Source organism: Xenorhabdus griffiniae, assembly GCF_015163655.1.
In the GTDB taxonomy this organism is placed as follows: domain Bacteria; phylum Pseudomonadota; class Gammaproteobacteria; order Enterobacterales; family Enterobacteriaceae; genus Xenorhabdus; species Xenorhabdus griffiniae.
Map to the genome: position 1 here is coordinate 1 of NZ_JADEUF010000002.1, position 57,671 is coordinate 57,671.

The window sequence follows — 57,671 nt, forward strand, 5'->3', positions numbered from 1 at the left end:
ATGTCATAAATTTATATTACTTCCTATCAACTAATAAAACATTTGTTATAAATATAATCATATCAATAGTGTTTTTATATTTCATAGCTTATACAGCCTGCCAACAATCACCTGAGAAAAATAATTTTATTACAATAGGTTACTTTGGATTTGCACTCTATATCTCAATGATATTGTTCTATAATTTGATTCATACTACTAAAGATCACCTTTGTCACTTGATTAATTTTTTATCAGCAAAGAAATTTATACTTCTTAATTATTGCATATGCCTTTCCATTTTTACTATCTCATGTAGTGTATTTGCCTTTTTTGTGACGCATTCATTGCAGTTAGTTTTATTTCCTTATTATTATGTAATATCTATTTTTATTGCATTAATAAATCTATCAAAGACACAATATACAAAATTGCTTTCATTATGTTCCATTGTTTTATTTTCTTGTTTAGGAGGATATATTTATGCTTGAGATCATTGAACTGGAAGCAACGGTCGGCAATAGAAAAATATTTTCAAATGTTAATTGTCAATTTGATATTGGTATAAATCGTATCAAAGGTATTAATGGTTCTGGCAAGACAACTTTTCTTGCTTGCCTATCTGGAATTAAAAAGGTTAATAAAGGTAAATGTAATTTCGTTAAGGATCATAAGAATCACCCATTCAACTTACAAAAACAAGGCTTTTATCTATCTGACCATGTTAATTTTTACCATTTTCTTACCGGCCTTGATATCATTAACTTAACTAAACGTTATAAAAAGATAAACCATGACTATCAATTAGCAGATTATTTAACAGGGTTTGGTATTACCCATTACTTAAATACAGAATTCGGCAACATGTCTTTAGGTACTAAAAAGAAATTTCTACTGACATCTGCACTAATGTCTGATGTTGATGTTTATATTTTTGATGAACCTACTAATGGCCTAGATTTAAACTCAATCACTTTTTTTAGGGAACTGATCAAATCCCTTGCTGACCAAAAAATTTTTATTTTAAGCTCTCATGATGAGAGCTTCTTGCAAGGACTAACAGTTAATGATTATTGGATACATAAAAATCAAATTATCTCGTTGAAATATTGATACAGTGCAATTGAATAAATAACCCATCCTTGAGTTATTTATTCCTTTTCCGCTGGCACCTTTGGCCGTTCGATGGGAAATACCGGCAAAGAATTCAATAAACGTGAACCATAACGTTTGGTGAATAACCGAGTGTCATAAATGACCACATCACCATAACACTCATGGCTGCGAATGAGCCTCCCCACTTGTTGGATCAAATTAAAGGAAGCGCTGGGTAAACTCTGTACTTCAAATGGATAACGTTTTAAAGATTTCAACCATGCGCTTTCAGTAATGATCACCGGATTAGTTACGGGGGGAAATGCGATTTTATGGATATGGACTTGTGAAAGATAATCACCTTTTAGATCCAGCCCTTCTGCAAATGACTGTAACCCAACCAGAACGCTGGTTTGTCCTTCATCAATACGCTTGCAATGTGTTTCTACCAATCGATAACGAGGCTGATCACCTTGTACTAATAACATCAACCGCAGGTCTGTAACAAAAGTGAGGAACCCTTCCATTGCTCGTTGACTGCTAAAAAGTACCAACATTCCCCGATGTTTTCCTGCCATCACTTGAGAGCGGAAATAGCGCGACATTTCCTCAAGATGCTGCATTTCATTCTGAATAGTCGGTTCCTGTGTCATTTGCGGTATAACCAAACGCCCTTGTCGTACATGTTCAAAAGGTGATGACAAGCTGATAAAACGATCACCATAATTTTCGTGTAATCCGGTAAGCTCCTGAATGCGGGAAAAGCTATTCAGTGAACACAACGTGGCCGATGTCACTACAACATGGGGAATGGTACGCCATAGTATTTGGGTTAATTGTTCGCTAACCCGAATTCCAGCACAATGAAAATAAAGGTGAGATTGGTTTTTCTCATTGCGTCGCATTAACCATTTGGATATTGGCGCATGGGAAGACTCTTCTTGTGACGCCAAACGCCACAGTTTTGTCATATTCTCAAAATAACCCAATGTTCGGCTGATTTGCAAAATAGCACGATGCAAGCGGACGATATCTTGTTTGGCCGTCTGATCACTTAAATCATTCAAAATCGCTTCTGCTAAACTACGTAATCCATCAGTGAGTTTAAATAATTGCTGGCAGCATAACAGCAAACTAGCCGGTAACTTTCCCAGTTCGAACAGATATTCCTCCGCTTCACCACTCTCAGGCAAGAGCGCCTGTGTTATCTCCGCCAATTCCTTAAAGTATTCACGGATTGTTGCACAATGGTTCTGTAATCGAGGGATATTAGCCAACGCGGGCGGTTTTGCCGGCCGGAATTGAACCAGGTATTGTTCTACATGGCGGACAAAAATATCTAATTGCCCATGAAGCTGGAATAAGGTGATTTCCCCTTCAACTTCCAGCGCATCCCTTGCCACTTCGGGAATATGATGCCCTTCATCCAAAACCAACAGCAGATTTTTTGCGGCCGGTAAAACCGATTCGCTTTCCAACGCCGCCATAACCAAAGAATGATTGGCAACGATGACATCTGCATCTTCAATTTCCCTGCGCGCAAGAAAAAATGGGCAACGGTGGTAAAACTGGCAATTGCGTGCCAGGCAGTTCACCTTATCCGTACTGATTTTTGCCCACAATGAATCCGCCAGTGCCAGTTTATGATGATCACGTAAGCCATCCCAGATAAACGTCGTATAATCACTGCGCAGTCGGCGACACAGTTCCCGCTCTTCACTGTTAGCAATTTCAGTCTGATCTTCGACCAGAAACATCAAGTCAATCTGTTCTCCTTCTGCGGCACAAATGGCCGCCAGATTGCGCGGGCAGACATAACGCGCCCGACCAAAAGCGCCCGTAAATTTCAGGTCAGGAATAATTTTACGCAGCAGCGGCAAATCCTTGCTATAAATTTGATCTTGTAAGGCAACATTGGCTGTACTGACTACCAATGGCTTCTGTTCTGCCCGGCTGATGGCAATCCCTGGGAGCAGGTATGATAACGTTTTTCCTACTCCTGTTGGCGCTTCTATCACCAAATGCCGCCCTTCGTCATCTGCCAATGTCTTTGCAACTTCAGCGATCATTTGACGTTGCGGAGCACGTGGAATGAAACCATCAATATGGGTAGATAATGACTTATACCACTGACTAATCTGACTTTTTACTGAACTAGAAAGAGCCATGAGTTTTACTGCTTAAAAATTGGAGGGCTATTTTTTTCATCATACTTCTGTCTTTACTGTTCAAACGCATATACTTGATAAACTTTAAGTTGCAATCCGCAAGACGAGGCGAGGTGTTATATTTCCCCGCTATGCGGGGAAATATAACACGCATCTTGAAGTTGGATTGGTATAAACGCAATTTGGTAAGAAATAATTTTCCCATAGAACTGATCTCAAATCAGCTTTATATGATCATTCCTGCGAAGCGGTTTCCAGTCTTTTTATTGTCAATGTAAGAAAACCGGTTATCGCTTGTCTGAAATGTAGAAGCCGATATACTTTTGGGTTTTTATAGCCGTTATATACCAATCTAACTTCAAGATACGTGTAATTTCTCCCCGCGAAGCGGAGGGAGAAATCAGGTTTCATAGAGTGTTGTAAATTGCAACTTGAAGTTGAATACGTATAACTCTTTATTAAAACCTTATTGGATACAGAGATGAAAAAAATCCTGCTCATTATCATCATATTATTTTCCATCGGCTCAATTGGTGGGAACCTTCTGGCAGGGATGAATATATACACCCGCTCAACCACACCAACAGAAGCGCCACAACAGACTCAGCAGGAAAATACTCCAACAGGGCAACAATAAATACGTTGGCTTGTATCGTAACACCAGATGAGGAAGCTCATGAAAAATGAATATTTTGTCAGTCCACAATGGTTAAACGAACATCTTTATGATGAGAATATCGTTGTCGTTGATGCCAGTGTCCCAATGCCTACCCAATCTATCAACTATCACCAACTTTGGTTAGAGAAACACATTCCGGGCGCACAATTTTTTGATCTGGATAAGGTCGCTAATCTACAAACCAACCTGCCTCACATGTTGCCGGCGCCGGAAACTTTCCGTCAGGCTGTTAGCAAAATGGGCATCAGTGAAAATCATCTGGTGGTAATTTACGATCAAGGCAATATGTTTTCCGCCCCACGGGCATGGTGGACATTCAAAATTTTTGGGGCCCAGCATATCCGTATTCTTGAAGGGGGCTTACAAGGCTGGCAGCAAGCCGGTTATTCCACCGAATCAGGTAAAGTTATTCGCTCTCCCGAAGTTTTCAATATCCAGTTTACCCCTGAAAAAGTCTGTTCTCAGACGCAGATCCTTGATGCTCTCCGTAACGATGTAGAGGTTCAATTTGTTGATGCCAGAGCAGAAGACCGCTTTCAAGCAAAAGTGCCGGAACCCCGTCCAGGTCTGAGGATGGGGCACCTGCCTGGTGCTAAAAATGTTCCGTGGACAGCCCTGATTGATAATGGATGCTATAAGCCACGAGAAGAAATTGCAGCAATATTCCGCAAACAGGGCGTTGATTTAAGCCAACCTATCATTACCAGTTGTGGCTCTGGTATGACAGCCGCAGTTTTAGTTCTGGGGCTTGATATGATTGGTCATAAGGAAACAGGATTATACGATGGCTCCTGGGCTGAATGGGGAGCTGATGATTCACTTCCGTTAGAAAAATAAATAATAACAACAAAGGGCATCAAAATAACATGCCCTTCATTGTACTATTGATTAGAAATTTTATGGTATACAAACAGGACTATTATTGCGCCAATAACGGCAATAACGAAACTCCCCAAATTAAAGCCGTCCACTTTTCCCATACCAAGAAACGTACTAATATATCCACCAACCACAGCCCCCACAATACCCAGAATAATCGTCATTATGATGCCACTGCTGTTATTTCCCGGCATAATCCATTTAGCAAGAATTCCGGCAATTAAACCAAAGATAATCCATGACAGAATCCCCATACACCACCTCCAAAACTGATTAGGTTATTAGTCCACTGGTTCAATTATTCTTCTCTGCTTTAAGTTAAGACACCAACAAAAAAAATTGCAACTTGTAAAAGTGGCTAATAGAATAAGGGCCGATCTATGATCGGCCCGCTATATTATGCACATTTACCAGAATCATATCACAATCTAAAATCTAAGATTTGGAACAATAACATCATTAAAAAATTGAAAAATATTACGTCTTAACAAGATATTATCAGGGAAAACTAGACGTAGATCCCGATCTAAATTTGCATTTCTTAATGCATGGTATAGCCAGTCACTTACAGTATAATAAGGAAAAGAAAAACCGCCTATTTCCCAAGTAATTTCCATATTTCTTATCGTACCAATATTAAATGGAAGTCTACCTGATATATGGTATTCTGTGAAAAAACGGAGATCATTGACAGTTTCAACGATAACATCCCCCATTATATGGGGGGTAGTGGATAGATTTTCATTGATAAAATGCAAATATAATGATTCAAATTGTGAATTCGAAGTATGTAATGGAAATGATCTTCCATTTCCCAATGGGATGATATTATCAAGAACTTCTATCGGAGCGTTATTTGCTCTGGGTCTAAAGAATACCCTTCTCAAATTTGCCAAATCACCACCATCAGCAGCCAATCCACGTACATCCATCCCGACAGTATAAAAACCACTCTCTCTGGGATTTTCAACTTGTATGATCCTATTCTCATCAACAGCATGCCTAAATGCGTCGATATAACTATTTCTTACAGGCAGCCGTGGTGTACTTGCGGCTCCAGAAGAAGAAGCAAAATTCAGCCTTGGCTCCCCGCCGCTATAGTGATAAGTGGCCTCAAATGTCTCGCTAAACGCGGCCGGACGTTGGCTCAACCGCCGCAAACCGCTGGCAAGGCCGCCAAGGGCACCGGCTCCCAAACTGAGCACCCCGAATCCCATTGAGATCCAGCCCAGGGTGGCCGAAGCTCGGGGATTGCTGTCTGCAGTGGCGGCACTGGCAATGCCCGTCGCATCCGCGACCAGCCCCGCAAGAATGGCGGCATCGCCCGCCAGTGAGGCTCCACCGGTGGGGATAGCCAGCACCAGACCAATCACCAGCCCAACGGCACCCCCAATAATCCCAAACAAGCTGCCCAGGCTGATATGCCCCGTCGGGTCAATACGATTGAGGGGGTCACCAAGGCAGTAGGCATACGGGTTCAGCCCCCCGGCACCAAATGGACTCCAGCTATCAGGGGCATTAAAACGCATCAGCACCGGATTATACGCCCGATACCCATTCCCCAGATGATAGGCGCCCGCCGCCGGATCAAAACGCTCGCCATTATAAGCCGGAATATCCGGGGTGCGCTCGGCCTCAGCCTGCTGTCCATAAGGTGAATAACGATAGCGGGTTTCGCTGCCCTCGCCCTGATGGCTCACCAGCACACTATGACCATCCGTGCCCAGTAAATGCGTATCGGTGCCCGTGATGGCCGCCACTACTTCCCCCTGTGCCCGCAATAAGCGGGTCGCCACGCCGCTTTCACGCAGAATTTCTGTGACACGCGTCGCTCCCTGATAATAGAGCTCATGGGTCTGGTCTGGCCCCACCCGCTGCAACACCAACCGGTTAGCCGCATCATAGCCATACGCACTGGTGGTGTCACTGAGCTGGACAGCCGACAGCCGGCCCAGGGCATCATACGTTAAATGACGGCCCGCCTCATCCTGTATCAGACGGCCCGCCGCGTCATACGCCAGGGTGATCGTGGCCGGATACCCCGGGTGCGTATGGGTAACGGTGTGTAACTGACAGGGATCTGATGGATTAGGGTAGAGAAACGTGGCCGTATCACGCTTTCCATCGTCGAGGGTAGTGATACAGGTCTGGATATTCCCCAAACGATCGTAAGTAAAACTCTGATGCGCAATGCTAAAGCCGTAAGCATCCCGCGGGCATTCTACACCGGTACAATCATACTCCACCAACCATTGACGGGCAGGATCATAGCTGTAGGTTTCCTGGCGTAGCTGACGACCGGCCTGCTGTGAATACAGGGTGCGCGAGGCGATCTGGTGCCTGACGGTATACGTTTGCGTTAGGGTTAGCGTATCCGTGGCGGTCTGGATTTGACGTGCCGTTTCTCGCCCAAACTCATCAAAACTGAGCGTGGTGGTGATGGTGTCATCATGCTGTTTGTCGTGAACCGTCCACTGTTTGACGCGGCTGGCCGCATCATAGGTCAAGTCGATATCAATATCTGCATCCCGCGCAGCAATCGGCCGGCCAAACTGATCAAAACTGATACCCCAGTTTTTTCCCGTAACATCCTGGTAAGCCGTCAGCTGGCCGGCAGGGGAATAGGTGTAGTTTGCTTTTCGTGCAGCCCCTGCCCCCGTATCATCAAAACGGCAGGTTTCCTGTTGCAAACGGCCGGCAGCGGTATATTCCAGACTGCGGGTGGCCTGCTGTGCCGCGCTGGCGGTGGTCAGCACCCCGGTCCTGGGATCGAAAGTAAAGTCCTGCTGGATGTCACCGGCATCCACGTGGGTCGGCACATTGCCTAACCGCGGTTCATAGCAATAATTTACCGTCTGGCCCCGCGGATCGGTGATCTGGCTGGGACAGGGAGCCTCACCCTGGTAAGAGGCGCAGTAAGTCCGCCCTCCACAGGTGGTTATAATGGGACGATACAGGCTGTCAAAGCAACGTGTTCCCAGCACCGTTTCATTCACCGCAATTTGCGCCACCAGGTTGCCTGTTGTGAACGGTGCATAGGATTTTTGGATCACCGTCCCGTCACCGTGACTTATCGTCAATACCCGTCCCCATAAATCATAGGTGTACTCGGTTTTCTGTCCCAGGGTGTCAACCGTAGCCCGTAACCGTCCCAGGCCATCATAGTAATGCTGCTGCTGACTATGGAAGTTGCCTTGGCTGTCATAGAGGGTGACCGTGACCGGCTGGTGACGGGTATCATACTCCACCGTACACTGACTAAAAGACAGCCCTTCCGCCTGCCGGGAGACCTTGGCCGTGCGGGTTACCGGATCATAATCGTGTTGGATACACTCACCAGTATCGTGGATAACCCGATGTAGCCTGCCCCAGTCGTCATATTCCATCCGCTGGCAAGACGCAATCGGTGCCACAGCGGGGGAATGGCCCGGAGACGTTTCTACCGGCAGCCAGTCATACTGGGTTTGAGCCACTACCCGCCCCCAGCTGTCCCGCTCAATCTCTGAGACTAAACGCCAGCCCTGATCTTCCTGTCCTTTTGCCAATATCTCCTGCTGATAGGCGTGCCCCTGCCCATCAAAGCGGGTGCGCACCTGGTTACCCCACACATCGGTTTGCGTGGTCGTCACCGCGCCTTCCTCTTCAATGGCATAGGCATACTGTACCCTTTGGGCATAGCGGGTATTCGCATTACTGGTATGCGCTGAGATACGCCCAAGATCATCATAGTCATAGTGGGCCGTGCAACCCTGGGTATCCGCTTCATGCCATAATTTACCGCTAACCTGTGATTGGGTACGCTGGGTCGTGAGCTTCAGCTGGTCATGCCCGGTCCATTCGCCACTTTTTACCAATGCCTCCCCCTGCAGGGTATAGCTAAAAGTTTGCTGGCTGTGCCACGTCTTGCCGGCGGCCTGTTCCTCTCCGGACAGGGCATACACAGTCTCATCAATATGGTGTATGCGCCCATGATCGGGAGAATTCACATCATTAATATAGCCAGACTGACTTTCATGCAGTAACTGCCCGGCGCTATACCCGCCCTGATAGGTGCAGACCACAGCGTAGTCTGCGGGAGTGCCGGCCAGCGCCGCTAACGACGTATAGCGATAGACCATCCGGTGGATTGGCGCATCCTCATAAGTACCTGCCGGTGACGCCTTGCCGGGGGTAACGGTTTTGGATTTGACAAAACGCACAAAGCCATGCGGTGAAGCGGGACAGGCTCCGGCTTCCCCTTCGGCAGGATAATACACCCAGTCCGTGCGGGTACCATCCGGCGCAATTTGCACGGTCGGATTACCCGCTTCATCAAACGCCGTCTGGATCACCTCCACGTCAGGGGTATCATTAAAGCTGATGCGGGCTGTTTTCGGCAACTGAAACTGGGGCGGCTGGTCGTCAAACGCACTGCCTACCTGCGCATAATAGTCAGTCTGATGCGCCCGTTGGCGCCCGTTCTGCACCGTCGTCTCGCTCACCAGCAGGTGGTACTGGTTATAGCGGCGGGTGATATGGCGCTGCGTGGTGCCATTGTCCCACTGTTCGGTTGAGCCATACAGGTAATCATTCAGGACCCCGTAGAGATAATCTTCATCCGCATGCCAGTGTCCCTTCGCCCCGTACCCCAGAAAATTGGCCGCGGTATATTGATAGGTGCGCACAATATCCGGGCCGTGGCCGGGCGACTGTGTATGGTGGGTGACATAGGGTAATGCAGACAGGGGGGCGCCTTCGGGGAAGCGGTGGCCGTCAAGGTGATAATTGACCCGCTCCGTCAACCCCGTCGGGGCGTTCACCTGATTCAGAAACCGACACTCGATATCATACCCCAATGCCCAGGTCAATGTTTGGCCGGCCGGCGTCATTTTTTTCACCGCGCTCACATAACCGTTCTCGAACAGCAACTGGATATCATAGGCTTCCGCCGTGCCGGGCCAGACCGTGAAACGGGTATAACTGCCGTATTCATAGTGCACGGTTAACAACACCTGCCCGGTGTTATCGGTGACGGTCGTCAGGTACAGGTCAGGGCCGGCATCACTTTTCCAGTCCAGGGTCAGAGAATGCCCCAGGGGGGTAAATATTTGGGTCGGTACTTTGAGGGAATAGGCATTGTCCGGCCCGGTTAACACTTCCACCGTGCCTGATTTATGGATCACCCGATAGACATTCTGAGCGACATCTTTTTCAAACCGTACCCCGTCCTGCTTATACTGTTTCAGGTAAACCTGGTCCGTATATTCATCCACTTTATAACGCTCGCCGGTGGAGAGACTTAATAACCGTTGCTGGCTGTCATACTGGGTCAGCCCCAGGGAAAAGCCCATACCGAACCCCTGGTTGTCGGTATTGAGCGGGTTATAGGCCAGGGAGATGGTTTGGATGGGGCCAAGATGTCGGTTACCGGTTAACCGGGCCACCAACATCGCATACGTATACAGGCCGGTGCGGGGATCAACACTGCCCATGGCCGCACTTTGAAAGTTATGGGCATTTGAGAAAAAATCATTCTGCATTTTGGCGCCTCTCTTTCTTTATTTGATGAAATAATGAAAAAAACTGATTTTTCTTATTTCATAACCCGATTATACTTAAAGGGAAATTTACTGCGGCGATTGACAAAAATATATTATATATAAAATAAATATTCTCACTTTTTACGCCGTCGCCAGTCAGACTCATTTTTCAATATATAAAATATAAATCTATATATACCAATCGTCTTTCAAGGTGAATCTTATATCTCCCCGCGTAGCGGAGGGGGGGATATAAAAAATCACATTGATTTTCAATCTGCAACTCGAAGTTAGATTGGTATATCTATAAGATGGACTTTTCCTTTTTCGCCGTCATTATCATTGCGTGGCTGTGCCAAAAATTTTCCTAAATTGCCATATTGGTCATAAATATAAATAGTAAAATCCCCCAACCAAGTATCATGTAACATCGAATCAATCTGAATCAGGGCACACATTATGGTAAAACAAACGACCTCAGATCCCTCTTGTCTAATTTCGATATCTACATTAAAATCAACAGGCAAATCCCACCACGTGGTATTACCTATGGAAACGTACGTTTCTTCTCCCAGGCTCCAAATAAAATGTACATAATAATAACCGAAATCCCAATCTTGGTTGTAGCCCGTTTCATGATAACGCTGATGCATACAATTAAAAGGTATATTATTACCAGTGAGAGGGTTATCACCACTCCAAGATAAGGACACGATATATCTATCATCTCTCTTCAGCTTTACATAGGTATTATACTGGTACCAGTGAGCATATGGAGGACTCTTATCAAGATGCTCTTTGCCCTCTTTGGCCACCATATCTATATCAGAAACCTTATAACGTGTTTCATGTATCGCCAGAAGCTGGACAAATGCATCAAAATCACTCCCTGCTCCAAAGGCTGTTGTGTATGTTATGCCAGCTGGCGTCCTAACCAATACAGCAAGTTGTTTGATTTTACTTGCTGCTTTGGGTGAGCAATATACATAATAAGTTATCCTACTTAGCTTTGTATCATTATCATCTTCATTATTCTTTTCATTATTGTTCAAAGATGAAACCCTTGGCGTTCTAGTAAATTCATTAGGTTTATCTATATAAGCCCAGGTAAAATCGTCTTTTTCTTGTGCATTCCAGGCAAGTGGTTCTTGTGTGTCATAGTCAACTAGCCAAACATGCTGCAAAAGCAGATCACTTGGGACTAATATCGTATTACCTTTACAATTAGCTGCGTGAATATAAATATCGATCGCGACCCGATTTCTTCCGTTAGCAAAGATCCCAGCGTCACGATTTACCTGAGGTAGTTTTATTTTTAACTCAGATACTCTATACCAAGATTGATCGTCATCTGTACAGATTGGTATTGGTTGGTCGTCATCTTTAATATTGTTCATCTGTTTTTCCCCTAAGTTAATCAAATCATTTTCAATATCATCTCCGCTATTAACATCATGACTTATAAAATAAACATCAGAATAAAGGATGGTCTTATCAATAAAAACGCATTACATTAATTTTTAAATCATTTAATACTTATACCAATCTTCTTTCAAGATGCGTCTTATATCTCCCCGCGTAGAGGGGGAGATATAAAGAATCACATTGATTTGCAAGCTGCAATTTGAAGTTGGATTGGTATATATAATGACTCTATATGAAGAAATAAGTAAATATTTTTATGTTTTTTCAACGTTTTTATTTGAAAGTAATAATATGCCAGCACAATGACCTTCATAATACAAATATAACCCAATCATCCAGATTTTCCAGTGATTGCAAAGAATATTTTTCTTATGTCTGAATTATATATGCATCACCTGATCGCTAAACTATTAATTCAATAAACATATTTAACCATTTATAAATAATAAACATATAAATATGTTTAAATAAAAATAAAGACAAATCATGGATTGTTTTATTTATTATGTATAAAATCAACCATAAAATTAATCTACCTTCATATAATTCTGATATCAATATAAGGAAAATTCCTCTAATGGAATTTTATTTTATAGATATCATTCATTATTTATAAAAAAATGAGATGTATTTTACTTATACCCGATAGGTTTTAAATTATAAAAAACATGCATTCTCCCCCATAAATAGAGAAACACTATATCACGGGAGGGAATAAATGCGGCTAACAGAAGATGGAGGATTCTTGGATAGCATGTCGCAGTAGACATTCATCTACGGCAGAAGAAATAACTTTGGCAATCTCAGCAGATGTTTTCAATCCTCTGATTTGCATAAATAACTCACCCGCTTCATTATACTCTTTGCGTAAATACCCCAACCATTGTTTGATACGGGCAACATGATAAAGCCCCGTATCTCCTTGCTTTTCCAGATAAGTATATTTTTGCAGTAACTTGAGTACGCCGCTCCACGGCATTTTGGGTTCGTTATATTTAATGACACGACTCAAATTTGGCACATGCAGAGCACCACGGCCCACCATCACGGCACCACATCCTGTCGTTTTGATACACGCCTGAGCGCTTTGCCAATCCCAAATTTCACCGTTGGCAATAACAGGAATAACAAGGCGATGCCGAATTTCACCTATCGCCTGCCAGTTAATATGCTCTGCTCTATAGCCCTCTTCTTTGGTTCGTCCATGCACAACCAATTCGGTTGCCCCCGCTTGTTGAACAGCATCCGCAATCTCAAACTGACGTGAAGTAGAATCCCATCCCAGACGCACTTTTACTGTTACCGGCAAATGGGCGGGCACCGCCTCACGCATGGCTTTAGCTCCCTGATAAATGAGTTCAGGATCTTTCAATAAGCTAGCACCGCCACCACTGCCATTGACTGTCTTTGACGGACAGCCACAGTTTAAATCGACACCCCATGATCCTAACTCAACCGCCCTCGCCGCATTTTCTGCCAACCATTCTGGATATTGCCCAAGAAGCTGGAGCCTGACTGGCGTTCCCGATGGGGTACGGCTCTGATGATGCAGTTCAGGGCACAGCCGGTAAAAAGATTTTACCGGCAGTAAGCTGTCAACCACACGCAGGAATTCAGTAACGCACAGGTCATAGTCATTGATTTCACTCAACAGTTCCCTAACCAAAGAATCCAAAACCCCTTCCATCGGAGCCAGCAAAACGCGCATTAAATTATTCTCCCGCTACCGAAGCACGTGAGGTTTTGGTTGCGCGTTCTTTATTTATCCGATTTTGTTTGGAATGACCCTGTTTGCCATTTCGATGAGGGTTATTACCGCGAGAATGATTACCGCGCGAGCTGCTATTACTATGGAAGTTATTACCACGGCTATTACGTCCATTTTGGATAGGTTCAGCTTTGATAGAAGGATCAGGTTCATAACCCGAAATGGCAATGCGTGGAATTTCTCGCTTCAATAGGCGCTCAATATCTTTCAGGAGCTTGTGTTCATCGACACACACCAGCGATATCGCCTGTCCAGTCGCCTCAGCGCGCCCAGTACGACCAATTCGATGCACATAATCTTCGGCAACGTTTGGTAATTCGTAGTTGACGACATAAGGCAATTGGTCAATATCCAGCCCACGGGCAGCAATATCCGTTGCCACCAACGCACGGATTTGCCCTGTCTTGAAATCAGACAGTGCACGGGTTCTTGCTCCCTGACTTTTGTTACCGTGGATCGCAGCCGCAGTCACACCATCTTTATTTAATTGTTCCGCCAGCCGGTTTGCACCATGTTTAGTACGCGTAAATATCAGTACCTGTTGCCAGTTCTGGCTGCCTATCATGTAAGAGAGCAATTCACCCTTGCGCTTTTTGTCAACAAAATGGATGGATTGATCAATTTGCTCAGAGGCCGAGTTACGCCGTGCTACTTCTACGCTGACAGGCTCTTTCAGTAATTTATTGGCGAGGCTCTTAATTTCATCAGAAAATGTCGCCGAAAAGAGTAAGTTTTGGCGTTTTGCTGGCAGTTTGTTCAACACCCGACGAATATCGTGAATAAAACCCATGTCCAACATGCGATCTGCTTCATCCAAAACCAGAATCTCAACGCGTGAAAGATCGACCGCATTTTGGTGCTCCAAATCCAGCAAGCGGCCTGGCGTTGCGACCAGAATATCGACACCACCACGCAGTTTCATCATCTGCGGATTAATGCTGACTCCGCCAAAGACAACAAACGAACGTAATCTAAGATATTTGCTGTAATTACGTACATTTTCTCCCACCTGAGCCGCTAGTTCTCGGGTTGGGGTTAAAACCAACGCTCTGACCGGACGGCGGCCTTTTGCCTGAATCGGGGATTCACTCAAGCGTTGCAAAATAGGCAAAGTAAATCCTGCTGTTTTTCCTGTGCCTGTCTGGGCACTGGCCAGTAGATCTTTGCCGGATAACACAACAGGAATGGCCTGCTGCTGAATAGGGGTAGGTTCCACGTAGCCTTGTTCTTCAACGGCACGCAAAATATCAGCCTTCAAGCCGAGTGACTCAAAATTCATAAATAAGAAATACTCCAGACTTCATCATGCCTGATATCAATTCAGGACTACACAAACTGCAATGCAGCCTATATAAATAGGGCGTGATTATAACAGATATGTCTTTTGGACGATTATTTTTTATGGGTGACTATTAAAAAGACAATTTGAGTTAACTTTACATCGAATTACTTTAGTTTTAAAGTTAATCATACGATTGATATATTTTCAGTATTCCCAAAAACTCTTTATCACAGGAAATATTTTGACATGGCAGCAAAGAAGGCCCAGACATTACGCGGCGAACAAGCCAAACAACAACTTCTGGAAGCAGCGATAGAGATTTTTGGCAAATCAGGTCTGGATGGTGCGACTACCCGCAATATTGCCCAACATGCTCAGCAAAATATCGCAGCTATCGCATACTATTTCGGTTCCAAAGAGGGATTATACCTCGCCGTCGTACAACATATTGCCGATAAACTGAAATCAGAGTTTGCCCCTCTTATTGAAGCCATTGATCATTTTTTTGCTAAAACAGCGAAACCCTACCCCAAAAACCAAATATTGGCATTTATTCATCAGGGAATGGTTAGCTATAACCGCCTGATTTTCGAAAAAAGCAGTATCAATATCAGCCGGATCATGTCCCATGAACAATTGACGCCAACAGAAGCTTACAGCGTTATGCATGAGCAGGGGCTGGCTCCAATTTATTCTCGGTTGAATAAGCTCATCGCCAATTATATCGGCGCTGATGAACGCCAAATTTCAACCCAAATTCATACCCATGCTCTATTGGGTGAGATCCTCTCTTTCCGACTGGCCAGGGAAGCCTTATTACGCCAAACCGGATGGGACAATATTGGCACCAAAGAATACGAATTAATCAATCAGGTTTTATCTCAGCACATCAATTTGTTACTTGATGGGTTAAGAGAAAAATCAAACAGGTATGCCCAATAGCGCTTAAGCAATGGCATAACCAACGAAGCCACCACTTGAAAGATAGCGGGTATAAATTGAACAAGGCATAAGGGATAGTATGAACAGTAAAAAGTTTGCTCTTGCCCTATTGGCACTCATTGTTGTTATCAGTGCTATTGTCGGTATCTACTATTATCAGGAACAAAATAGCAGGGAGCTTACCCTGTATGGCAATGTTGATGTCAGAACTGTTAACCTCAGTTTTCGGGTTGCAGGTAAGCTGGCTAATTTGCAGGTGGATGAAGGTGATGCCATTACTGTGGGCCAAATGATTGGTCGCCTTGATGATGCCCCCTTTATCAATGCCTTGAATCAAGCCAAAGCAGCTCGTGATGTCGCTAAAGCAAATCTTGCCAAAGCTGAAGCGGGTTATCGCAGCGAAGAAATCGCCCAGGTACGTGCTGAAGTCAAGCAAAAAGAGTCAGCATTCCATTTTGCCGATAGTTTCCTGAAACGCCAGCAAGGGTTATGGCAGAGCAAAACAATTTCAGCCAATGATCTGGAAAATGCCAGAACCGGACGCAATCAAGCACTGGCCGCTTACCAGGCAGCAAAAGATAAATTGCGTCAGTTCGAAACTGGTTATCGTATAGAAGAAATTGCGGCGGCAAAAGCTCAACTTATTCAAGCAGAAGCAGCCGTGGCACAGGCTGAACTTAATCTAAAAGATACTCAACTCACTTCTCCCTCGGCAGGGATGATCCTGACCAGAGCTATTGAGCCAGGCACCATGCTGGCGGCTGGCAACACGGTTTTTACCCTGTCATTGACCAATCCTGTTTGGATCAGAGCATATATTGATGAGCCTAATCTTAATCAGGCTATCGCCGGACGGGAGGTCTTGATTTATACCGATGGGCGGAAAAACCAGCCTTATCATGGCAAAATCGGTTTCGTTTCTCCAACTGCCGAATTCACCCCAAAAAATGTCGAAACCCCTGACTTAAGAACAGACTTGGTCTATCGCCTGCGCATTATTGTCCTTGATCCCGATGAAGGACTTAAACAAGGAATGCCTGTTACTTTGCGTTTTACTGAAACAAATAAGTAGGCGATAACATGACCAGTTCAGCTTATACGATAAAACTGAACGGCGTGGAGAAAACTTTTCCAGGATTAGAGGTTCCTGCTGTATCTCATCTGCAAGCAGAAATTCAGGGCGGATCAGTGACGGGACTTGTCGGTCCAGATGGTGCCGGAAAAACCACGCTGATAAGAATGTTGGCCGGATTATTGAAGCCTGATAGCGGCAATATTGAAATCATGGGGCTTGATCCCATCAAGGACAGTGTTCAAGTCCGTTCTGAGCTCGGTTACATGCCGCAGAAATTTGGCTTGTATGAAGATTTAACCGTAATGGAAAATCTCACTTTATATGCCGACTTGCGCGGTGTTCTTGGTGAAGAACGCAAAGCCACCTTTCAGAAATTACTCACCTTCACGGACTTAACCCGTTTTACCGGACGGTTAGCCGGAAAATTGTCCGGTGGCATGAAACAAAAACTGGGGCTGGCTTGTACATTACTAGGTAGCCCGAAGGTCTTGCTACTGGATGAGCCTGGTGTGGGCGTTGATCCCATTGCCCGTCGTGAATTATGGCAAATGGTCCATGAGCTCGCTTCTGACGGTATGTTGATCTTATGGAGCACCTCTTATCTGGATGAAGCCGAGTTATGTCGTGATGTTTTGTTGATGAACCGAGGTGAACTGCTCTATCGCGGCCAGCCACAAGATTTAACCCGCAATATTGCGGGCCGATCTTTTTTGCTTGATGTCAAACAGGATGCACGGCGCAAAATGTTGCAACATGCCCTCACCTTGCCGCAAGTGACTGATGGTGTGATTCAGGGAAAATATGTTCGCCTGATCTTAAAAGAAGAGGCAGATAAGAACGCCTTACTCCAACAAATAGGGGGACATGAAACCAATCTCATCGAAGCCGAACCCCGTTTCGAAGACGCATTTATCGATTTATTAGGTGGCGGCCCGTCCCATCGTTCCGAATTAGCGGAGATAATGCCTCAAATCCCACCAAACCCAACCGAAACCGTGATAGAAGCCCGTAGCCTGACTAAAAAATTTGGCGATTTTGCGGCGACTGACCATGTCGATTTTCAGGTGAAACGAGGGGAAATATTCGGCCTATTAGGACCAAATGGCGCCGGAAAATCAACTACCTTCAAAATGATGTGTGGTTTGATGATCCCCACTTTAGGCAAAGCCTTGGTTCTGGATATGGATTTAAAAACCAGTTCAGGCAAAGCCCGTCAACGCCTTGGTTATATGGCGCAAAAATTCTCACTTTATGGCAACCTGACCGTTGGACAAAACCTTAAATTTTTCTCTGGTGTTTACGGCCTGAAAGGTCGTCATCAACAAGAAAAGATGTCTGACATGATCCGTGCTTTCAATCTTGGGCCAATCTTACACCAAAAGACGGATAGCCTGCCGCTCGGATTTAAGCAACGACTTGCCCTTTCCTGCGCATTGATGCACGAACCTGATATTCTGTTTTTGGATGAACCCACTTCGGGCGTTGATCCATTAACCCGCCGAGAATTTTGGCTACATATTAATGGGATGGTGGATAAAGGGGTAACTGTGATGGTCACAACTCACTTTATGGAAGAAGCAGAGTATTGTGATCGTATCGGGCTGGTATTTCGAGGCAAATTGATCGCAGCCGGAACACCCGATGAACTGAAACAACTGGTCGCTACGGATAACTTCCCTAACCCTTCCATGGAAGATGCTTTTATCGATCTCGTGTTGAACTACGATAAGGAGCCGCAATGAGTCATCCTGAACATACAACACCTCAGAAGGCCGTCAGTTTCTCATGGCGTCGATTGAAAGCGCTCTGCATCAAAGAGACTAAGCAGATTATCCGTGATCCCAGCAGTGCTTTGATTGCCGTAGTTATCCCATTGATGCTGCTGTTTATTTTTGGTTACGGTATTAACCTGGATTCCAGCAAACTTCGCCTCGGTATTCTCATGGAGCAGCAGAGCAAAGACGCCAGAGAGCTAGTGCATGTATTTACGGGATCACCCTATATTGATGCTACCATCAGCGACAACCGCCAATTCTTAATCAAAAAAATGCAGGAAAACCAAATCCGCGGCATTATCGTCATTCCTGTCAATTTTGATACCCAGCTCGCCCGTGCAGGGAGCCATGCTCCGATTCAGGTTATTACCGATGGCAGTGAACCCAATACCGCCAATTTTGTGCAGGGTTATACTAAAGGCATCTGGCAAATTTGGTTACAGCAACGAGGACAAAATCGTGGAATTTCAACGACGCCCTTGATTGATACACAAATCCGCTATTGGTTTAATTCCGCCGCCATTAGTCGACATTTTCTTATTCCCGGTGCGGTTTCAATTATTATGACTGTGGTAGGCGCAATTCTTACCTCACTCGTGGTTGCCCGTGAATGGGAACGCGGAACTATGGAAGCGCTACTTTCAACTCAGGTTACCCGCACCGAACTGTTACTTGCCAAATTATTGCCCTATCAGATGCTGGGATCTTTTGTCATGGTACTTTGTATGCTATTTACAGTGTTTGTGCTGGGGGTGCCCTATCGTGGCTCACTCTGGATACTAGCATTAGTCTCCAGCCTTTATCTTGCTACCGCCCTGGGGATGGGGTTACTGATTTCTACCCTGACACGTAATCAATTCAATGCGGCGATGATTTCTCTCAATGCCGCTTTTTTGCCTGCCATTATGTTGTCTGGTTTCGTTTTCGAAATAGACAGTATGCCTGCACTTATTCAGGCTTCGACTTATGTCATACCTGCACGTTACTTCGTCAGCAGCCTACAGACGCTCTTTCTGGCCGGGAACATTGGCACTGTGTTGATGACAAACCTGCTCCTGTTGATTGCCAGTTCCATCGTCTTTATCGGCCTGACCGCGTGGAAAACACGTCGACATCTGGATTAAAAAGGAAAGAGCATGTTTTATCGTCTGTACACACTCATTATGAAAGAGTTGCAGTCTCTTCTGAGAGAGCCGCAAACACGGAACATTTTGATTTTGACCGTGATTATACAAATGATCCTGTTCCCGTGGGCTGCAACGCTGGAAGTCAAAAATGCCACCATCGCCATTTATAATGAGGATAATGGACAGGCATCGATTGAGTTAACCCAACGACTGGCAAAATCAAAAGCATTTCCTGATGTTATTTTGCTAACCAGTTCGCAAGAAATCCGCCCTACCCTGGATAACCGCAAGGCACTATTACTGGTACGCTTTCCCCAAAATTTCAGTGCTAATCTCGCCAACCATAACCCGACATCAATTCAAGTTTTGTTGGATGGGCGTAATTCAAACAGCGCCCAAATCGCAGCCAACTATATCCAGCAAATTGTGATGGATTACCAAAAACAACTGTTGGGAAATGCCCCTAATTTCAATAATAGTGAACTCATTGTACGTAACTGGTATAACGCCAATTTGGATTATAAATGGTTCGTTGTACCGTCGCTGGTTGCCATGATTACCACGATTGGTGTACTGATTGTCACAGCGTTGTCAGTCGCCCGTGAACGGGAACAAGGAACGCTGGATCAATTACTGGTTTCTCCATTGGCGACATGGCAAATTTTCCTTGGCAAAGCGATTCCAGCATTGGTTGTGGCGACGATGCAAGCAAGCATTGTTTTGCTGATTGGAACGCTGTTCTATCAAATTCCTTTCGCGGGTTCATTGCTGCTATTTTATGGCTGTATGTTGATTTATGGCTTATCCCTGGTGGGTTTCGGTTTGTTGATTTCTGCTGTCTGTTCCACCCAGCAACAAGCATTTATTGGTGTATTTGTGTTTATGATGCCCGCTATTCTGCTTTCTGGTTATATCTCTCCGGTCGAGAATATGCCTGTTTGGTTACAAAATATCACCTGGATTAATCCAATCCGGCATTTTACTGATATCACCAAGCAGATTTATTTGAAAGGCGCTGATTTATCCGTTATTTGGCCAAATTTATGGCCTTTATTGGTAATTACTGCCACAACCGGAGGGATCGCTTATCGGCTGTTTCGGAGTAAGATTGCTTGATAAATTTAAAACTGTGAAAAACCACCTAATTGAACTGTCTGTCATTAAGCGTAGAATAATTCTCTATTATATTTTTAATAGAAATTGTAATATTGTTTATTATATCCCCACTAGTTATTACTTTACTTTTTTTCTAATGAGTGTTAATTATTTTTAGAAAATCACAAGGAAACTGACTTCTATATTTTAGACAGTTCAAATTGAAATGATTATCAAGCTATACATATTAAAATTCAAGTTGCCATTTACAACACGATATGAAACCTGATTTCTCTCCCGCTTCGCAGGGAGAAATCACACGCATCTTGAAATTAGATTGGTATATATTTAAATTGTAATAATATCTGGAAATAAAATATGACAGAGCGTAATTATTTATCGAGTCAAGCACTGACCGATAATGTTGAAGTGATTGGCTGTATTCCTCGTGATGATGGGCGTTATTCCACTTGGTTAAAGTCTACTATATTTCATCCTCAAGGAGGGGGACAACCTAGTGATATAGGCTGGCTTAATGAAGTAGAGGTAGTTCACGTGACTGTGGAAGACGGTGACATCGTCCACTTAACTACAGAACCTGTAGCTCTAGGAAACGCTTTTGCTCGTATTAATATTGAACGACGCCAATTATATTCACGACTGCATTCTGCCGGGCATCTTATTGGACATGTCGTTGAAGATATGATGTGGCACCCGATTAAAGCTCATCATTGGCCGGGTGAAGGGAGAATAGTATTTAAGCCGAGTGTGAATGCTCAAAGTGTGTCGAAAGAGCATATTCAAACGATATGTGAAAATTATATTAAACAGGATCTACCGTGCAAAGTAGTTCAACGAGATGATGGATTTAGAGAAGTGAGTTTCGGTCATTTTACGCCCTACCTTTGTGGTGGTACCCATGTGACATCTCTAGGAGAATTAGGAAATATTAAAGTACAGGAGATTAAAATAAAGAAGGACAATCTAATAGTACATTATGATGTAGTCTAACAATTTAATATATTTTTATAAAAATCATCAGTAAACAAAAGAAAAAGACATTATGATTATAGAAGTTGATTGCCTTGATGCCGCGTGTTTAAAAAAACTTGCAGAGAAAGAAATTTTAGTTATACGTGTAAAACAATTTGTGCCTAATTTGTTAGCTGAACAGTTAGGGGAAAAAATATTAGGGCATGGATTTGATAGATATTTAAATGCACCGAGCATAGGGCGAATCGGAATGGCATTTTATGAAGCTGAGAATAAACCACAGCGTGTAGAAGATTATTTTGAAAGTGTATTCCAGAACATTAATGACTTACGACAACGTTGTTCGCCTTATTATTCACCGATAGATAAACTGAGATGCATTTTAGATGAGTTTTGGCCTGCTGGAGCCCAAATTGAAACACTGTATGGCAAGAAAATGTATGTGGGATTGTCGAGGGTAGTTATACCTGGGGTCACTTTTCTTGCACACCATGATATTTTTGCTAAAGATGCTCCTGATAGCTTTAGAGCTAAGAGTCTTCAAGCCCAGTTTGCAGCTAATGTTTATCTTTCTATGCCCAGAGAAGGCGGAGCCTTACAAATTTGGAAAGATGAACTTTCTCCAGAAGAATTTGATGCTATGCGTGGTAATAGTTATGGGATTGAGCCTTCTTTGCTTGGTGAGCCAGCACTAGAGATTCGACCAGATGTGGGTGATCTTTTGATCTTTAACTCTCGGTGTATGCATTCTGTAACTGCTGGCGTCGATGATCTACGTTTGAGCCTGTCTTGTTTTATAGGCTATCGTGGAACAGAAAATCCATTGTCATTCTGGAGTTGATATGCTGTCTAACTATTGGGGAGAATTTTTAGGACTGGCTGTGATTCATTTCCTGGCAGTAGTCGCGCCAGGTCCAGATTTTGCGGTAACTATACGGCAGAGTATAAGATTTGGATGTTGGGCAGGTATATGTACGGCAGTAGGTATTGGAGCAGGAATATCAATACATGTTATCTATACACTGGTGGGAGTTAGTGCATTAATGCATGCTACTCCGTGGTTGTTAGAAGTAGCAAAACTCGTTGGTGCAATTTATATCACGTGGCTTGGTATCAAATTTATTAGGACTAAACCTGCTAATTTGGATACCTTAGAAGGTGAAGAAATTATTTTGACTTCACAGAGTAGATGGAAAGCATTTCTGATGGGGTTTATGACAAATGCCCTTAATCCTAAGGCAACATTGTTCTTTTTGGCCGTTTTCACAACCGTAGTGAGTAGTAATACACCTACTCTGATACAGGTTTTCTATGGTGTATGGATGTGTGTAGTCAATGCGGTATGGTTTGTGTTGGTTAGTATCATTTTCTCGAATGTATTGATTCGTAATAAATTCATACAGAAAGGCTATTGGTTTGAACGAATCATGGGAGTTGTGTTGATTGGGTTCGCTGTTCGATTGTTATTTATGTCTATATGATGTTTCCACTGTAGATAATTAGTCATATACCAATCTAACTTCAAGATGCGAGTGATTTCTCCCCGCCAAGTGGGGAGAAATCAGGTTTCATATCGTGTTGTAAATTGCAACTTGAAGTTTAATGCGTATAAACATTATCAATGTCGATTGTCATAGATAAATGCTTAATGACCATTAAAAAACCCTGCCAAGGCAGGGTTTTTTAATTTAATGCATCAACAATTATCGACGATCACCCAAAATACGCAACAACATTAGGAACAAGTTAATGAAGTCCAGATACAGAGTCAGTGCGCCAGTAATTGAGTACCTACGCAGGTTTTCTTTATCGTTAACATCCAATTGTTCACCCATTTCTTTCAGTTTTTGGGTATCGTATGCCGTCAAACCAGCAAAAATCACAACACCGATATAGGTGATTGCCCACATTAATGCCGGGCTTTTCAGCCAGATGTTTATCAAAGAAGCCAGAACGATGCCGATTAACCCCATAAACAGGAAGCTACCCAAGCCACTCAGACTACGCTTAGTGGTATAACCATAAACGCTCAAGGCACCAAACATCCCCGCTGAAACAACAAATGTGCTGGCAATAGAGCTGGTGGTATAGGCCATAAAGATACTGGAAAGTGTCAGCCCCGTTAGCATGGAATACAGCATAAACAGCCCTGTCGCCAGTGCTCCACTCATTTTATGTACCAAACCAGACAGCACAAAGACTAACGCAAGCTGTGCAATGATTAAGCCATAGAAAACAATAGAGCTACTGAAAATGGCGTATAAAATTTCAGGGGTATTTGCCACATACCATGCAACAAATGCGGTTAACAACAGGCCACAAGTCATCCAACCGTAGACTTGTGCCATGTATGTTTGTATACCAGAACCAGCTTTCTGGACAATCGAATCATTAGAACGTTGATATCGATCCATGATGATTACCTTTTCATGACAATGTTTAAGGATTAAGAATGTTTAAAAATAAACAATCTATTCAAAAGTTATACATTAGCATAGAACATTAATAAAACCATCCGCCAATTAATGGCAATTTCAGTGACATATTGTTTATTTGTCCAGTTTTCGAGATAGTCCGCAGAACGATCTACCGAACACTGTTTTGCCAACGATTTGCCGCATCCTGGTCACTTTGCCTTGCTTCTACCCAGCGTTCACCCTCAACAAGCGATTCCTTTTTCCAAAATGGGGCCTTAGTTTTCAGATAATCCATAATGAATTCAGCCGCCATAAAAGCTACATTGCGGTGAGAGCTGGTAACACCAACAAATACAATCTCATCCCCTGGGTACAATTCGCCAATGCGATGAATAATGCAGGTTCGTTGCAAAGGCCAACGTTGACGGGCTTCGTCAACAATTTTCTGCAACATTTTTTCTGTCATGCCAGCATAATGCTCCAATGTCAGGGCGTTAACATTATCTCCCAAGTTATGGTTGCGAACTTTGCCGGTAAAAGTCACAACAGCACCATCTTCATCACATTGCGAGAGCCATTGATATTCTTCCCCAACACTGAATGTCTCCGGTTGGACACTGATCCGTGTATTTTCCATTTTTATCCCCCTGTAACAGGCGGGAAAAAAGCCACTTCATCACCGTCCTTCAAAGCATGTTCAGCATGGACAAAAGATTGATTTACGGCAGACAACACCTTACCTTCTTCCAGTGCCAGCGCCCATCGTTCCCCCTTTTCAGTCAGTGCGTGACGAAGATGCGCTACAGTTAGGTAATCATTAGAGAGTTCAAGTGAATCCGTTCCCAACAATTCGCGGACTTGAGCAAAAAACAGCACCTTTATCATGACTCCACCTTAAAATTTCCTGATTTGCCACCACTTTTTTCCAACAAACGCACAGGTCCAATGACCATATCTTTTTGAACCGCTTTGCACATATCATAAATGGTCAAAGCGGCCACAGATGCCGCCGTCAAAGCCTCCATTTCCACACCTGTTTTCCCCGCCAGGCGGCAACAGGATTCGATTCTAACCCGACTATGTTCCGTTTGTGCTTCCAGCCGGACTTCCACTTTACTCAGCAGCAGCGGATGGCAAAGCGGGATCAATTCCCACGTCCGTTTCGCTGCCTGAATACCTGCAATACGGGCGGTCGCAAAGACATCCCCTTTGTGGTGATCACCTGCGATAATCATGGCCAAGGTTTCAGCCTGCATTTCAACAAAGGCTTCTGCCCGTGCTTCACGCACCGTTTCGGCTTTGGCAGAAATATCCACCATATGAGCTTCACCCGAAGTATTGATATGGGTTAATTGAGACATTCTTTGCTCCTGAAAATAAATCTTGCAACCAAGCTAACCGCCAATAAAAGAAAGGTTCGGGGTGATCCCGCTATCCCCTTGATGTAAAAAGTGAGTCTCGCGCTTATGGCGCAATCCACCTTGAATACGCAATTTCAGGGCATCCAATGATGCATCATCAGACAATAAATCACGCAATGGAATGCCTTGTTCACCAAACAAACATAAATGGAGATTGCCAATTGCGGATACCCTCAGGCGATTGCAGCTTTGGCAAAAGTTTTTTTCATACGGCATGATAAGGCCAATTTCTCCCTGATAATCGGGATGACGAAAAACCTGAGCCGGTCCATCACTACGCGCACGTTGCTGTTGTTGCCATCCCTGTTGTAACAGTTGATGACGGATCACTTCCCCAGAAAGATGATGACGATGAAAAATGTCACTGCCTTCTCCCGTTTCCATCAGTTCAATAAAACGCAACTGGATAGGACGGCGTTTAATCCAATCAAGAAAAGCAGGCAGGTGAGTATCATTCACATTTTTCATCAACACGACATTAACTTTCACTACGTTGAATCCCGCCTCAAAAGCTGCCTCAATACCACGCATAATCTGGAAAAATTTATCTTGTCCGGTAATGGCGTAAAATTGGCGAGGATCCAAACTATCAACACTCACATTAATCGCGGTCAGGCCAGCTGATTTCCATTGGGAGACATCCCGTTCCATGCGGTAACCATTAGTTGTAACAGCAATTTTTTTAATTTGCGGATTTTCATGAACCGCTGCGATGATGTCGCAAAAATCACGACGCATGGTGGGTTCTCCCCCTGTCAGGCGGATTTTTTCTGTGCCAAGTTCAGCAAATACTCGGCTAATACGACGAATTTCTGGCAGGGAAAGAAATGATTTATGGTCATGAGACTGATATCCATCAGGCAGACAATAAGTGCAACGGAAGTTACACACATCAGTAATAGACAATCTCAAATAATAGAACTTGCGTGAGAATACATCTACGAGTTGTTCCACAATAACACCTTCCAAATACGGGAGATGCCGGCATTTCTACCTGGCATCCTGGTGACTCAGGAGTCACGGCCAGAGCATCATATCAATCTGGTATCCATTTGATAGAACAGCGACTTAGACACAGAGGCTAGGAGTTAATATCAGGTAAATTTTATATGAACCTAAAATAAAAAGCTAATTCCCGTTCCGATATATATCTTATTATACAACGAGTTAACTAATCGCGATAACAGTAGCTTCCTGCGGTGTTCCCAGGTTATCAGGCGCAATGATTGCATAAAATCACATCAATTTCTGAAAGCATCATATTTTGTGATAAATTACATGCGTTTTATTAAAGCCCCTATATTTAGCCAGTAACAGGAATCCTATGCGAAATCGCACATTAGCTGATTTGGATCGCGTTGTCGCCCTCGGCGGCGGCCATGGACTTGGACGTGTTATGTCTTCCCTTTCTTCCCTTGGCGCACGTCTGACAGGCATTGTCACGACAACGGACAATGGGGGTTCCACCGGCAGAATACGACGTTCAGAAGGTGGAATTGCGTGGGGAGATATGCGCAATTGCCTCAATCAGTTAATCACGGAACCTACTATTGCTTCTGCCATGTTCGAATATCGGTTTAGTGGCAATGGCGAATTGTCTGGCCACAATTTAGGTAACCTGATGTTGAAGGCCCTAGATCATTTAAGTGTCCGTCCGCTTGAGGCGATTAACCTGCTCCGCAATCTGCTGAAAGTCAATGCACAGTTGATTCCGATGTCAGAGCAGTCGGTTGATTTGATGGCTGTCGATGATCAAGGCAATACTGTGTATGGTGAAGTGAATATCGATCAACTTAATTGTGTGCCACAGGAACTATTGCTTTACCCTCATGTCAATGCCACTAAAGAAGCACTGGATGCCATTGAGCAAGCAGATTTGATTTTGATCGGCCCTGGTAGCTTTTTCACCAGCCTGATGCCGTTGTTGCTATTGGAAGATTTAACCCAATCCTTACGGCGCAGTAATGCAAACATGATTTATATCGGCAACTTAGGAAAAGAGCTCAGCCACGCTGCTGCCAATTTATCATTAAAAGATAAACTGGCAATCATGGAAAATAAGATTGGCCGTAAGATGATTAATGCGCTTATTGTCGGCCCACGTACTGATATCAGCCCTTTCAGTGACCGCGTTGTGACACAACAGGTTTTAGAAGCGCAGGATGTCCCTTACCGTCACGACCGTGAATTATTGCGCCAGGCAATTGAGCATACTCTGCAAAAATTGGGTTAGCATTTCAGTCCACTGACAAACTCTATTTAAAATAGAGTTTGTCTTCTTTAAAATGCAGGTTTATTTCTATTCAAATATAGCAGCTGGAGAACCCTTTCCAGCACTGACAGTCGCCATATTCCATAAAAGACCAATTAACCAGTCACGATGGCTCACATAAAAACGGAGATAAATTTTCAGGAATTAGTAATAAATTGCGTCCGCAATGCCTGAACCTGGTCACGAATATTGGCTGCTTGTTCAAATTCGAGATCCCGTGCATGTTGGTACATTTTCTCTTCCAGTTCACGGATTTTTCTCTCCAGCTCTTTCGCTGACAGGTTGCGGTAATCATCTGTACCCAAAGTAACTTTATTTTTTCCTTTAGCCTTCCCTTTACCATTAACCGGCTGACCAATTTTCAGGATGTCACCAATTTTTTTCTTTAAACCTTGCGGTACGATGCCGTGTTCCTGGTTAAATGCCTGCTGTTTGGCTCGACGGCGTTCTGTTTCTTCAATAGCTCTTGCCATCGAATTCGTTATTTTGTCGCCATATAAAATGGCCTTACCATGCAGGTTACGTGCTGCACGGCCGATGGTTTGGATCAGGGAGCGTTCTGAGCGAAGGAAACCTTCTTTATCTGCGTCCAAAATTGCCACCAGGGAAACTTCCGGCATATCCAGCCCTTCGCGCAGTAAGTTAATGCCAACCAAAACATCAAATTCACCGAGACGAAGATCACGGATAATTTCCACCCGTTCTACAGTATCAATGTCGGAATGGAGATAACGCACTCGTTCACCATGCTCTTCCAAATATTCAGTCAGGTCTTCCGCCATCCGTTTGGTTAAGGTGGTGACCAACACGCGCTCATTGTTTGCCACACGGATACGGATTTCAGACAGAAGATCATCTACTTGGGTTGCCACTGGGCGGACTTCAACTTCAGGGTCAATGAGTCCCGTTGGACGCACAACTTGTTCAACAACTTCATGACCGGATTTTTCCAATTCATAATTGCCGGGAGTGGCTGAAATATAAATGGTCTGTGGTGCCAACGCCTCAAATTCTTCAAACCGCAATGGACGGTTATCCAACGCTGACGGCAAACGGAAACCATATTCCACCAATGTTTCCTTGCGGGAGCGATCCCCTCGGTACATTCCGCCAATCTGTGGGATAGTAACGTGGGATTCATCCACCACCAGCAAGCCATCCGCCGGCAGGTAGTCAAACAGCGTTGGAGGGGGTTCACCGGCAGAGCGGCCGGACAGATAACGGGAGTAGTTTTCAATACCAGAGCAGTAACCCAATTCATTCATCATTTCGAGATCAAATTGGGTTCGCTGGGTAACACGCTGTTCTTCCAATAATTTATCTGACGCCAATAGGATCTTGCGCCGTTGTTCCAACTCCAGTTTGATCTCCTCCATCGCCTGGAGGAGACGTTCACGTGGCGTAACATAGTGGGTTTTGGGATAGATGGTATAACGCGGTACATGGTATTCGACCTGCCCTGTCAGCGGATCAAACAGGGAAAGGCGTTCGACTTCATCATCAAACAATTCTACACGCAAAGCACGTTCGTCCGATTCTGCGGGGAAAATATCAATGACTTCACCACGTACCCGAAATGTTCCGCGCTGGAATGCCTGATCATTGCGGGTATATTGCAGTTCGGCTAAACGACGCAAGATAGCGCGCTGGTCAATTAACATACCTTCGGTTAAATGCAGCATCATTTTCAAATAGCTATCAGGATCACCTAAACCATAAATCGCAGAGACAGAAGCCACTACCACAACATCACGGCGTTCCAGCAAGGCTTTCGTTGCGGACAGACGCATCTGTTCGATATGTTCATTCACTGAAGCATCTTTTTCGATAAAAGTATCGGAACTGGGCACATAAGCTTCTGGTTGGTAATAATCGTAATAGGAAACAAAATACTCCACTGCATTCTCAGGGAAAAACGCTTTCATTTCGCTATAAAGCTGAGCTGCCAATGTCTTATTGGGGGCAAGGATCATGGTGGGTCGATTTAAGTTTGCGATAACATTGGCAATGGTGAAAGTTTTACCCGATCCAGTTACCCCCAGAAGTGTTTGATGGGCTAGTCCATCTTCCAGCCCTTCCTGTAATTGTCTGATAGCCGATGGCTGATCGCCTGCCGGTTTAAAATCAGAATATAACTTAAATACCTTATTTGTTTCTTTGCTCATTTTCCCCACGCCATCCATACATCAACAAAATTATTTTTATAATACTGGATAAAAAACCAGCTTCAAGTCAGTTTGGCAAAATAATGTTATTGCCCGGATGTTATTAATCTTATGATATTAACCTTTGTTTAACATCAAGGATGACTATTTTTATCCCCAGATAATGATCTGGCTCTTTTCTATTTTTGTATTAATGACTGAAATGATAAAGCACGGAATAGCAAAGAGATGCAAAAAGGAATTGATTTTATTTAACATGTTGATTTTGATTACAAAAAAATCCAAGTAGAGAATAACAGCAAATCTGGCGCAAGCCGCGTACGGCCTTGCACGAGGATACTTTTCTAAAACTAATACACAAGGTTATCCACAGGAATAGTGGATAACTCAGCAAAACCTATTAAGCATGGGCAGTTGCAGAGTTATCCCCACTTATAAATTTTTTCAATAGTGGAATATTTTTATGCTGCTTTCTGATTAATTCACGCGATTTGTTGATCAAAAATAACCCAATGCTTGTCGAAATAAAACATCTTCTGCGTGAGAACAACGACTAAAACACGACAGTCAGCATCAACTTTAACTAACTCACAGTAAACAATTAGTTAACCAAAGAATCAATAGTAATATATTTTCCTATGTGATTTTTATCACATGATTCACTCAGATGAGGGATAACGCCTAATAACGGTGCAGGGATCATGCGCTCCAATGTCTCCAGATAAGCAGCCTGACGTTTACCGGCTGGTTCAATTTCATTGGCAACCCAGCCTGCCAGTTTTAACCCCGCATACTGAATAGCCTTTGCGGTTAATGCCGCATGGTTGATACAGCCCAATTTGACACCGACTGTCAAAATTACCGGCAAATTTTCCTGAATCACCCAATCAGCAAACGTCGTATTTTCCGATAATGGCGTATACCATCCTCCTGCGCCCTCAATCAAAACCCAGTCAGATTTTTTTGCCAAAACTGCCAGACCTGCTGATAAAACGGAAAAATCGATTGGCTGGTTAAGTTCCGCACTGATAATGTGCGGCGATGTCGGTTCCACAAATACCAGTGGATTCACTTCCTGGTAAGTCAATGGCACCGTACTATTCCGTTGCAAGGCCAGTGCATCACCATTGCGTATTCCTTCAATCGTCATTTCACTGCCAGATGCCACAGGTTTATAGCCAGCAGTCAAATATCCCTTCTTATTAGCTGCTTGAAGTAAAGCACAACTCACCACTGTTTTACCTACTTCGGTATCGGTTCCTGTAAGAAAATATTTATTTGTCACAATAAATGACTCCAAAAGCAATTTGATAGCTTAATGGGTAATCCCCATTGTTCCGTGGATATGCTTCAGCAAGCGCTGTTAGACGTTTTTTTGTCATTAATCCCTGCTGGCGGCCATAATGCAGATGTGTTGCACCGATCCCTTTTAGAGAATTCAGTAAGGGCAACAGTTGTGGATAGTGCTGGTAATATTGCCGGTTAATGACTTTATGTCGATAGGGTTGACATGCCTGAGTAATTACTCGCAATGGCAGAAAATGATTAATATGCCGATAATCATCCACTCGCGCCCAGGCAGTGGCTAATTCATTCAGTGAACCCTGTGCAAGCGTGGAAAACACGATCAGTCCACCAGGACGAGTAACACGATAAAATTCGCGCAAGGCGCTTGGCAAATCATTGCACCATTGTACCGCCAGATTGCTGAAACAGAGGTCTAAGCTGTTATCCGCTAACCCCAAATGTTCGATATCCCCTTGCAAATAATAATCAGCAACTTGTTGTTCCTTTGCATGGCTCAACATACCGGAAGCTAAATCCAGTGCGATCACTTGTTTCCCTAACTGTTTCCAACGAGCACTAAAAAAACCGGTTCCGCACCCCGCATCCAGTACTCGTCCACCAATCTTTTCCGCTTGTGCCAATCCCAGCAAATATTCACCGGTTTGCTGTTGCAATTTAGCCACAGTGTCATATTTGGCAGCCGCGCGTCCAAAAGCACCGGCAATCGCTTGCTTGTCAACGGATTTAACAACCAGATCCATGCAATGCCTCCAGTAATGCATCAATGTCGTGCCATGTATGATTGGCTGTCAATGTAATACGCAATCGTGCACTGTCAGGGGGAACCGTGGGGGGAAGTATCGCTTTAACCCACACTTTTTTTTGCTTAAGCGCATGAGACAGTGCGGTACAACGTTCATTATCACCCACAATTAATGGCTGGATGGCCGTTTCTGAATTCATCAATGCAAAAGGCAGATGCTGTGCTTCGTGGCGAAAGTAACGAATGTTGTTTCGCAACCGCTGACGCAACTCATCCCCAGCCTTGATTTGCCGTATGGCTTCGGAAAGTGCCACTGCCTGCGCGGGAGGCATTGAGGTACTGTAAATCAGATGCCGAGCATATTGGAGCAAGTATTCTGCAGTTTGCTCATCACATAAAACGGCGGCGCCACTCAACCCAAATGCTTTGCCAAAGGTGACGATTAGAATCTCTGGTTTAACATTTTGCATCCAGCAACTGCCACGTCCTTCATCACCATGAATACCGATACCGTGGGCATCATCCACCATCAGCCAACTTGCTGTAGATTTGGCTTGCTGCGCAATAGCGTCAAGTGGTGCATAATCGCCATCCATGCTAAAAACACCTTCCGTGACTACCAGCGTCTTACCAAGACATGCTTTTGCCAAATGTTGCTGCAAAGATCCCATATCATTGTGCAGAAAACGCCGCAGTTGGGCGGGAGAGTGCATTGCTGCTTCGAGCAACGATGCATGGCTTAGGCGATCGGCAATAATGCAATCTTCCCTTGCCATCAACGCCGCAATCACCCCTTGATTAGCGGCATAGCCGGAAATGAAAAGCAAAGCACGAGAGTATCCCAACCACTCAGCCAATTGTTGTTCCAGAGTATGATGTGCAGCAGTGTAGCCCGTAACATGCCCTGAACCGCCACTGCCTACACCATATTGCTGGGCACCCTGTTGCCATGCAGCAATAATCTTGGGATGTTGACTCAACCCAAGATAATCGTTACTGGAAAAATTAAGATATTGGCCGTCCGACGTAGATAATAAACGTCCATCAGATCCGTGATGGACTTGCCTGTTACGCCACAGCAGAGTGCCCCAACGTTCGGCCAAACGTCGGGAGAAAAAGTCTGACCAGCTCATCATATTGCCGCATTATAGAATTGTTCGTTATCAGCATTATGAAAGATGGCTTCTGTCAAATTTTGCTGCTGTTGATTGTCACCAAATGCCGTCTTTGTCTGTTGAGGATTGATACCCAAACGGCGGAACAGTTGCAGATCTTTATCTTCATTCGGGTTTGGTGTTGTCAGCAACTTACAGCCGTAGAAAATGGAGTTAGCCCCCGCCATAAAGCACATAGCCTGAGTTTGTTCATTCATCTGTTCACGTCCAGCGGATAAACGGACGTGAGATTTTGGCATCATGATCCGTGCTACCGCAATGGTACGAATAAAGTCAAAAGGATCGACATCTTCATTGTTTTCCAGTGGCGTCCCTTTTACTTTTACCAGCATATTGATTGGTACACTTTCCGGTGGCTTAGGCAAGTTTGCTAATTGCACTAATAATGCTGCCCGATCGCGAATTTGCTCTCCCAACCCAACGATACCGCCAGAGCAAACTTTAATGCCCGCATTGCGGACATTATCCAACGTGTCCAGTCTGTCTTGATAACTTCGAGTGGTGATGATATTGCCGTAAAATTCTGGTGAGGTGTCTAAGTTATGGTTGTAATAGTCCAGACCTGCCTCTGCCAAACGCTGTGCCTGAGAATGGTTCAGCATACCCAACGTCATGCAGGTTTCCATTCCCAATGCTTTGACTTCCTTGACCATTTTCTCCAAATACGGCATGTCACGTTCATGGGGGTTTTTCCAGGCCGCCCCCATGCAAAAACGGGTTGAGCCCGCATTTTTCGCTTTATGCGCTGATTCAATGACTTTTTCCACTTCCATCAACCGCTCTTTTTCCAGGCCCGTTTTGTAACGGGAACTTTGCGGACAATATTTACAGTCTTCTGGGCAAGCGCCGGTCTTGATCGACAGCAAAGTGCTGACCTGTACTTGTTGTGGATCAAAATGTTCGCGGTGTACCTGTTGTGCCTGAAATAATAATTCAAAAAAAGGTTTATCAAACAACGCCTGTGTTTGTTTGATGGTCCATTGTTGACGCTCGCTCACAATAACATCTCCGATGTAAAAAATGTTGTCAGTTTAAATAGCTTCGCTATCATGTCAACCAAAACGAACTAAAAAAGGTTTACATTAAAGTTATTATGACTCCTTCAGATCTTGAATTTGACCAGCGCCATATTTGGCATCCATATACCTCAATGACAAATCCACTTCCCGCCTATCCGATCGTATCAGCCACAGGTGTAGAATTGGTTTTATCAGACGGTCGCACATTGATTGATGGTATGTCTTCATGGTGGGCGGCTATCCATGGTTATAATCATCCTGCTCTCAATGAAGCCGCAAAATCACAAATCGATAAGATGTCCCATGTTATGTTTGGTGGCATAACCCACCCTCCTGCGGTTGCACTGTGCAGGCAATTGGTGGCGATGACGCCGGATGCTTTGGAGTGTGTTTTTTTGGCGGATTCAGGCTCTGTCGCCGTCGAAGTCGCCCTAAAAATGGCATTGCAATATTGGCAGGCCAAAGGGAAAAAACGCCATCGTTTCCTGACCCTGCGTCATGGTTATCATGGCGACACTTTCGGGGCTATGTCTGTCTGCGATCCAGACAACTCCATGCATAATCTGTACAAAGGCTATCTCCCCAACCATCTGTTTGCCGATGCTCCGCAATGCCAGTTTGGTGATGAATGGCAAGCAGAAGATATCGCTTCTTTGAAACAATTATTGCTGCAATATCATGATGAAGTAGCCGCTGTGGTTTTAGAACCTATTGTTCAGGGTGCTGGCGGGATGCGAATTTATCATCCTGAATATCTGCGTCAGGTTCGTCAGCTTTGTGATGAATATCAGATCTTGTTAATTGCAGATGAGATTGCTACCGGATTTGGGCGAACTGGCAAGTTATTCGCCTGTGAACATGCGCAGATTGAGCCAGATATATTGTGCTTAGGCAAGGCATTGACGGGGGGATATATGACATTGTCCGCAACACTGACTACCCGCCATATTGCTGAAACTATCAGTCAAGGTGAAGCGGGCTGTTTTATGCATGGCCCAACTTTTATGGGTAATCCTCTGGCTTGCGCCGTCGCCAGTGCCAGCCTGAAATTACTCACTGACAGCCCATGGCAACAACGTATTCAAGCAATTGAAACTCAATTAAAAGCAGAACTATTTCCCCTCAAATCACATAGTTTAGTCAAAGATATTCGGGTGTTAGGCGCGATAGGTGTGGTTGAAATGAAACAGCCCGTAAATGTCGCTTCATTACAACGCCATTTTGTCCAACATGGGGTATGGATCAGGCCATTTGGCCGGTTAATTTACCTGATGCCGCCTTATATTATTCAAACAGAACAGCTAACAAAGCTGACAAAGGCCATTGCGGGTACAATAAATTAAATAAAATATATCCAGCAGTCATATAAATAGGTTTTCATAATACTGAAAGTATCAGATGTTGGTGTTCCTTACCCCGCGCGGTGCGCGGGGTAAGGAATGCTCCTATCATTTTGAAAGCTATTTATACGCATTAAACTTCAAGTCGCAATTTACAACACGATATGAAACCTGATTTATTTCCGCTTAGCAGAGATAAATCACACACATCTTGAAGTTAGATTGGTATATCTCATTATATGACTGGAATAAATAAGTCTGGTTATTATATTCCTAATAAAAAAGCATATTAAATGCATTTAAAAACATCAATCACTGATAAATATTAATGACCAAAACAGAAGTTATTGTGTCACCTAAAAATAAATTCTTTGATATATTCATGACGTAACCACACTTATTTAAACAAAGAGGAAAATATCATGAATACAGAAAATTTGATCACTCCTTCCAATGCCGAAATGCAAGATGTATTTGAACTATCTAAAAACAGGTATGAGCAAGAAATTTCACATTATGAAACTCTGGTAAAAGAAAAACCTGAATTAGCTCCTCTGTTTGCAGAAACAGTTAAACCAGATGCATTAACCAGCCCTGCCTCGCAACAAACAGAATTTATCAGTGGGCATTTTAACATTAACACATATTATCAATATGGTAATTATCCTTTTATCCAGATATCATCTAACTCGGCCATTATTGGGCATCAACCCAATATAGGTAAAAAAACCAATTTCAATGGCTATATTCAGGGAGGACATAATATACCACTACTGAATTTTAATAATATTCATCTTGGCGGCGTTGTAAAACATCCTTATTCCATTATCAACGCGCCATTAAATATTCAACTTTATATTTACCCAAGAAATATTATATTACGTCTTTTAAAAGGAAATGTTTATTTGGGCGATTTATATTCTGTACAACAGAATCACATATTAATTACATACCCTATTGTTTTATCTGGTATCGGATCTTTTAATCTAATCCAACAATAAATTGCATTAATTTTTTATCTTAAGTGGCAAAGGCGTATTCTCCAGTCACATAGCAAGCTATGTGACTGGAAGCCCAAGGTTACAGTGCTAATACCGTCACCCACATCGGGCCTTTGCCAACCGGATAACGCGCCAGTTGCGTTAATTCCCCCGAATATTTGTCAATGCGTGATACAGAAATATGATCTGATTTCTGCCCTGATGCAATCAGGAAACGACCACTGTGATCGATGGCAAAACCACGAGGCTGGGTTTCTGTCGGATAATGACCAACTAATGTCAGCTGATAACCATCTTCTGAAACGCGAAAATGGCTGATCAGGCTTTCTGAACGTTCACTGGTATAAAGGTGTCGGCCATCCGGTGTGATATGAATATCTGCCGACCACCGAACGTTGGAAAAATCTGTCGGCAGCGAATCAACTGATTGTACGATACGGTATTTTTCCCATTGACGCAGAACATCAACGGTTGAATCCAATTCATTAATGCAGTAGATCGCCTGTTTTTCCGGATGAAATGCCATATGGCGTGGGCCTGAACCTGCTGCTGTCATAATTTCATCTGTCCGACTTTCTGTCAGATAACCCTGCTCATCTAAATTGAAAATACGAATATGATCTTCTTTCAGACAGGGAACCAGCAGTTGACGATTTTCCCGATCAATATTGGCAGAGTGTGGCGCCTGCAGGCCTTCTACAATTTGATTTGGTGCTGTAACGATCCCATTTTGATCAATAGGATGAACGCTTAAGTTATTAAAGCTGTAAGATGCAGAAAATAAAAAACGCCCTGCTCTGTCAGTAGATATATGCGTTGGGCTACCTGGCAATGGTGCAATAGCCTGCTGTTCAAGACGTCCATCTGCCCCAATTGCATAGGTGACGATACTAAATTGCGGACGAATTCCTACATATAGGTGTTTACCATCAGGGTTGACAGCCATTGGCTGTACTTCACCGGGCACATTTACAGTCTGAAGAAGCACAAGTTCCCCTGCTACATTCAGCGACCACACGTGAATTTGTTGGCTATTTGGGCTGGCTGTATAAACCACCTGTTTCATGTTCTCTCCTTAATACTTCATTACCATTTCATTGATCTGTAACGATTCTTGAAAGATTTTGCCTGCTAAACTATCCATATACCAATCCAACGTCCAATTGCAGCTTGCAATCCCCACGACGCATCTTGAAAGGCAATTGGTATATGACGGTTTAACTATATTCAACTAACGTATAATATTTTGTTTATATCATGGACAACTTAGAGGACAACTCATGTCGTATCGCGTTATTGCGCTGGATCTCGATGGAACACTGCTCGATCCACAAAAACGTATCCTGCCCGAATCACTGACAGCCCTAAATGAAGCCCGCCAATCAGGTATCAAAGTTTTGATTGTCACTGGACGTCATCATGTCGCCATCCACCCTTTCTATCAAGCGTTACAACTCGATACGCCTGCGATCTGCTGCAATGGGACTTATTCCTATGATTATCATGCAAAGAAAGTATTGGCCTCTAATCCACTCTCCGCTCAAGAAGCTTCTCAAGCACTTTCCTATCTGCAAGGCACGGAAATTCAGCATCTGATGTATGTTGATGATGCCATTTTATATCAATTTCCTCACACTGTAGTCCGAACCCTTGCATGGTCGGATTCTCTGCCTGAACATCAACGCCCTAATATCCAGCAAACAGAGAGCTTTCAAGATGCAATCCACACTGTGAATGCTATTTGGAAGCTCGCTACCAGCTCATCCGATTTAGTGAAACTGCGTGAGATAAGTGAACAAATTGAAGAAAATGTTGGCCTTGAGTGTGAATGGTCATGGTTTGATCAGGTAGATATCGCCAAGAAAGGCAATAGCAAAGGTATGCGATTACAGCAATGGGTGGAATCGCAAGGCATGAGTATGAACGATGTGATTGCTTTCGGTGATAATTATAACGATCTCAGTATGCTGGAGAATGTTGGGTTGGGTGTCGCGATGGGTAATGGCGTTGAGGCCGTCAAAGAACGGGCCGATATTGTGACACGGGATAATACTCAACCTGGCATTGCTGAAATTCTGAGAAAATACGTACTGTAATTTAATCCAACGGGAGCAAATCAGTCCACTGCTCTGCTCCCTATATAATGTTCCAGATAGTTATAAGTGACGATTCAACGAAACGCTTTTTATCTGTGCATACAACCATTGCCCTGCCCGCAAATTAAGCTCTTCCCGCGCCCATGGCGTAATTCTTGCCCACAGGCTATGTTCACTCACTGCTAATTTGACATCAACCTGACCATTATCTTCAAAAAACTCAATGACTTTGACTTGTAAGGTGTTACGGATGCTGCTGGATTTTGGTGGCTCCAAGGCTAAAGAAACATCGGATGCATCAATACGGATACGCAGATCCGCTCCGGGAGAAACATTAACTAGTGGCAACCAAAGAAGTTTGTCAGACACCGCGACGGCGGTCATTTGATAACGTTGATGATGCTCCATAACAGAAACTTTTAGTATGCTACCCAAACTCTCTTTTTGCAGCCATGGACGCAATGCACTGCTCGACCAGACCTCTTCCAAGGTTCCTGTTGCCCTTATTTTTCCGTTGTCCATGACAATAACATTCTCTGCCAAACGTAAAATTTCATCCAAACTGTGACTGACATAAAGGATCGGGATTTTGACGTCTTTGGATAACTTTTCAAGATAAGGTAATAACTCGCGTTTACGCGGTAAATCTAATGATGCCAGTGGCTCATCCATAAGCAGGATTTCAGGGGCAGTCAATAATGCACGGCCAATCGCTACTCTCTGTCTTTCTCCACCAGATAACGTGATGGGGAAACGAGATAGCAAATGTTCAATTCCCAACAAGCCAATGATGTTGTCAAACTGGGGTTTCATCTCTGGCGCCATGCCGTACTGTAAGTTTCCCTTCACGCGATAATGCGGAAAAAGTCGTGCATCCTGAAAGACATAACCAATTCGGCGCTTCTCTGGAGGCACAAAGATCCTTTGTTCTGTATCCACTAAGGTAGTGCCGTTTAAAACAATGTGGCCTTTTTGTGGATGGCTCAATCCCGCAATCACATTGATCAATGAGGTTTTTCCTGCCCCCGAAAGACCAAATACGGCAGTAATATTTTCTGTTGGTAAAGTGGTATTCACTTGCATGTGAAGATCACCCAATCGCTGCTCAAAATCCAACTCTAACATGTTGCCCCCAAACGTTTTTTCCCCCAACGTGTCAGCCACTCAGAAAGCATCAATGACACCAGAGCCAATGCAATGGCAATAACACACAAACGGGCTGCGGCGGTTTCAGCACCTGGCGTTTCTATCAAGGTATACATGGCAAGAGGAATGGTTCGGGTTTCCCCCGGAATATTGGAAACAAAGGTGATGGTGGCACCAAATTCACCCAACGAGCGGGCGAACGCCAATACCGCACCAACGATGATGCCAGGTAATGACAATGGCAGGGTAATGGTGAAAAAGACTTTAAGCGAACCTGCCCCCAAAGTACGGGCAGCCTGTTCCAGACGCCGATCCACACTCTCCAATGACAACCGAATGGCCCTGACCATCAGTGGAAAAGCCACCACAGCCGAAGCTAATGCCGCCCCTGTCCAATTAAATGCAAAGCTGATACCAAGACAGTCATAAAGGAATTCACCAATGACTCCGTGCCGCCCCATACTGATAAGCAACAAATATCCCACCACGACTGGCGGTAATACCAGCGGCAGGTGAATAATGCTGTCAAGCAGGGATTTGCCAACAAACTGGCAGCGAGCCAGCATCCATGCCATTAAGATCCCTAATGGCAAACTGAATAGCACCGCAATTGCTGAGATTTTTAAGCTCAGTAAAATTGCTTGCCATTCATATTCACTTAACATCTCCAAAAGATCCGTTCCTACAGTGGACTAAAGCCGTAACGTTTAAAAATAGCTGCGGCTTCAGGGGTTTTAAGGTAATCATAAAAATCGCGAACAGCCTGTTTTTCATGACCTTTGACTATTGCTATCGGATATTCCACCGGTTTATGGCTTTCAGGTGGGAAAACGCCCACAACTTTGACCTTATTGCTGGCAACGGCATCAGAACCATAAACAATGCCCAGCGGGGCTTCGGCTCGTTCCACCAACGCCATACCACTACGCACATTGTTAGTGCGTGCCATCAATGGATTAACCGTATCCCATGCATTCAAATATTGCAGGGATTCTTTAGCATAAATACCAACCGGTACATGATCAGGATCGCCAACCGCTAACCGCCCTCCCGCCAGCAAAGACTTCCATTTTGTTTCTTGGTTGATCTCAACTTGATTCAAATGACTCTCTTTCGGCGCAATCAGGACAAGCTGGTTACCCAACAAGGTATGACGAGTATTTTCACCAATTAATTGTTTGTCAGTCGCGTAATTCATCCACTGCTGATCGGCAGAAATAAAAATATCCGCCGGAGCTCCCTGCGCTATCTGGCGAGCCAGTGTTGATGATGATGCATAAGAGGCAACAATATCGCCCCGTTTCTCTTTTTTATACTGTGCCGCAATCTCATCTAATGCATTGGTTAATGAAGCGGCCGCAAAAACCGTCACCTTATCTGCTGCCCAGACGTTTCCAGCAAGCGCAAAAGAAACGACAGCCCCTGTCAGTAACTGATAAACTTTATTTTTCATTTTATACTCACCTAAGATCATCAATATGGTGCGTTGTATATAACAAGATACAACGTTAAATGAAAACGCTATTCTGAGATTAATCGGCAAGTTGTGAGTTAGTTTTAGTTTTTATACCAATCTAACTTCAAATCACGTTTCATATCGTGTTGTAAATTGCAACTTGAAGTTTAATGCGGATATGTTGATCTCAATGCAAAAGTTACATACAAAAAGTTGCATATCATATAAAGAAAAGGCAGGAATTTGATGATTACCCGGATAACCGGGTAATAGAAATGACAAAGCTCAAGATTAACGACTGGTATTTTCTGTTTTGGAGATAAGATTGAATAATCCCCCAAGCCCGTAAATCAACGCCAAAATCGCAGCCATCACCACGGGGACCATGATCAGTGCAAATCCCATACTTTTAAGCAATTCAAACATGCTAACCTCATATCCTGAGTGATTCACAAATTAACTGTGTCATTTCTGAATCTGACATAACACAGACGTTAATTGGGTTATTCTAGACAATAAAACAGTAACAGTAACCGTCGAAACGTGCGATTCTTATGGTTCTGTTGTAAGAACGCTCAAATAGTTACCCTAAATAAATCACTATGCAAGCCCAAATATTGTTAACACTAAAATTGCAACAACGTCTGTTCGCCGATCCCCGACGAATTGCGTTGCTTAAACAAATTAAAATCACGGGTTCTATCAGCCAAGGCGCAAAACAAGCTGGGATCAGCTATAAAAGTGCCTGGGATGCCATCAATGAAATGAATCAGCTCGCTGATGAAATCCTGGTGGAACGTGCCACAGGCGGAAAAGGCGGCGGCGGTGCCTTACTAACCCATTATGGCGAACGTCTGTTGCAGCTTTATGATTTGCTGGAGAAAATTCAACAAAAAGCGTTTGATGTCTTGCAAGAAGATTCCCTGCCTCTGGACAGCTTGCTTGCGGCTATATCTCGTTTTTCGTTACAAACCAGTGCCCGAAATCAATTTTTTGGTACGATCATTGAACGTAGCCACGGCAATATTCAACAACATGTTCGTATTCTGTTGGCAGAGGGTAAAACATCAATCTATGCGGCTGTAACGGAACAAAGTGCCAATCGACTGAATTTAGTCACCGGAAAAGAAGTGTTGGTGTTGATTAAAGCGCCGTGGATAATCCTAACTAAAGATCATCTTTCTTCTGCTTCATTCGATAATGTCCTATCCGGCCAGGTCAGCCATATTGAAACAGGCACAGAACACAGCGAAATTATTCTGACCCTTGATGGCGGTGAATCCCTTTGCGTTACGTTATCCAATCAGGAAGTGGCACGTTTGCAGCTCCAGCCCTGCGATTCTGTTGCTGCACTTTTCGATGCTGATAAAGTGATTATTGCCACTTTATGCTAAATCGATTGCAAAAGTGATTAACCCTCAATAAATAACAAACAGCTATACGCATTAAACTTCAAGAACACTATATGAAACTTGATATCTCCCCGCGAAGCGGGGGAGATATCACACGCATCTTGAAGTTAGATTGGTATACACATTGACATTGAACATTATTCCGCTTATTTCTGATGATCCTTTAATTGATGTTGCTTAAAAAGGAAGAAGAATGTCTGAATTGCAAATAAAGCAAGGTAGTTTCCGTTTAAGTGACACCCGTACCCTACGGCTACCGTCACTGAAAATTATTTCTGGTGAAAGCTGGGCTTTTGTTGGCGCAAACGGCAGTGGAAAATCTTCATTGGCGCGTGCACTGTCGGATGAATTAATCCAACTGGCAGGTGACCGTCATTGTTCGTTTCGCACACCAATACGTCTATCTTTCGAACAATTACAAAAACTGATTGATGAAGAGTGGCAACGCAACAATACAGATTTGCTCAGTGAAGGAGAAGAAGATACTGGACGCACTGCCGCAGACATCATCCAGCTTCACCATAAAGACAATGAATTGTGTCTTGAATTAAGCGAATATTTTGGTATCAAGGATCTGCTTTCACGACGATTCAAATACCTTTCAACAGGGGAAGTTCGTAAGGTTTTGCTATGTCAGGCATTAATGGTAAACCCGGACCTGCTTATCCTTGATGAACCTTTTGATGGGCTAGACAGTTATGCCCGCAATCAACTTACCCAATTATTAAGTTCTCTGGCAGCAAAAGGCATTACTTTAGTTTTAATCTTAACCCGATTCCATGAAATTCCTGATTTTGTCGAACAAGTCGGTGTACTGGCGGATTGTCATCTGACGCTGGCCGGAGAGAAAGAACGCATTTTGGCAGAATCTCTCGTGGCACAGTTAGCACACAGTGAAAGGCTGAAAAATATTCATCTTCCCGAAGCAGATGAATACCGGACTGATGGACGACTTCCCGCTGATCAACCTTTGGTGTCAATGCGTGATGTTATTGTCCAATACAACGATAAACCCATTTTGCACGGCTTAAGCTGGCAGGTTAACCCTAATGAACACTGGCAAATCATCGGTGAAAATGGCGCGGGTAAATCGACACTTCTTAGCCTAATTACGGGCGATCACCCGCAAGGTTACAGCAATGAATTAATATTATTTGGCCGTCAACGGGGAAGTGGTGAAACGATTTGGGACATCAAACGTCACATTGGTTATGTCAGTAACAGTATTCATCTGGAATATCGTGTCAGTACCCGTGTTCGGAATGTTATCCTGTCTGGTTTCTTCGATTCAATAGGACTCTATCAGGCCGTTTCAGATCGACAGCAACAGTTAGCAGATGAATGGCTGGGTTTATTGGGATTATCTGGAGCAACAGCAAATAGCCCGTTTCATAGTTTGTCATGGGGGCAACAGCGACTGGTTTTGATTGCCCGCGCTCTGGTGAAGCATCCCGCTTTATTGATCCTGGATGAACCCTTGCAAGGGCTTGATCCTCTAAACCGCCAGTTAGTTCTGCGTTTCATTGACATCATGATTACTCATGGTAATACACAGCTTCTGTTTGTTTCCCATCATCAAGAAGATGCGCCACAGTGCATTACCCATCGTCTGCGATTTATTCCTGACGGTGATATTTATCGGTATGAAACTGAAAATATTTCCTTAGAATCACTGTAGTCATCTTTTTTCGTTCAATGCATGACGATGCTCCCTCTCTTGACGGAGAGGGATTTCTGTTACCGTTCAATTTAATCACTCTTTAATAAAATCAAGTCATATTTTTTTGATATTTTTTATTATTATTTTTGAATTTTTTAACCATTACTATAGAATCACCGTTTATTTTTAGATTATTTCATTGGTTTTTTCAAAGATATTAGGGAATTATATGGCTTGGGCATTACTTGCCATTGCATTGGCTCTTTTAGAGCGTCGTCAGAAAATTGCTTTTTTCGTCGCACTCTTCGCTATCATTGCTGGGATCAACACTAACATACTTACCTACCCTGCTATAATCACGCTGACAGTGATCACTCTTTTAGGTATGGCATATCGTTATTGCCAAAAAAACAGCGAAAAACATTTTGTCCTCAAAATCGTTATAGAGCTGTTATTACTCATCGGTGGTATTTTACTGTTTATACATTACATCCCAGGATTCCATAATCTCAAGTATCTGGATAAAGTGCAGGCAGGCCCGCTCAGCGCACCTTTTTCAATGTATTTCAACTTTGACAAGGCACTACTGCCATTTATCCTGATATTCTGTATGCCTACTTTGTTCATCCGAAAACCGTTGGCTAATGCGCCTGCTCATGGATGGGCATTATTAATTGCAGCTATTCCAGCATTATTATGGCTTGCAACCATATTAGGTGGATTATCCGTCGAACTCCATCTACCTAATTGGTTCCCGGCCTTTGTTATTGCTAATCTTTTCTTTGTCTCTTTGGCTGAAGAAGCGCTGTTTCGTGGCTATATTCAGCAGAAGCTCAGTCAATGGATGAATCCTTATTTAGCCCTTATCATTACCTCCTTGCTGTTTGGCGCTGCCCATTTTGCTGGTGGGGCTTTACTGATGATTTTTGCTACGCTGGCAGGGTTAATTTATGGTCTGACCTGGCTGTGGAGTGGGCGTTTATGGGTGGCTGTTGCTTTCCATTTTTCACTCAACTTAATGCATCTGCTATTTTTCACCTACCCAATAAAATCAGTAGTTATGCACTAAACTGAATTCCATTTGATCTGAATTGTCTCCCTCTATTCGGAGACAGTTCAGATCATAAACTCTCCGTTATTCCCCTTCCCCCAGATATATGATCGCCGTAATTATCACCAAACATGATTTAAAACAGAAGATACGAGACTATTGTTTGCCGTTTTGACCTGTCGCGCCATATAATGCCCGCAGCGATCTTTTCATTTTGTATTAAAAAGTACTGATAGGAGTTTAAGCTATGGCTGTAACTAAACTGGTTCTTGTACGGCACGGAGAAAGCGAGTGGAACAAAGAGAACCGTTTTACTGGCTGGACTGATGTTGAATTGTCCGACAAAGGCCGCTCTGAAGCACAACAAGCTGGTCAACTACTGAAAGAAGAAGGTTTTACTTTTGATTTCGCCTATACTTCCGTTCTAAAACGTGCTATTCACACTTTGTGGAATATTCTGGATCAGGTTGATCAGCAATGGCTGCCAGTTGAAAAAAGCTGGAAACTGAATGAACGTCACTACGGCGCATTACAAGGTCTGGATAAAGCAGAAACCGCAGCCAAATACGGTGATGATCAAGTTAAATTGTGGCGTCGTGGCTTTGCCATCACTCCTCCTGATTTAACCAAAGATGATGAACGCTACCCAGGCCATGATCCTCGTTACGCCAACCTGAAACCAGAAGAGCTCCCAGTTACTGAAAGCCTTGCTACGACTATTGAACGTGTTATCCCTTATTGGGAAGAAGTGATCAAGCCACGCGTAGAAAAAGGCGAAAAAGTTATTATCGCCGCTCACGGTAATTCCCTGCGTGCATTGGTGAAGTATCTGGATAATATGAGTGAAGAAGAAATTCTTGAACTGAATATTCCAACCGCTGTACCACTGGTTTATGAGTTTGATGAGAACATGAAACCTATCAAACACTACTATCTGGGCAATGCTGATGAAATCGCAGCAAAAGCAGCAGCAGTTGCAAATCAGGGTAAGGCGAAGTAATTCTCAAATCGCATAAAGAATGTTAAAAGCCGGATTGATATCCGGCTTTTTTATGGCATCTTGCAATAAATTAGCTTCTGCGACTCTGGACAGCCTGAGACAACTGGCGCAGTAACGTTTCGGTATCTTCCCAACCAATACAACCGTCGGTTATACTTTGACCATAAACCAAAGGCTTATCACTCTCCAGGCTTTGGTTTCCTTCAACCAAATGACTTTCAACCATAACACCAATGATCGCGTTTTCGCCCCCTGCAATCTGACCGCAGACATCAACACCGACGTCCATTTGTCTTTTAAACTGCTTCGCACTATTTGCATGACTAAAATCAATCATCACGCGGGGAGCCAAGCCCGCTTTTTTTAGTCCTTCTTTAACGGCACCGACATGTTCGGCACTGTAATTAGGCTCTTTGCCACCACGCAGAATAATATGGCAATCTTGGTTACCTATTGTATTAACAATCGCGGAGTGACCCCATTTCGTGACAGACAAGAAACAGTGCGATGAACTTGCTGAATTAATCGCATCAATAGCGACTTTAATTGTGCCATCTGTACCATTTTTAAAACCAACCGGACAGGACAACCCTGAAGCCAACTCGCGATGAATTTGAGACTCCGTTGTACGTGCCCCTATCGCACCCCAGCTCATGAGATCAGCTAAATACTGAGGAGTAATCATATCCAAGAATTCACCTGCCGCAGGTAATCCCATATTATTAATATCAAGCAACAACTTACGGGCAGTACGTAATCCGCCATTGATATTAAAACTGCAATCCATGCCTGGATCGTTAATCAATCCTTTCCAGCCGATAGTCGTGCGGGGCTTTTCAAAGTACACCCGCATGATAATTTCCAAATCAGCTTTCAATTCTTCACGTAATTTATTCAAGCGCTCTGCATATTCTAACGCCGCGTGTGGATCATGAATTGAACATGGACCAATCACTACCAATAGACGATCATCTTCACCAATTAAGATATTATGAATAGATTCACGTGCCTTACGAACAGTAATAGCACTCTCTTCTGTGGCCGGAAATTTTTCGAGTAATGCAACTGGTGGCAATAATTCTGTTATTTTTCTTATTCTTATATCGTCATTCTGGTAATTCATTATCCTTTCACCTAATACGTTTACAGTTATTTAAAACAATTTTGTGATCTCAATCTAACTGTTAGGCGTTGTTCTGTAAATAATCTTTGTGAGTAAAAATAGAATACTTTTTTATGGAAAATGCTATTGAGAGTAAAAATGATGTTAATTCAAATAAATATACTAATCTAACTTCAAATCACGTTTCATATCGTGTTGTAAATTGCAACTTGAAATTTAATGCGTATAGGCTAATTAAGAAGAGAATGTCTTGTAGAGAAATATCAGCTAACAGGCCATAGATTATCTATGGCCGACGATCGATTTTAATTTACATCTCCTTTGGGTTGTTATCCGCTGGTTTCGCTGCCTTAATCCACAGGCGAACACCATTCAATGCAATACCTGTCAAAATAATATATTGCAGCGACATCGCCAAAACGCCTTGATAGTAATAAATCACGACACTGATAACATCGATGATAACCCAAATCAGCCAATTTTCTACATGCTTACGCGTCATTAGTATCATTGCCACGATGGATAATACTGTCATCACTGAATCCCAGAATGGGAACGCATCGGACTGTAACTCAGGCATGATGATATTAAAGCCCATTCCCTGTAGGGCGAGTACCACCACTTTTGCCATATAACCAAATAATTGATCGATATTAAATGTCATAATCAATATGGCAGCAATGGAAATTGCGGCAACAACAGCCATCTGTTTAGGGTTGAGCCACCGAATTTTAAGCTCTATTTGTTTTTGCTCATTGACTCGGCTCCATGCATACCAACCATAGACATTGGCCGCGAAGAAAAAGATTTGCAGAATAAGGCTGGCGTAGAGTTGAATTTGAAAGAAGATAACAGCAAATAGCGAGACATTAATTAATCCAAACAGGTAATTAATGATTTTCTCCTGACTAGCAAGCCAAATACATAACAGCCCTGCTATCGTACCAACCGCTTCAATATATGAAAGGTTATAGCCGCCCGTTCCTAGTGGTATCTGCACTAATATGTTATTAATGTTGAAAAAATCCATACTTTTTTATCCTTACCATAAATAATGTTTAGTATATCAATACAAAAAACATGAAATTACGAGATAAATAGGCTATTTTGCACTTTGTTGTTTTACATACTAAACAAGATAGCGAATTTAAGAAAAAAAGTCTTTAATTATTTTAAAGAATTAAGAATGATAAGGAAAAATGTGAAGTCAGTAATCAATTTATTAAGTTATCTGCTGCGACTGTCAACGGTTCTACTGACTGAGTTAACGACCGATCTAAGGAGTATTTGAAGTGAGAGTTTAGATGGTGGGTCGTGCAGGATTCGAACCTGCGACCAATTGATTAAAAGTCAACTGCTCTACCGACTGAGCTAACGACCCATCTAAGGAGTACTTGAGGTGAGAATTTAGATGGTGGGTCGTGCAGGATTCGAACCTGCGACCAATTGATTAAAAGTCAACTGCTCTACCGACTGAGCTAACGACCCATCTAAATCTGTTTGGCAGTTATCCCTGCCAACGGCGGCATATATTACTGATTTCTCAGTATGGTGCAACGTTTATTTTAGAAAACTTGTTTAAATGCTTATTAAGCAGTCAATTATCCCCAAAAAGACCGATATCTGACCTTTCGGGGATAATTATTACATCCCAGAAAGCTTTTTCCCAGCCATTTTTGCTGCATTAGTACCAGGATATTGCTTAACCACCTGCTGATAAACCGCTTTCGCTTTATCCTTTTGCCCCTTTTCCTGCATGATTAAACCCACTTTATACAGGGAATCACTGCTTTTTTGTGACTTAGGATAGTCTTTCACGACAGTGGCAAAATAATAAGCCGCATCGTCTTTCTTGCCTTTGTTGTAATTCAACTGCCCTAACCAATAATTAGCATTCGGCAAATATTTAGACTTAGGATAGGTTTTGGCAAAATTTTGAAATGCGACAATCGCTTTATCATATTCTTTGGTATTGATAGCCAAAGAAACAGCGGCATCGTAATCACCTTTTTCACTTCCTGTACTTGCCGACACAGCAGATTGTTTATTCCCAGCTTGTGCCGAACGATTTTCTGGCTCTGAATTCTCTGCACTGGCTGGATTGGTGATTTTATCCAATTGCAGATAAAGATCTTTTTGACGTTCAATGATCTGATTTAATTGATACTGGTTTTCCTGAATTTGGCCACGGAGTGTATCGATATCACGTTGCGAATCAGAAAGTTGTTGCTGGAGCTGAGTTAATAATTGACTGTGAGCGTCAGAAATACGCTCTAATTGGGAGAGGCGCTCATCGGTGGAGCCTGAGCCGACATTACTGATTGGCGCTCGGGCGGTAGCGGCCCAAGGAGCCGCTACGCCAACCAATAACGACAGACCCAACATATAACGTCTGAAGTTACTGTTCATGCATTACTCTTAGTATACGATCACAGCGCGACGGTTTTTCGCATATGCTGCTTCGTCATGGCCAAGTACAGCTGGTTTTTCTTTACCGTAAGAAACGATAGCAAGCTGATCAGCAGAAACGCCTTTGCCTTGCAGATACATTTTCACTGCGTTCGCACGACGCTCACCCAGAGCAATGTTGTACTCTGGAGTACCACGCTCATCCGCGTGACCTTCGATAGTCACTTTAACAGATGGGTTAGTGCGCAGGAAAGCAGCGTGTGCATCCAACATCTGAGCAAATTCGCTGTTGATATCGTACTTATCGAAACCGAAGTATACGATGTTGTTGTTTTGCAGCTCTTGCATCTGCTGACGTGCTAATTCTTCAGCAGACAGAGTCTTAGAAGAATTATCAACAGTGCTTACACCAGACTGATCATTATTGCCAGTTTTGTTAGAACTACACGCTGCTACGGCCATGATTGGTAAAGCTAACATCAGCCCTTTTAGCACTTTGTTCAGTTGCATCTCTTTGATCCTTTTATAGTTTGCCATACATATTATTATGCATCACAGATACGGCGACCAGGCAGGGAATTTTACCTGTCCATCGGTAGCCGGAAGACGCGCTTTGAAACGCCCATCAGTCGAAACTAGCTGCAATACAGTTCCCCACCCTTGAGTGGAGCTATAAATCACCATAGTGCCATTAGGTGCGATGCTCGGCGTTTCATCCAGAAACGTATCTGTCAAAACTTGGACAGATCCCGTTGCCAGATCCTGTTTGGCGATATGCTGACTGCCACTCGCTGAGCTAACCATCACAATAAAACTACCGTCAGGGCTAACATCTGCATCTTGGTTTTGTGATCCTTCCCAAGTTAGGCGTTGTGGAGCACCGCCATTAATATCAATTTTATACAATTGTGGACGCCCACCCTGATCTGAGGTATAGACCAGTGTTTGGCTATCTGGCATCCAGCTTGGCTCAGTATTATTACTGCGACCATCGGTAATCTGGCGGATTTGGCCAGACGCTAAATCCATCACGTAAAGATTCAAACTACCGGTTTTAGATAATGCAAAAGCAAGCTTAGTTCCATCCGGAGAAAATGCGGGGGCTCCGTTATGGCGAGGGAACGAAGCGACCTGACGAACAGCACCTGTTGCCAGTGTTTGAATAATCAGCGCAGAGCGACCGCCTTCAAATGTAACATAGGCAAGTTTGGAAGCATCTGGCGACCAGGCCGGTGACATCAATGGTTCCGGTGAGCTATGTACGGTAAATTGATTATAACCATCATAATCAGAAACACGCAGCTCATAACGATATTTCCCCGCACTGTTATTTTTAACGACGTAAGCTATACGAGTAGTAAATGCACCCTTAATGCCTGTCAATTTTTCAAATACCTGATTACTGGCTGTGTGTGCGGCGAAACGTAACCATTTCTTTTCAACCGTGAATTGTTCTTGTGCCAAGACCGTTCCTGGTGCACCAGCAACGTCAACAAGCTGATAAGAAACCAGGAATTTACCATCTGCACTGGGTTGAATATTTCCAACAACGACCGAATCGATCCCTAACGCAGCCCATGCGGCAGGCGTTACCTCTGATGCAGTAGTTGGTTGTTGCGGCATACGAGCAGAGTCAATCGGATTAAATTTCCCGCTGTTTCTCAAATCCGCAGCAATAATTGAGCCAATATTTTCTGGTGACTCACCGACCCCAGTCCATTTAAATGGAACAACGCCAATAGAACGGGCAGAATCAACACCCTGTGTAATTTCAATGCGAACCTCTGCATGAGCAAGCGCTGCCCACATCACCAGAAAGCCCAGTATGACTTTAAACATCTGTTTAAAAGTTTGCTTCATCATCTCTCCCTTATCGCGATCTTTTTATCTGCCGCAATAATCCGCCGGATTCTAACAAACGCCAACAAACAAAACTAGACACCTAAATAAAATCTAATAATTTTGTTTGTACATATAAATTATTCGTAAGTTTGGTTAACACATAATGATTATCTACCAAACATTTAACTTACTGCGGTTTAAATTCTAGCGTGAAACTCTTAAAATATTCATAAACCTCTTTGCTTGGTGGAGGCGGCATTTTTTTTGCCAAATTAGCGGCGGTAATAGCGGCTCGACATAACGCCGGATCACCCGCTCCTGCTTTGATATCAATCAGTAATCCATCTGGCGCCAGCTTTATATTCAAATCACAAGTACGACCGATATACAGGCTTGGATCGCGAAAATTCTGCTGGATCGCAGACTGAATCCGTCCCTTGTAATTATTAATTTCCGAATCTGAAGGTCCACTTTTCTTACCGCCACCTTTTCCGGCCGAAGTTGCTCCCCCCTGCTTAGGCGTATTAGACGTTAATCCACCTAACAGATCATTAACCGTTTGAGCTTGCTTTGCTGCTTCAGCCTTAGCTTTTGCTTTCGCCTTAGCTTTTTCTTCTGCCTCTGCCTTGGCCTTAGCTTCGGCTTCGGCTTCCGCTTTAGCTTTCGCCTCAGCCGCCGCTTTACGTTTTACTGCCTCTTCAGCTTCTTTCTTCGCCTGGGCTTCCGCTTTCTGGCGGGCTTCCGCTTGCTCTTTTAGAATTCGTTCTTTTTCTGCCAGTGCTTTTGCAGCCGCTTCTTCTGCCTGCTTTTGGTCTTCACGCGCTTTGGCAGCAGCGGCATCAGCCTGTTCCTGCTCTTCACGTGCTTTAGTGGCAGCAGCCTCAGACTGTTTTTTCTGCGCTTCAGCTTCCTGCAATGCTTTAATTCGCTCTTCTTCAGCCACTTTCAAGCGTTCCTGTTCTTCCGCCTGCTTTGCCCGCAATTCAGCCGCCTGTTGCTCCGCTTTTTTCTTCCGCTGTTGTTCAGCTAACTTTGCATTGGCCTGTTGCTGTTGTTGCTGGTTATATTGCTGAACGACCGCATTCGGATCAACCATAACAGCATCAATGACAGTACCGCTTTGTCCACCGCCCCCCATTTCTGTTTTTTGCACCCAAGAACCCCAAATCAGAAATCCGATCAGGATAATGTGCAATATTACCGAAATAATAATGGCGCGATTCAGCCTATTGTTTTGCTCGCTTGTCTTTCCCACGCTCGACATCCAGAAACTTTAAGTGACAACCGTTGTCAGGCGCCGATAGGCTGAGTCATTAAGCCCACCGATTTGACACCGGCCTGACGAAGCATATTCAACGCCTTGATAATTTCATCATAAGGAACTTCCTTAGCGCCACCGATCAAGAAAACCGTTTTCGGATTGGCTTTTATCACGGTTTGAGCTTCTGCAACGATTTGCTGTTCAGGTAACAACTCCAAGCGTTCCTGATTAACAATCATGTTGTACTGCCCTACCCCAGAAACTTCCACTATGACCGGCGGATTATCCGTGCTGGAAACGGTCTTTGAATCCACCGAATCAGGTAAATCAACTTCCACACTTTGCGTGATAATCGGTGCCGTTGCCATGAAAATAAGCAGTAATACCAGCAACACGTCCAGCAAGGGGACGATATTGATCTCAGATTTTAGCTCACGTCTGCGACTACGAGTGCGCGCCATTCGCTGATTTCCCCTTACGATTTATTACGACTTATTAGTATTGGAAGCAAAAGCCTGACGATGCAGGATAGCCAGGAATTCTTCCATAAAGTTATCGTAAACTTGTTCTAGTTTGTTAACTCGCTGGTTCAGGCGGTTATAAGCCATCACCGCAGGAATTGCCGCGAACAGGCCAATCGCTGTTGCAATCAAAGCTTCAGCAATACCAGGCGCAACCATTTGCAAGGTTGCCTGTTTGACCGCTCCCAATGCAATAAAGGCATGCATGATCCCCCAAACCGTACCAAACAAACCAATATAAGGGCTGATGGAACCTACTGTACCCAGAAATGGAATATGATTTTCCAATACTTCCAATTCACGATTTAGTGAAATACGCATGGCACGGGAAGCCCCTGTAATAACCGCTTCTGGTGCATGGTTATTTGCCTGATGTAAACGAGCAAATTCTTTAAACCCGGAATGGAATATCTGCTCAGTACCACTTAACGAATCACGGCGTGACTGACTTTCTTTGTAAAGGCGAGATAATTCAATACCAGACCAAAATTTATCTTCAAATGCTTCTGCCTCACGGCTTGCGGCATTCAAGATTTTTGTTCGTTGAATAATGATTGCCCAAGAGACGATAGAGAAGCCAATCAAAATCAGCATGATCAGCTGTACTAAGAAGCCTGCCTTAAGAAATAAATCCAGGATGTTCATGTCAGTCACTGCTTAAACTCCGCGACAATAGACTTTGGAAGCGCAATCGGCTTCATTTGAGATGAATTCACGTAGACAACCAGACATTCTGCGCTGCTGATCACTACGCCATTGCAATCAACAATTCGTTGAATAAATGTTAGAGAAGCGCCACGGATATTCGTAACTTCGCTTTCAACAACCAGCTGATCATCCAGTTTTGCTGGTTTCCGGTAGTCAATCGTCATGCGACTAACAACAAAGCCAACTTGCTCATCTAACATAGACTGTTGGTGGAAACCTCTTTCCCGCAACATTTCTGTACGAGCTCTTTCGTAAAAACCCAAATACCGAGCGTGATAAACCACACCACTAGCATCTGTGTCTTCGTAGTAAACACGGATAGGCCAACGGAATAACATATTACTCATATAATCCTAATTAGGCGAATTGACGCTGTCACTATACTTAAGACAATAGCGCTTTGGAATGACCTGTCAGTAAAAAAAATTTATAGGCCGATAGCCTATAAAATTACAATTAGTTTACTTAAAGAAATGATATAAGCCAAAAAGAAGAATAAAAAATGCAGGTAACGGATGAAAAAACAATCGCCAAATAAGATGGTTAGGATGAAAACCAACACCAAAAGTAACGCCAGAACAAACTGCCCAAATCAATAAAATACCTTGCCATATTTGTAGTGAACTGGTACTGGCGGCAAAACGTGCCGGCTCCCAAAACACACAGGCAGCGAGTGTTAAGGAGATAATGAGGATAAGAGCCCTCAATGGGCCCTTATCCATAAGTTGGTAGAACATTATTTTTTGTCACTCTCAGAAGCGTTCTGTGATTCGCTATGCTCAAGTGCCAAAGCAGCAATGACCGCAAAGCTACAAGCCAAGAGCGTTCCGAGAATCCAAGCAAAATACCACATGCTTATGCTCCTTAGTACAGTGAGTGTTTGTTGTTATCAATGTAGTTCTTATCCAAACGCCCGAAGGTTTTGTAATAACACCATATGGTGTAAGACAACACGATAGGAACGAAGATAAGTGCAACAATGAACATAACTTGCAACGTCCACTGACTGGATGTCGCATCCCACATAGTCAGACTGACATTCGGATCAATGCTTGATGGCATCACGAACGGGAACATAGCAATCCCTGAAGTCAGGATAATGCAAGCGACTGTCAGGGATGAGAATAAGAATGCCCAAGCACCTTTATCCATCCAGGTAGCCAGTATAGTCAGCAGTGGGAGCAATACGCCCAACACAGGTATAGCCCACAGAACAGGATAGTTATTGAAGTTGGTCAGCCATGCGCCTGCTTGCTGGATAACTTCTTTATGTAACGGATTGGATGCCGCATTAACATCCAAGCCTCCCGTGACAACATAACCATCAATGCCATAAATCAGCCATATCCCTGCCAGCAGGAACGCAATTGCCGTTATCGCAGCACAAACATGGGTTGCAGTACGGGAGCGCAAGTGCAGTTCGCCTGTTGTACGCATTTGCAGATACGTTGCCCCTTGCGTCACAATCATCATCAGGCTAATCACCCCTGCCAGCAAACCATAAGGGTTTAGCAATCCAAAGAATGAACCCTCATAGGAGACACGCAGGTAAGAATCTACCGCCAACGGTACGCCTTGCAGCAAGTTACCGAATGCCACTCCGATAACCAATGCAGGTACGAAGCTACCGATAACCAGCCCCCAATCCCACATATTACGCCATTTGCTGCTTTCCAGTTTTGAACGGTAATCGAAGCCAACCGGACGGAAAAACAGAGCAGCCAAAACCAGAATCATGGCCACATAAAAGCCAGAGAAAGCGGCGGCATATACCATCGGCCATGCGGCAAACAGGGCACCACCCGCGGTAATTAACCAAACCTGGTTACCATCCCAGTGCGGGGCAACTGAGTTAATCATGATACGGCGTTCGGTATCATTTTTACCAATGATCCGCAGCAGGATACCCACTCCCATATCGAAACCATCAGTCACCGTGAAACCGATCAGTAACACACCAATCAGCAGCCACCATATAAATCGTAATACATCATAATCAAGCATAAGTGGACTCCTGCTTACCCAATATTATTCGCTGAAGAAGCGGTTTTTTGCTCAAAATGGTAACGTCCAGTCTTGAGGCTGCTTGGGCCAAGACGGGCAAATTTGAACATCAAGAACATCTCTGCGATCAAGAACAAAGTATACAGACCACAAATCAGCACCATTGAGAAAATCAGATCACCGACACTGCGTGTTGAAGCCGCGACAGCCGTTGGTAACACTTCACCAATCGCCCATGGCTGACGGCCATATTCTGCGACAAACCAACCAGCTTCAACGGCAATCCATGGCAATGGAATACTGAACAATGCCGCACGTAACAGCCATTTATGTTGACCGATACGGTTACGGAGAACACTCAGGAACGACAAGCCGATAACCAACAACATGATAAAACCAGCAGCAACCATGATACGGAATGCAAAGTAGAGTGGTGCTACACGTGGGATAGAGTCTTTCGCCGCGGCTTTAATTTGCTCTTCTGTCGCATCAGCTACGTTTTGGGTATAACGCTTCACGAGCATGCCATAACCAAGATCTTTCTTACTTTCATTAAATGCACTGCGAACATTCGGATCAACATTACCTGCACGCAGTTCTTCCAGTAATTCATAAGCCTTGATGCCATTACGGATACGCTGCTCATGCTGGCTCATCAAATCACGCAGACCAACAACCGGTGTATCTGTAGAGCGGGTAGCAATTAAACCTAAAACGTAAGGAATTTGGATAGCGTATTTATTTTCCATTTTGTCCTGATCGGGAAGACCAATCAGCGTGAATGAAGCTGGAGGTGGCTGGGTTTCCCACTCTGCTTCAATTGCTGCCAATTTGGTTTTCTGCACGTCCCCCATTTCATATCCAGATTCATCACCCAGAACAATGACAGACAGTACCGCAGCCATACCAAAACTCGCTGCAATCGCAAAAGAACGTTTAGCAAACCCCAAATCGCGCCCTTTAAGCAGATAGTAAGAGCTGATGCCTAGCACAAAAACAGCCCCTGTCACATAACCGGCGGCAACAGTATGGACAAATTTCACCTGTGCCACTGGGTTAAGTACCAGTTCGCTGAAGCTCACCATCTCCATTCGCATGGTTTCGAAGTTAAAGTCAGACGCAATCGGGTTTTGCATCCAACCATTCGCAATCAGGATCCACAATGCAGAGAAGTTAGAGCCTAATGCAACCAGCCAGGTAACCGCCAAGTGTTGTTTCTTACTCAGTCGATCCCACCCGAAGAAAAACAGACCAACGAATGTGGATTCGAGGAAGAATGCCATCAGACCTTCGATGGCCAAAGGCGCACCGAAAATATCAC

53 protein-coding genes, 2 tRNA genes and 1 riboswitch (1 of these 56 running past the window's edge) are annotated in these 57,671 nt (G+C 43.8%); of the genes, 19 read left to right on the forward strand and 36 right to left on the reverse strand.

Annotation, left to right across the window (positions count from 1 at the left end):
* The first annotated feature begins 462 nt into the window (after positions 1-462).
* Positions 463-1,092 (forward strand): AAA family ATPase, encoded by a 630-nt coding sequence (locus IQ211_RS00800; RefSeq protein WP_189758167.1) that lies wholly within the window; start codon positions 463-465, stop codon positions 1,090-1,092.
* A gap of 38 nt (positions 1,093-1,130) precedes the next feature.
* Here IQ211_RS00800 and dinG read toward each other — a convergent pair whose 3' ends face one another.
* Positions 1,131-3,242, reverse strand: a complete 2,112-nt coding sequence (gene dinG / locus IQ211_RS00805; protein WP_189758166.1) for an ATP-dependent DNA helicase DinG — start codon at positions 3,240-3,242, stop codon at positions 1,131-1,133.
* 481 nt (positions 3,243-3,723) lie between these two features.
* On the opposite strand from dinG, the gene IQ211_RS00810 reads away from it, so the two are divergent.
* On the forward strand, positions 3,724-3,879 hold the full coding sequence (locus tag IQ211_RS00810; protein WP_189758165.1) for a hypothetical protein: 156 nt from the start codon (positions 3,724-3,726) through the stop codon (positions 3,877-3,879).
* A 39-nt stretch (positions 3,880-3,918) separates the two neighbouring features.
* Positions 3,919-4,758 carry a 3-mercaptopyruvate sulfurtransferase gene (sseA, locus tag IQ211_RS00815; protein WP_189758164.1) on the forward strand — a complete coding sequence of 280 codons (840 nt, stop codon included), beginning with the start codon at positions 3,919-3,921 and terminating at the stop codon, positions 4,756-4,758.
* A 44-nt stretch (positions 4,759-4,802) separates the two neighbouring features.
* Here sseA and IQ211_RS00820 read toward each other — a convergent pair whose 3' ends face one another.
* From IQ211_RS00820 to rhlE, 5 genes are all read right to left on the reverse strand, one after another.
* Complete coding sequence (locus tag IQ211_RS00820; RefSeq protein ID WP_189758163.1) at positions 4,803-5,054, reverse strand: GlsB/YeaQ/YmgE family stress response membrane protein; 252 nt, start codon at positions 5,052-5,054, stop codon at positions 4,803-4,805.
* A gap of 174 nt (positions 5,055-5,228) precedes the next feature.
* On the reverse strand, positions 5,229-9,668 hold the full coding sequence (locus IQ211_RS00825) for an RHS repeat-associated core domain-containing protein (protein ID WP_193836309.1): 4,440 nt from the start codon (positions 9,666-9,668) through the stop codon (positions 5,229-5,231).
* A 941-nt stretch (positions 9,669-10,609) separates the two neighbouring features.
* Positions 10,610-11,716, reverse strand: coding sequence for a hypothetical protein (locus tag IQ211_RS00830; RefSeq protein ID WP_189758160.1), 1,107 nt, complete (start codon positions 11,714-11,716; stop codon positions 10,610-10,612).
* A 752-nt stretch (positions 11,717-12,468) separates the two neighbouring features.
* Complete coding sequence (dusC, locus tag IQ211_RS00835; protein WP_189758159.1) at positions 12,469-13,452, reverse strand: tRNA dihydrouridine(16) synthase DusC; 984 nt, start codon at positions 13,450-13,452, stop codon at positions 12,469-12,471.
* Positions 13,453-13,456: 4 nt separating this feature from the next.
* Positions 13,457-14,791 (reverse strand): ATP-dependent RNA helicase RhlE, encoded by a 1,335-nt coding sequence (rhlE, locus tag IQ211_RS00840; protein WP_189758158.1) that lies wholly within the window; start codon positions 14,789-14,791, stop codon positions 13,457-13,459.
* 249 nt (positions 14,792-15,040) lie between these two features.
* On the opposite strand from rhlE, the gene IQ211_RS00845 reads away from it, so the two are divergent.
* From IQ211_RS00845 to IQ211_RS00880, 8 genes are all read left to right on the forward strand, one after another.
* Positions 15,041-15,736, forward strand: a complete 696-nt coding sequence (locus IQ211_RS00845) for a transcriptional regulator (RefSeq protein ID WP_189758157.1) — start codon at positions 15,041-15,043, stop codon at positions 15,734-15,736.
* 79 nt (positions 15,737-15,815) lie between these two features.
* Positions 15,816-16,808 carry a secretion protein HlyD gene (gene hlyD / locus IQ211_RS00850; RefSeq protein WP_189758156.1) on the forward strand — a complete coding sequence of 331 codons (993 nt, stop codon included), beginning with the start codon at positions 15,816-15,818 and terminating at the stop codon, positions 16,806-16,808.
* A gap of 8 nt (positions 16,809-16,816) precedes the next feature.
* The gene (locus IQ211_RS00855; protein ID WP_189758155.1) at positions 16,817-18,553 is read left to right on the forward strand and encodes an ATP-binding cassette domain-containing protein; all 1,737 of its coding nucleotides are present in this window, start codon (positions 16,817-16,819) and stop codon (positions 18,551-18,553) included.
* Positions 18,550-19,710: an ABC transporter permease gene (locus IQ211_RS00860; RefSeq protein WP_189758154.1), complete on the forward strand. Its 1,161-nt coding sequence runs from the start codon at positions 18,550-18,552 to the stop codon at positions 19,708-19,710. The genes IQ211_RS00855 and IQ211_RS00860 overlap by 4 nt, the downstream gene beginning before the upstream one ends.
* Before the next feature lie 12 nt (positions 19,711-19,722).
* On the forward strand, positions 19,723-20,829 hold the full coding sequence (locus tag IQ211_RS00865; RefSeq protein ID WP_189758153.1) for an ABC transporter permease: 1,107 nt from the start codon (positions 19,723-19,725) through the stop codon (positions 20,827-20,829).
* Positions 20,830-21,186: 357 nt separating this feature from the next.
* A complete protein-coding gene (locus IQ211_RS00870; RefSeq protein WP_189758152.1) occupies positions 21,187-21,819 on the forward strand; it encodes an alanyl-tRNA editing protein in 633 nt (210 codons plus the stop codon).
* A gap of 52 nt (positions 21,820-21,871) precedes the next feature.
* The gene (locus IQ211_RS00875) at positions 21,872-22,642 is read left to right on the forward strand and encodes a 2OG-Fe(II) oxygenase (RefSeq protein WP_189758151.1); all 771 of its coding nucleotides are present in this window, start codon (positions 21,872-21,874) and stop codon (positions 22,640-22,642) included.
* Position 22,643: 1 nt separating this feature from the next.
* Positions 22,644-23,282 (forward strand): LysE family translocator, encoded by a 639-nt coding sequence (locus tag IQ211_RS00880; protein WP_189758150.1) that lies wholly within the window; start codon positions 22,644-22,646, stop codon positions 23,280-23,282.
* Between the two features lie 222 nt (positions 23,283-23,504).
* Here IQ211_RS00880 and IQ211_RS00885 read toward each other — a convergent pair whose 3' ends face one another.
* The 5 genes from IQ211_RS00885 to moaA all read right to left on the reverse strand — a co-directional run bounded on the left by IQ211_RS00885 (position 23,505) and on the right by moaA (position 26,596).
* Entirely contained in the window at positions 23,505-24,215 is a 711-nt protein-coding gene (locus IQ211_RS00885; protein ID WP_189758149.1) for a Bax inhibitor-1/YccA family protein, read from the reverse strand.
* Positions 24,216-24,387: 172 nt separating this feature from the next.
* Entirely contained in the window at positions 24,388-24,855 is a 468-nt protein-coding gene (gene moaE / locus IQ211_RS00890) for a molybdopterin synthase catalytic subunit MoaE (protein WP_189758148.1), read from the reverse strand.
* 2 nt (positions 24,856-24,857) lie between these two features.
* Complete coding sequence (moaD, locus tag IQ211_RS00895; protein ID WP_189758147.1) at positions 24,858-25,103, reverse strand: molybdopterin synthase sulfur carrier subunit; 246 nt, start codon at positions 25,101-25,103, stop codon at positions 24,858-24,860.
* A complete protein-coding gene (moaC, locus tag IQ211_RS00900; protein WP_189758146.1) occupies positions 25,100-25,579 on the reverse strand; it encodes a cyclic pyranopterin monophosphate synthase MoaC in 480 nt (159 codons plus the stop codon). The genes moaD and moaC overlap by 4 nt, the downstream gene beginning before the upstream one ends.
* Before the next feature lie 33 nt (positions 25,580-25,612).
* Entirely contained in the window at positions 25,613-26,596 is a 984-nt protein-coding gene (gene moaA, locus IQ211_RS00905) for a GTP 3',8-cyclase MoaA (RefSeq protein WP_189758173.1), read from the reverse strand.
* Positions 26,583-26,739, reverse strand: a riboswitch (molybdenum cofactor riboswitch). It overlaps the preceding gene by 14 nt.
* Positions 26,740-26,963: 224 nt before the next feature.
* Between moaA and yvcK the strand changes: the two genes are divergently transcribed.
* A complete protein-coding gene (gene yvcK, locus IQ211_RS00910) occupies positions 26,964-27,872 on the forward strand; it encodes a uridine diphosphate-N-acetylglucosamine-binding protein YvcK (RefSeq protein WP_189758145.1) in 909 nt (302 codons plus the stop codon).
* A gap of 176 nt (positions 27,873-28,048) precedes the next feature.
* Here yvcK and uvrB read toward each other — a convergent pair whose 3' ends face one another.
* The 5 genes from uvrB to bioB all read right to left on the reverse strand — a co-directional run bounded on the left by uvrB (position 28,049) and on the right by bioB (position 34,299).
* The gene (gene uvrB, locus IQ211_RS00915) at positions 28,049-30,076 is read right to left on the reverse strand and encodes an excinuclease ABC subunit UvrB (protein ID WP_189758144.1); all 2,028 of its coding nucleotides are present in this window, start codon (positions 30,074-30,076) and stop codon (positions 28,049-28,051) included.
* 601 nt (positions 30,077-30,677) lie between these two features.
* Positions 30,678-31,361, reverse strand: a complete 684-nt coding sequence (gene bioD, locus IQ211_RS00920; RefSeq protein WP_189758143.1) for a dethiobiotin synthase — start codon at positions 31,359-31,361, stop codon at positions 30,678-30,680.
* The gene (gene bioC / locus IQ211_RS00925) at positions 31,351-32,124 is read right to left on the reverse strand and encodes a malonyl-ACP O-methyltransferase BioC (protein WP_189758142.1); all 774 of its coding nucleotides are present in this window, start codon (positions 32,122-32,124) and stop codon (positions 31,351-31,353) included. Before bioC ends, bioD begins: the two co-directional genes overlap by 11 nt.
* Positions 32,108-33,259: an 8-amino-7-oxononanoate synthase gene (bioF, locus tag IQ211_RS00930; RefSeq protein ID WP_189758141.1), complete on the reverse strand. Its 1,152-nt coding sequence runs from the start codon at positions 33,257-33,259 to the stop codon at positions 32,108-32,110. The genes bioC and bioF overlap by 17 nt, the downstream gene beginning before the upstream one ends.
* Complete coding sequence (gene bioB, locus IQ211_RS00935; RefSeq protein WP_189758140.1) at positions 33,259-34,299, reverse strand: biotin synthase BioB; 1,041 nt, start codon at positions 34,297-34,299, stop codon at positions 33,259-33,261. Before bioB ends, bioF begins: the two co-directional genes overlap by 1 nt.
* A 95-nt stretch (positions 34,300-34,394) precedes the next feature.
* Between bioB and bioA the strand changes: the two genes are divergently transcribed.
* Entirely contained in the window at positions 34,395-35,663 is a 1,269-nt protein-coding gene (gene bioA / locus IQ211_RS00940; protein WP_189758139.1) for an adenosylmethionine--8-amino-7-oxononanoate transaminase, read from the forward strand.
* A 419-nt stretch (positions 35,664-36,082) separates the two neighbouring features.
* A complete protein-coding gene (locus IQ211_RS00945; protein ID WP_189758138.1) occupies positions 36,083-36,661 on the forward strand; it encodes a hypothetical protein in 579 nt (192 codons plus the stop codon).
* A gap of 79 nt (positions 36,662-36,740) precedes the next feature.
* On the opposite strand, the gene pgl is transcribed toward IQ211_RS00945, so the two are convergent.
* Complete coding sequence (gene pgl, locus IQ211_RS00950; RefSeq protein ID WP_189758137.1) at positions 36,741-37,727, reverse strand: 6-phosphogluconolactonase; 987 nt, start codon at positions 37,725-37,727, stop codon at positions 36,741-36,743.
* 214 nt (positions 37,728-37,941) lie between these two features.
* On the opposite strand from pgl, the gene IQ211_RS00955 reads away from it, so the two are divergent.
* Positions 37,942-38,757 carry a pyridoxal phosphatase gene (locus IQ211_RS00955; protein WP_189758136.1) on the forward strand — a complete coding sequence of 272 codons (816 nt, stop codon included), beginning with the start codon at positions 37,942-37,944 and terminating at the stop codon, positions 38,755-38,757.
* 60 nt (positions 38,758-38,817) lie between these two features.
* On the opposite strand, the gene modC is transcribed toward IQ211_RS00955, so the two are convergent.
* From modC to IQ211_RS00975, 4 genes are all read right to left on the reverse strand, one after another.
* Positions 38,818-39,882, reverse strand: a complete 1,065-nt coding sequence (gene modC, locus IQ211_RS00960) for a molybdenum ABC transporter ATP-binding protein ModC (protein WP_189758135.1) — start codon at positions 39,880-39,882, stop codon at positions 38,818-38,820.
* The gene (gene modB, locus IQ211_RS00965; protein ID WP_189758134.1) at positions 39,876-40,568 is read right to left on the reverse strand and encodes a molybdate ABC transporter permease subunit; all 693 of its coding nucleotides are present in this window, start codon (positions 40,566-40,568) and stop codon (positions 39,876-39,878) included. Before modB ends, modC begins: the two co-directional genes overlap by 7 nt.
* Before the next feature lie 17 nt (positions 40,569-40,585).
* Positions 40,586-41,356, reverse strand: coding sequence for a molybdate ABC transporter substrate-binding protein (gene modA / locus IQ211_RS00970; protein WP_189758133.1), 771 nt, complete (start codon positions 41,354-41,356; stop codon positions 40,586-40,588).
* Positions 41,357-41,650: 294 nt separating this feature from the next.
* Positions 41,651-41,785, reverse strand: a complete 135-nt coding sequence (locus IQ211_RS00975) for an AcrZ family multidrug efflux pump-associated protein (RefSeq protein ID WP_074018394.1) — start codon at positions 41,783-41,785, stop codon at positions 41,651-41,653.
* Positions 41,786-41,961: 176 nt separating this feature from the next.
* On the opposite strand from IQ211_RS00975, the gene modE reads away from it, so the two are divergent.
* The 4 genes from modE (at position 41,962) to gpmA (ending at position 46,482) form a co-directional block, all read left to right on the forward strand.
* Positions 41,962-42,753 carry a molybdenum-dependent transcriptional regulator gene (modE, locus tag IQ211_RS00980; protein ID WP_189758132.1) on the forward strand — a complete coding sequence of 264 codons (792 nt, stop codon included), beginning with the start codon at positions 41,962-41,964 and terminating at the stop codon, positions 42,751-42,753.
* 211 nt (positions 42,754-42,964) lie between these two features.
* The gene (modF, locus tag IQ211_RS00985; RefSeq protein ID WP_189758131.1) at positions 42,965-44,449 is read left to right on the forward strand and encodes a molybdate ABC transporter ATP-binding protein ModF; all 1,485 of its coding nucleotides are present in this window, start codon (positions 42,965-42,967) and stop codon (positions 44,447-44,449) included.
* Positions 44,450-44,660: 211 nt separating this feature from the next.
* Complete coding sequence (locus tag IQ211_RS00990; RefSeq protein WP_189758130.1) at positions 44,661-45,500, forward strand: CPBP family intramembrane glutamic endopeptidase; 840 nt, start codon at positions 44,661-44,663, stop codon at positions 45,498-45,500.
* Between the two features lie 229 nt (positions 45,501-45,729).
* The gene (gene gpmA, locus IQ211_RS00995; RefSeq protein ID WP_189758129.1) at positions 45,730-46,482 is read left to right on the forward strand and encodes a 2,3-diphosphoglycerate-dependent phosphoglycerate mutase; all 753 of its coding nucleotides are present in this window, start codon (positions 45,730-45,732) and stop codon (positions 46,480-46,482) included.
* A gap of 70 nt (positions 46,483-46,552) precedes the next feature.
* Here the strand turns inward: gpmA and aroG are convergent, their stop codons facing one another.
* The 15 genes from aroG to cydA all read right to left on the reverse strand — a co-directional run.
* Positions 46,553-47,605 (reverse strand): 3-deoxy-7-phosphoheptulonate synthase AroG, encoded by a 1,053-nt coding sequence (gene aroG, locus IQ211_RS01000; RefSeq protein WP_189758128.1) that lies wholly within the window; start codon positions 47,603-47,605, stop codon positions 46,553-46,555.
* A 310-nt stretch (positions 47,606-47,915) separates the two neighbouring features.
* On the reverse strand, positions 47,916-48,635 hold the full coding sequence (pnuC, locus tag IQ211_RS01005) for a nicotinamide riboside transporter PnuC (RefSeq protein ID WP_189758127.1): 720 nt from the start codon (positions 48,633-48,635) through the stop codon (positions 47,916-47,918).
* A gap of 275 nt (positions 48,636-48,910) precedes the next feature.
* Positions 48,911-48,986: transfer RNA gene (locus tag IQ211_RS01010), tRNA-Lys, on the reverse strand.
* A gap of 31 nt (positions 48,987-49,017) precedes the next feature.
* Positions 49,018-49,093, reverse strand: a tRNA-Lys gene (locus IQ211_RS01015).
* 156 nt (positions 49,094-49,249) lie between these two features.
* On the reverse strand, positions 49,250-50,014 hold the full coding sequence (gene cpoB, locus IQ211_RS01020; protein WP_189758126.1) for a cell division protein CpoB: 765 nt from the start codon (positions 50,012-50,014) through the stop codon (positions 49,250-49,252).
* Positions 50,015-50,023: 9 nt separating this feature from the next.
* Positions 50,024-50,524 carry a peptidoglycan-associated lipoprotein Pal gene (gene pal, locus IQ211_RS01025; RefSeq protein WP_047770281.1) on the reverse strand — a complete coding sequence of 167 codons (501 nt, stop codon included), beginning with the start codon at positions 50,522-50,524 and terminating at the stop codon, positions 50,024-50,026.
* 42 nt (positions 50,525-50,566) lie between these two features.
* Complete coding sequence (tolB, locus tag IQ211_RS01030) at positions 50,567-51,853, reverse strand: Tol-Pal system beta propeller repeat protein TolB (RefSeq protein ID WP_399477643.1); 1,287 nt, start codon at positions 51,851-51,853, stop codon at positions 50,567-50,569.
* 190 nt (positions 51,854-52,043) lie between these two features.
* Positions 52,044-53,111 (reverse strand): cell envelope integrity protein TolA, encoded by a 1,068-nt coding sequence (tolA, locus tag IQ211_RS01035; protein ID WP_189758124.1) that lies wholly within the window; start codon positions 53,109-53,111, stop codon positions 52,044-52,046.
* 35 nt (positions 53,112-53,146) lie between these two features.
* Positions 53,147-53,578: a colicin uptake protein TolR gene (gene tolR, locus IQ211_RS01040; RefSeq protein ID WP_189758123.1), complete on the reverse strand. Its 432-nt coding sequence runs from the start codon at positions 53,576-53,578 to the stop codon at positions 53,147-53,149.
* Positions 53,579-53,602: 24 nt separating this feature from the next.
* Positions 53,603-54,292 carry a Tol-Pal system protein TolQ gene (tolQ, locus tag IQ211_RS01045; RefSeq protein ID WP_099131152.1) on the reverse strand — a complete coding sequence of 230 codons (690 nt, stop codon included), beginning with the start codon at positions 54,290-54,292 and terminating at the stop codon, positions 53,603-53,605.
* The gene (ybgC, locus tag IQ211_RS01050; protein WP_189758122.1) at positions 54,289-54,693 is read right to left on the reverse strand and encodes a tol-pal system-associated acyl-CoA thioesterase; all 405 of its coding nucleotides are present in this window, start codon (positions 54,691-54,693) and stop codon (positions 54,289-54,291) included. The genes tolQ and ybgC overlap by 4 nt, the downstream gene beginning before the upstream one ends.
* Positions 54,694-54,807: 114 nt before the next feature.
* A complete protein-coding gene (gene ybgE / locus IQ211_RS01055; RefSeq protein WP_189758121.1) occupies positions 54,808-55,083 on the reverse strand; it encodes a cyd operon protein YbgE in 276 nt (91 codons plus the stop codon).
* Positions 55,083-55,199 carry a cytochrome bd-I oxidase subunit CydX gene (gene cydX / locus IQ211_RS01060; protein ID WP_099131149.1) on the reverse strand — a complete coding sequence of 39 codons (117 nt, stop codon included), beginning with the start codon at positions 55,197-55,199 and terminating at the stop codon, positions 55,083-55,085. Before cydX ends, ybgE begins: the two co-directional genes overlap by 1 nt.
* Positions 55,200-55,210: 11 nt before the next feature.
* Positions 55,211-56,350, reverse strand: a complete 1,140-nt coding sequence (cydB, locus tag IQ211_RS01065) for a cytochrome d ubiquinol oxidase subunit II (RefSeq protein ID WP_189758120.1) — start codon at positions 56,348-56,350, stop codon at positions 55,211-55,213.
* Positions 56,351-56,364: 14 nt separating this feature from the next.
* Positions 56,365-57,671, reverse strand: the 3' portion of a protein-coding gene (cydA, locus tag IQ211_RS01070) for a cytochrome ubiquinol oxidase subunit I (protein WP_189758119.1). The gene runs 265 nt beyond the window's last position; only the last 1,307 of its 1,572 coding nucleotides appear in the window; its start codon lies beyond the right edge, outside the window — the gene reads right to left on this strand; its stop codon occupies positions 56,365-56,367.

What these genes read in the sequence shown, in the direction of transcription:
- hlyD (WP_189758156.1), top strand. Translation starts at nt 15,816, where the DNA reads ATGAACAGTAAAAAGTTTGCTCTTGCCCTATTGGCACTCATTGTTGTT.
- dusC (WP_189758159.1), bottom strand. Translation starts at nt 13,452, where the DNA reads ATGCGCGTTTTGCTGGCTCCGATGGAAGGGGTTTTGGATTCTTTGGTT.
- IQ211_RS00830 (WP_189758160.1), bottom strand. Translation starts at nt 11,716, where the DNA reads ATGAACAATATTAAAGATGACGACCAACCAATACCAATCTGTACAGAT.
- yvcK (WP_189758145.1), top strand. Translation starts at nt 26,964, where the DNA reads ATGCGAAATCGCACATTAGCTGATTTGGATCGCGTTGTCGCCCTCGGC.
- modC (WP_189758135.1), bottom strand. Translation starts at nt 39,882, where the DNA reads ATGTTAGAGTTGGATTTTGAGCAGCGATTGGGTGATCTTCACATGCAA.
- IQ211_RS00945 (WP_189758138.1), top strand. Translation starts at nt 36,083, where the DNA reads ATGAATACAGAAAATTTGATCACTCCTTCCAATGCCGAAATGCAAGAT.
- pnuC (WP_189758127.1), bottom strand. Translation starts at nt 48,635, where the DNA reads ATGGATTTTTTCAACATTAATAACATATTAGTGCAGATACCACTAGGA.
- IQ211_RS00860 (WP_189758154.1), top strand. Translation starts at nt 18,550, where the DNA reads ATGAGTCATCCTGAACATACAACACCTCAGAAGGCCGTCAGTTTCTCA.
- pgl (WP_189758137.1), bottom strand. Translation starts at nt 37,727, where the DNA reads ATGAAACAGGTGGTTTATACAGCCAGCCCAAATAGCCAACAAATTCAC.
- cydX (WP_099131149.1), bottom strand. Translation starts at nt 55,199, where the DNA reads ATGTGGTATTTTGCTTGGATTCTCGGAACGCTCTTGGCTTGTAGCTTT.
- bioC (WP_189758142.1), bottom strand. Translation starts at nt 32,124, where the DNA reads ATGGATCTGGTTGTTAAATCCGTTGACAAGCAAGCGATTGCCGGTGCT.
- cydB (WP_189758120.1), bottom strand. Translation starts at nt 56,350, where the DNA reads ATGCTTGATTATGATGTATTACGATTTATATGGTGGCTGCTGATTGGT.
- uvrB (WP_189758144.1), bottom strand. Translation starts at nt 30,076, where the DNA reads ATGAGCAAAGAAACAAATAAGGTATTTAAGTTATATTCTGATTTTAAA.
- moaC (WP_189758146.1), bottom strand. Translation starts at nt 25,579, where the DNA reads ATGTCTCAATTAACCCATATCAATACTTCGGGTGAAGCTCATATGGTG.
- IQ211_RS00875 (WP_189758151.1), top strand. Translation starts at nt 21,872, where the DNA reads ATGATTATAGAAGTTGATTGCCTTGATGCCGCGTGTTTAAAAAAACTT.
- IQ211_RS00955 (WP_189758136.1), top strand. Translation starts at nt 37,942, where the DNA reads ATGTCGTATCGCGTTATTGCGCTGGATCTCGATGGAACACTGCTCGAT.
- moaD (WP_189758147.1), bottom strand. Translation starts at nt 25,103, where the DNA reads ATGATAAAGGTGCTGTTTTTTGCTCAAGTCCGCGAATTGTTGGGAACG.
- bioF (WP_189758141.1), bottom strand. Translation starts at nt 33,259, where the DNA reads ATGAGCTGGTCAGACTTTTTCTCCCGACGTTTGGCCGAACGTTGGGGC.
- IQ211_RS00825 (WP_193836309.1), bottom strand. Translation starts at nt 9,668, where the DNA reads ATGACGCCGGCCGGCCAAACATTGACCTGGGCATTGGGGTATGATATC.
- modE (WP_189758132.1), top strand. Translation starts at nt 41,962, where the DNA reads ATGCAAGCCCAAATATTGTTAACACTAAAATTGCAACAACGTCTGTTC.
- tolR (WP_189758123.1), bottom strand. Translation starts at nt 53,578, where the DNA reads ATGGCGCGCACTCGTAGTCGCAGACGTGAGCTAAAATCTGAGATCAAT.
- IQ211_RS00870 (WP_189758152.1), top strand. Translation starts at nt 21,187, where the DNA reads ATGACAGAGCGTAATTATTTATCGAGTCAAGCACTGACCGATAATGTT.
- ybgC (WP_189758122.1), bottom strand. Translation starts at nt 54,693, where the DNA reads ATGAGTAATATGTTATTCCGTTGGCCTATCCGTGTTTACTACGAAGAC.
- pal (WP_047770281.1), bottom strand. Translation starts at nt 50,524, where the DNA reads ATGCAACTGAACAAAGTGCTAAAAGGGCTGATGTTAGCTTTACCAATC.
- dinG (WP_189758166.1), bottom strand. Translation starts at nt 3,242, where the DNA reads ATGGCTCTTTCTAGTTCAGTAAAAAGTCAGATTAGTCAGTGGTATAAG.
- cpoB (WP_189758126.1), bottom strand. Translation starts at nt 50,014, where the DNA reads ATGAACAGTAACTTCAGACGTTATATGTTGGGTCTGTCGTTATTGGTT.
- moaE (WP_189758148.1), bottom strand. Translation starts at nt 24,855, where the DNA reads ATGGAAAATACACGGATCAGTGTCCAACCGGAGACATTCAGTGTTGGG.
- ybgE (WP_189758121.1), bottom strand. Translation starts at nt 55,083, where the DNA reads ATGTTCTACCAACTTATGGATAAGGGCCCATTGAGGGCTCTTATCCTC.
- sseA (WP_189758164.1), top strand. Translation starts at nt 3,919, where the DNA reads ATGAAAAATGAATATTTTGTCAGTCCACAATGGTTAAACGAACATCTT.
- aroG (WP_189758128.1), bottom strand. Translation starts at nt 47,605, where the DNA reads ATGAATTACCAGAATGACGATATAAGAATAAGAAAAATAACAGAATTA.
- bioA (WP_189758139.1), top strand. Translation starts at nt 34,395, where the DNA reads ATGACTCCTTCAGATCTTGAATTTGACCAGCGCCATATTTGGCATCCA.
- IQ211_RS00975 (WP_074018394.1), bottom strand. Translation starts at nt 41,785, where the DNA reads ATGTTTGAATTGCTTAAAAGTATGGGATTTGCACTGATCATGGTCCCC.
- IQ211_RS00845 (WP_189758157.1), top strand. Translation starts at nt 15,041, where the DNA reads ATGGCAGCAAAGAAGGCCCAGACATTACGCGGCGAACAAGCCAAACAA.
- rhlE (WP_189758158.1), bottom strand. Translation starts at nt 14,791, where the DNA reads ATGAATTTTGAGTCACTCGGCTTGAAGGCTGATATTTTGCGTGCCGTT.
- IQ211_RS00810 (WP_189758165.1), top strand. Translation starts at nt 3,724, where the DNA reads ATGAAAAAAATCCTGCTCATTATCATCATATTATTTTCCATCGGCTCA.
- gpmA (WP_189758129.1), top strand. Translation starts at nt 45,730, where the DNA reads ATGGCTGTAACTAAACTGGTTCTTGTACGGCACGGAGAAAGCGAGTGG.
- modA (WP_189758133.1), bottom strand. Translation starts at nt 41,356, where the DNA reads ATGAAAAATAAAGTTTATCAGTTACTGACAGGGGCTGTCGTTTCTTTT.
- IQ211_RS00820 (WP_189758163.1), bottom strand. Translation starts at nt 5,054, where the DNA reads ATGGGGATTCTGTCATGGATTATCTTTGGTTTAATTGCCGGAATTCTT.
- IQ211_RS00855 (WP_189758155.1), top strand. Translation starts at nt 16,817, where the DNA reads ATGACCAGTTCAGCTTATACGATAAAACTGAACGGCGTGGAGAAAACT.
- IQ211_RS00800 (WP_189758167.1), top strand. Translation starts at nt 463, where the DNA reads ATGCTTGAGATCATTGAACTGGAAGCAACGGTCGGCAATAGAAAAATA.
- IQ211_RS00880 (WP_189758150.1), top strand. Translation starts at nt 22,644, where the DNA reads ATGCTGTCTAACTATTGGGGAGAATTTTTAGGACTGGCTGTGATTCAT.
- modF (WP_189758131.1), top strand. Translation starts at nt 42,965, where the DNA reads ATGTCTGAATTGCAAATAAAGCAAGGTAGTTTCCGTTTAAGTGACACC.
- IQ211_RS00990 (WP_189758130.1), top strand. Translation starts at nt 44,661, where the DNA reads ATGGCTTGGGCATTACTTGCCATTGCATTGGCTCTTTTAGAGCGTCGT.
- IQ211_RS00865 (WP_189758153.1), top strand. Translation starts at nt 19,723, where the DNA reads ATGTTTTATCGTCTGTACACACTCATTATGAAAGAGTTGCAGTCTCTT.
- tolB (WP_399477643.1), bottom strand. Translation starts at nt 51,853, where the DNA reads ATGTTTAAAGTCATACTGGGCTTTCTGGTGATGTGGGCAGCGCTTGCT.
- IQ211_RS00885 (WP_189758149.1), bottom strand. Translation starts at nt 24,215, where the DNA reads ATGGATCGATATCAACGTTCTAATGATTCGATTGTCCAGAAAGCTGGT.
- modB (WP_189758134.1), bottom strand. Translation starts at nt 40,568, where the DNA reads ATGTTAAGTGAATATGAATGGCAAGCAATTTTACTGAGCTTAAAAATC.